The organism is Helicobacter sp. 23-1046, assembly GCF_053654635.1.
In genome coordinates, this window is record NZ_JBSIUS010000001.1 from 1 (window position 1) to 56,799 (window position 56,799).

Annotated in this window: 61 protein-coding genes and 2 pseudogenes (1 of these 63 only partly in view); 24 read left to right on the forward strand and 39 right to left on the reverse strand. The window is 38.8% G+C overall.

Annotated elements, in window-relative coordinates:
- The 11 genes and pseudogenes from ACWIUJ_RS00005 to ACWIUJ_RS00055 form a co-directional block, all read left to right on the forward strand.
- Nucleotides 1–198 (forward strand): annotated as a pseudogene (locus ACWIUJ_RS00005) (hypothetical protein); the annotation flags it as partial.
- Between the two features lie 16 nt (nt 199–214).
- Entirely contained in the window at nt 215–805 is a 591-nt protein-coding gene (locus ACWIUJ_RS00010) for a DNA methyltransferase (protein WP_454168154.1), read from the forward strand.
- A gap of 208 nt (nt 806–1,013) precedes the next feature.
- A complete protein-coding gene (locus ACWIUJ_RS00015; RefSeq protein WP_454168155.1) occupies nt 1,014–1,349 on the forward strand; it encodes a DNA methyltransferase in 336 nt (111 codons plus the stop codon).
- A 227-nt stretch (nt 1,350–1,576) separates the two neighbouring features.
- Nucleotides 1,577–3,007, forward strand: a complete 1,431-nt coding sequence (locus ACWIUJ_RS00020) for a DNA methyltransferase (protein WP_454168156.1) — start codon at nt 1,577–1,579, stop codon at nt 3,005–3,007.
- Complete coding sequence (locus ACWIUJ_RS00025; protein WP_454168157.1) at nt 3,007–3,675, forward strand: BsaWI family type II restriction enzyme; 669 nt, start codon at nt 3,007–3,009, stop codon at nt 3,673–3,675. Before ACWIUJ_RS00020 ends, ACWIUJ_RS00025 begins: the two co-directional genes overlap by 1 nt.
- A 31-nt stretch (nt 3,676–3,706) precedes the next feature.
- Nucleotides 3,707–5,272 carry an ArsB/NhaD family transporter gene (locus tag ACWIUJ_RS00030; RefSeq protein ID WP_454168158.1) on the forward strand — a complete coding sequence of 522 codons (1,566 nt, stop codon included), beginning with the start codon at nt 3,707–3,709 and terminating at the stop codon, nt 5,270–5,272.
- A 107-nt stretch (nt 5,273–5,379) separates the two neighbouring features.
- Nucleotides 5,380–5,727 carry a MarR family transcription factor RrpB gene (gene rrpB, locus ACWIUJ_RS00035; RefSeq protein ID WP_454168159.1) on the forward strand — a complete coding sequence of 116 codons (348 nt, stop codon included), beginning with the start codon at nt 5,380–5,382 and terminating at the stop codon, nt 5,725–5,727.
- 47 nt (nt 5,728–5,774) lie between these two features.
- Nucleotides 5,775–7,019 (forward strand): annotated as a pseudogene (locus ACWIUJ_RS00040) (saccharopine dehydrogenase family protein); the annotation flags it as partial.
- A gap of 756 nt (nt 7,020–7,775) precedes the next feature.
- A complete protein-coding gene (locus ACWIUJ_RS00045) occupies nt 7,776–8,894 on the forward strand; it encodes a DegT/DnrJ/EryC1/StrS family aminotransferase (RefSeq protein WP_454168160.1) in 1,119 nt (372 codons plus the stop codon).
- Nucleotides 8,881–9,921, forward strand: a complete 1,041-nt coding sequence (locus ACWIUJ_RS00050) for a glycosyltransferase family 8 protein (RefSeq protein ID WP_454168161.1) — start codon at nt 8,881–8,883, stop codon at nt 9,919–9,921. Before ACWIUJ_RS00045 ends, ACWIUJ_RS00050 begins: the two co-directional genes overlap by 14 nt.
- 23 nt (nt 9,922–9,944) lie before the next feature.
- Complete coding sequence (locus ACWIUJ_RS00055; protein ID WP_454168162.1) at nt 9,945–10,985, forward strand: glycosyltransferase; 1,041 nt, start codon at nt 9,945–9,947, stop codon at nt 10,983–10,985.
- A gap of 235 nt (nt 10,986–11,220) precedes the next feature.
- On the opposite strand, the gene ACWIUJ_RS00060 is transcribed toward ACWIUJ_RS00055, so the two are convergent.
- From ACWIUJ_RS00060 to ACWIUJ_RS00110, 11 genes are all read right to left on the reverse strand, one after another.
- Nucleotides 11,221–11,958, reverse strand: a complete 738-nt coding sequence (locus tag ACWIUJ_RS00060) for a hypothetical protein (protein WP_454168163.1) — start codon at nt 11,956–11,958, stop codon at nt 11,221–11,223.
- Complete coding sequence (locus ACWIUJ_RS00065) at nt 11,955–13,079, reverse strand: AAA family ATPase (RefSeq protein ID WP_454168164.1); 1,125 nt, start codon at nt 13,077–13,079, stop codon at nt 11,955–11,957. The genes ACWIUJ_RS00060 and ACWIUJ_RS00065 overlap by 4 nt, the downstream gene beginning before the upstream one ends.
- Nucleotides 13,079–14,179 (reverse strand): DUF262 domain-containing protein, encoded by a 1,101-nt coding sequence (locus tag ACWIUJ_RS00070; RefSeq protein WP_454168165.1) that lies wholly within the window; start codon nt 14,177–14,179, stop codon nt 13,079–13,081. Before ACWIUJ_RS00070 ends, ACWIUJ_RS00065 begins: the two co-directional genes overlap by 1 nt.
- A gap of 122 nt (nt 14,180–14,301) precedes the next feature.
- Nucleotides 14,302–14,976, reverse strand: a complete 675-nt coding sequence (locus tag ACWIUJ_RS00075; RefSeq protein WP_454168166.1) for a hypothetical protein — start codon at nt 14,974–14,976, stop codon at nt 14,302–14,304.
- Nucleotides 14,977–15,005: 29 nt separating this feature from the next.
- Entirely contained in the window at nt 15,006–15,773 is a 768-nt protein-coding gene (locus ACWIUJ_RS00080) for an SDR family NAD(P)-dependent oxidoreductase (protein WP_454168167.1), read from the reverse strand.
- Entirely contained in the window at nt 15,773–15,997 is a 225-nt protein-coding gene (locus ACWIUJ_RS00085; RefSeq protein WP_454168168.1) for an acyl carrier protein, read from the reverse strand. The genes ACWIUJ_RS00080 and ACWIUJ_RS00085 overlap by 1 nt, the downstream gene beginning before the upstream one ends.
- Nucleotides 15,990–17,075 (reverse strand): 3-oxoacyl-ACP synthase III family protein, encoded by a 1,086-nt coding sequence (locus ACWIUJ_RS00090; protein ID WP_454168169.1) that lies wholly within the window; start codon nt 17,073–17,075, stop codon nt 15,990–15,992. The genes ACWIUJ_RS00085 and ACWIUJ_RS00090 overlap by 8 nt, the downstream gene beginning before the upstream one ends.
- Nucleotides 17,068–18,453, reverse strand: a complete 1,386-nt coding sequence (locus tag ACWIUJ_RS00095; RefSeq protein ID WP_454168170.1) for an AMP-binding protein — start codon at nt 18,451–18,453, stop codon at nt 17,068–17,070. Before ACWIUJ_RS00095 ends, ACWIUJ_RS00090 begins: the two co-directional genes overlap by 8 nt.
- On the reverse strand, nt 18,446–19,171 hold the full coding sequence (locus ACWIUJ_RS00100; RefSeq protein WP_454168171.1) for an SDR family NAD(P)-dependent oxidoreductase: 726 nt from the start codon (nt 19,169–19,171) through the stop codon (nt 18,446–18,448). Before ACWIUJ_RS00100 ends, ACWIUJ_RS00095 begins: the two co-directional genes overlap by 8 nt.
- Before the next feature lies 1 nt (nt 19,172).
- Nucleotides 19,173–19,478, reverse strand: a complete 306-nt coding sequence (locus ACWIUJ_RS00105) for a hypothetical protein (protein ID WP_454168172.1) — start codon at nt 19,476–19,478, stop codon at nt 19,173–19,175.
- 225 nt (nt 19,479–19,703) lie between these two features.
- Entirely contained in the window at nt 19,704–20,324 is a 621-nt protein-coding gene (locus ACWIUJ_RS00110) for a PglD-related sugar-binding protein (protein WP_454168173.1), read from the reverse strand.
- Between the two features lie 141 nt (nt 20,325–20,465).
- Between ACWIUJ_RS00110 and ACWIUJ_RS00115 the strand changes: the two genes are divergently transcribed.
- Complete coding sequence (locus ACWIUJ_RS00115; protein WP_454168174.1) at nt 20,466–20,624, forward strand: hypothetical protein; 159 nt, start codon at nt 20,466–20,468, stop codon at nt 20,622–20,624.
- A gap of 73 nt (nt 20,625–20,697) precedes the next feature.
- On the opposite strand, the gene ACWIUJ_RS00120 is transcribed toward ACWIUJ_RS00115, so the two are convergent.
- From ACWIUJ_RS00120 to ACWIUJ_RS00145, 6 genes are all read right to left on the reverse strand, one after another.
- On the reverse strand, nt 20,698–21,726 hold the full coding sequence (locus tag ACWIUJ_RS00120; protein ID WP_454168175.1) for a radical SAM protein: 1,029 nt from the start codon (nt 21,724–21,726) through the stop codon (nt 20,698–20,700).
- 87 nt (nt 21,727–21,813) lie between these two features.
- Nucleotides 21,814–22,698 carry a glucose-1-phosphate thymidylyltransferase RfbA gene (gene rfbA, locus ACWIUJ_RS00125; RefSeq protein WP_454168176.1) on the reverse strand — a complete coding sequence of 295 codons (885 nt, stop codon included), beginning with the start codon at nt 22,696–22,698 and terminating at the stop codon, nt 21,814–21,816.
- Between the two features lie 402 nt (nt 22,699–23,100).
- Entirely contained in the window at nt 23,101–23,841 is a 741-nt protein-coding gene (locus ACWIUJ_RS00130) for an SDR family NAD(P)-dependent oxidoreductase (RefSeq protein ID WP_454168177.1), read from the reverse strand.
- 46 nt (nt 23,842–23,887) lie between these two features.
- Nucleotides 23,888–24,784, reverse strand: coding sequence for a hypothetical protein (locus tag ACWIUJ_RS00135; protein ID WP_454168178.1), 897 nt, complete (start codon nt 24,782–24,784; stop codon nt 23,888–23,890).
- 51 nt (nt 24,785–24,835) lie between these two features.
- Nucleotides 24,836–25,723, reverse strand: coding sequence for a hypothetical protein (locus tag ACWIUJ_RS00140; RefSeq protein ID WP_454168179.1), 888 nt, complete (start codon nt 25,721–25,723; stop codon nt 24,836–24,838).
- An 11-nt stretch (nt 25,724–25,734) separates the two neighbouring features.
- On the reverse strand, nt 25,735–26,643 hold the full coding sequence (locus ACWIUJ_RS00145; RefSeq protein WP_454168180.1) for a hypothetical protein: 909 nt from the start codon (nt 26,641–26,643) through the stop codon (nt 25,735–25,737).
- 573 nt (nt 26,644–27,216) lie between these two features.
- Here ACWIUJ_RS00145 and napA point away from each other — a divergent pair.
- From napA to ACWIUJ_RS00180, 7 genes are all read left to right on the forward strand, one after another.
- Nucleotides 27,217–29,991: a nitrate reductase catalytic subunit NapA gene (gene napA / locus ACWIUJ_RS00150; RefSeq protein WP_454168181.1), complete on the forward strand. Its 2,775-nt coding sequence runs from the start codon at nt 27,217–27,219 to the stop codon at nt 29,989–29,991.
- A gap of 16 nt (nt 29,992–30,007) precedes the next feature.
- Entirely contained in the window at nt 30,008–30,778 is a 771-nt protein-coding gene (gene napG, locus ACWIUJ_RS00155; protein WP_454168182.1) for a ferredoxin-type protein NapG, read from the forward strand.
- The gene (gene napH, locus ACWIUJ_RS00160) at nt 30,775–31,698 is read left to right on the forward strand and encodes a quinol dehydrogenase ferredoxin subunit NapH (RefSeq protein ID WP_454149744.1); all 924 of its coding nucleotides are present in this window, start codon (nt 30,775–30,777) and stop codon (nt 31,696–31,698) included. Before napG ends, napH begins: the two co-directional genes overlap by 4 nt.
- Entirely contained in the window at nt 31,695–32,207 is a 513-nt protein-coding gene (locus ACWIUJ_RS00165; protein ID WP_454149742.1) for a nitrate reductase cytochrome c-type subunit, read from the forward strand. Before napH ends, ACWIUJ_RS00165 begins: the two co-directional genes overlap by 4 nt.
- Before the next feature lie 82 nt (nt 32,208–32,289).
- Complete coding sequence (locus ACWIUJ_RS00170) at nt 32,290–33,279, forward strand: hypothetical protein (RefSeq protein WP_454168183.1); 990 nt, start codon at nt 32,290–32,292, stop codon at nt 33,277–33,279.
- 32 nt (nt 33,280–33,311) lie between these two features.
- Nucleotides 33,312–33,668, forward strand: a complete 357-nt coding sequence (locus ACWIUJ_RS00175; protein WP_454149739.1) for a chaperone NapD — start codon at nt 33,312–33,314, stop codon at nt 33,666–33,668.
- 122 nt (nt 33,669–33,790) lie between these two features.
- The gene (locus ACWIUJ_RS00180) at nt 33,791–35,221 is read left to right on the forward strand and encodes an SLC13 family permease (protein ID WP_454149737.1); all 1,431 of its coding nucleotides are present in this window, start codon (nt 33,791–33,793) and stop codon (nt 35,219–35,221) included.
- A gap of 29 nt (nt 35,222–35,250) precedes the next feature.
- Here the strand turns inward: ACWIUJ_RS00180 and ACWIUJ_RS00185 are convergent, their stop codons facing one another.
- The 18 genes from ACWIUJ_RS00185 to ACWIUJ_RS00270 form a co-directional block, all read right to left on the reverse strand.
- Nucleotides 35,251–35,604: a hypothetical protein gene (locus ACWIUJ_RS00185; RefSeq protein ID WP_454168184.1), complete on the reverse strand. Its 354-nt coding sequence runs from the start codon at nt 35,602–35,604 to the stop codon at nt 35,251–35,253.
- A gap of 7 nt (nt 35,605–35,611) precedes the next feature.
- Nucleotides 35,612–35,923 (reverse strand): hypothetical protein, encoded by a 312-nt coding sequence (locus ACWIUJ_RS00190; RefSeq protein WP_454168185.1) that lies wholly within the window; start codon nt 35,921–35,923, stop codon nt 35,612–35,614.
- Nucleotides 35,910–36,974 carry a hypothetical protein gene (locus tag ACWIUJ_RS00195; protein WP_454168186.1) on the reverse strand — a complete coding sequence of 355 codons (1,065 nt, stop codon included), beginning with the start codon at nt 36,972–36,974 and terminating at the stop codon, nt 35,910–35,912. The genes ACWIUJ_RS00190 and ACWIUJ_RS00195 overlap by 14 nt, the downstream gene beginning before the upstream one ends.
- A gap of 177 nt (nt 36,975–37,151) precedes the next feature.
- Nucleotides 37,152–40,790, reverse strand: a complete 3,639-nt coding sequence (locus ACWIUJ_RS00200) for a type IIG restriction enzyme/methyltransferase (protein ID WP_454168187.1) — start codon at nt 40,788–40,790, stop codon at nt 37,152–37,154.
- 107 nt (nt 40,791–40,897) lie between these two features.
- A complete protein-coding gene (locus ACWIUJ_RS00205; RefSeq protein WP_454168188.1) occupies nt 40,898–41,500 on the reverse strand; it encodes a threonine/serine exporter family protein in 603 nt (200 codons plus the stop codon).
- A gap of 159 nt (nt 41,501–41,659) precedes the next feature.
- Nucleotides 41,660–42,670: a DNA adenine methylase gene (locus ACWIUJ_RS00210; protein ID WP_454168189.1), complete on the reverse strand. Its 1,011-nt coding sequence runs from the start codon at nt 42,668–42,670 to the stop codon at nt 41,660–41,662.
- Nucleotides 42,651–43,019, reverse strand: a complete 369-nt coding sequence (locus ACWIUJ_RS00215) for a hypothetical protein (RefSeq protein WP_454168190.1) — start codon at nt 43,017–43,019, stop codon at nt 42,651–42,653. The genes ACWIUJ_RS00210 and ACWIUJ_RS00215 overlap by 20 nt, the downstream gene beginning before the upstream one ends.
- Nucleotides 43,020–43,410: 391 nt before the next feature.
- Nucleotides 43,411–44,346 carry a hypothetical protein gene (locus ACWIUJ_RS00220; protein ID WP_454168191.1) on the reverse strand — a complete coding sequence of 312 codons (936 nt, stop codon included), beginning with the start codon at nt 44,344–44,346 and terminating at the stop codon, nt 43,411–43,413.
- Between the two features lie 32 nt (nt 44,347–44,378).
- Nucleotides 44,379–44,846 (reverse strand): hypothetical protein, encoded by a 468-nt coding sequence (locus tag ACWIUJ_RS00225; protein WP_454168192.1) that lies wholly within the window; start codon nt 44,844–44,846, stop codon nt 44,379–44,381.
- Nucleotides 44,839–45,276, reverse strand: coding sequence for a hypothetical protein (locus tag ACWIUJ_RS00230; RefSeq protein WP_454168193.1), 438 nt, complete (start codon nt 45,274–45,276; stop codon nt 44,839–44,841). The genes ACWIUJ_RS00225 and ACWIUJ_RS00230 overlap by 8 nt, the downstream gene beginning before the upstream one ends.
- 1 nt (nt 45,277) lies before the next feature.
- Nucleotides 45,278–45,991 carry a type VI secretion system amidase effector protein Tae4 gene (locus tag ACWIUJ_RS00235; RefSeq protein ID WP_454168194.1) on the reverse strand — a complete coding sequence of 238 codons (714 nt, stop codon included), beginning with the start codon at nt 45,989–45,991 and terminating at the stop codon, nt 45,278–45,280.
- A complete protein-coding gene (locus ACWIUJ_RS00240; protein ID WP_454168195.1) occupies nt 45,984–46,739 on the reverse strand; it encodes a hypothetical protein in 756 nt (251 codons plus the stop codon). Before ACWIUJ_RS00240 ends, ACWIUJ_RS00235 begins: the two co-directional genes overlap by 8 nt.
- Before the next feature lie 9 nt (nt 46,740–46,748).
- Nucleotides 46,749–47,252 (reverse strand): hypothetical protein, encoded by a 504-nt coding sequence (locus ACWIUJ_RS00245; RefSeq protein ID WP_454168196.1) that lies wholly within the window; start codon nt 47,250–47,252, stop codon nt 46,749–46,751.
- Nucleotides 47,253–47,290: 38 nt separating this feature from the next.
- Complete coding sequence (locus tag ACWIUJ_RS00250; protein WP_454168197.1) at nt 47,291–47,884, reverse strand: hypothetical protein; 594 nt, start codon at nt 47,882–47,884, stop codon at nt 47,291–47,293.
- Nucleotides 47,885–47,903: 19 nt separating this feature from the next.
- Nucleotides 47,904–48,515: a T6SS effector amidase Tae4 family protein gene (locus tag ACWIUJ_RS00255; protein WP_454168198.1), complete on the reverse strand. Its 612-nt coding sequence runs from the start codon at nt 48,513–48,515 to the stop codon at nt 47,904–47,906.
- Nucleotides 48,508–49,284, reverse strand: coding sequence for a hypothetical protein (locus ACWIUJ_RS00260; protein ID WP_454168199.1), 777 nt, complete (start codon nt 49,282–49,284; stop codon nt 48,508–48,510). Before ACWIUJ_RS00260 ends, ACWIUJ_RS00255 begins: the two co-directional genes overlap by 8 nt.
- A gap of 93 nt (nt 49,285–49,377) precedes the next feature.
- Nucleotides 49,378–50,259, reverse strand: coding sequence for a threonine/serine ThrE exporter family protein (locus ACWIUJ_RS00265; RefSeq protein WP_454168201.1), 882 nt, complete (start codon nt 50,257–50,259; stop codon nt 49,378–49,380).
- A 93-nt stretch (nt 50,260–50,352) separates the two neighbouring features.
- Entirely contained in the window at nt 50,353–51,570 is a 1,218-nt protein-coding gene (locus ACWIUJ_RS00270; RefSeq protein ID WP_454168203.1) for an argininosuccinate synthase, read from the reverse strand.
- 75 nt (nt 51,571–51,645) lie between these two features.
- Between ACWIUJ_RS00270 and ACWIUJ_RS00275 the strand changes: the two genes are divergently transcribed.
- Nucleotides 51,646–51,792, forward strand: a complete 147-nt coding sequence (locus ACWIUJ_RS00275) for a hypothetical protein (RefSeq protein ID WP_454149709.1) — start codon at nt 51,646–51,648, stop codon at nt 51,790–51,792.
- A 17-nt stretch (nt 51,793–51,809) separates the two neighbouring features.
- Here ACWIUJ_RS00275 and msrA read toward each other — a convergent pair whose 3' ends face one another.
- From msrA to ACWIUJ_RS00295, 4 genes are read right to left on the reverse strand one after another with little or no spacing between them, the layout of a single operon-like run.
- A complete protein-coding gene (msrA, locus tag ACWIUJ_RS00280) occupies nt 51,810–52,388 on the reverse strand; it encodes a peptide-methionine (S)-S-oxide reductase MsrA (RefSeq protein ID WP_454168205.1) in 579 nt (192 codons plus the stop codon).
- Nucleotides 52,388–52,633: a 2-hydroxymuconate tautomerase family protein gene (locus ACWIUJ_RS00285; protein WP_454149707.1), complete on the reverse strand. Its 246-nt coding sequence runs from the start codon at nt 52,631–52,633 to the stop codon at nt 52,388–52,390. Before ACWIUJ_RS00285 ends, msrA begins: the two co-directional genes overlap by 1 nt.
- A gap of 52 nt (nt 52,634–52,685) precedes the next feature.
- Nucleotides 52,686–53,666, reverse strand: a complete 981-nt coding sequence (locus tag ACWIUJ_RS00290; RefSeq protein ID WP_454149705.1) for an iron-sulfur cluster assembly scaffold protein — start codon at nt 53,664–53,666, stop codon at nt 52,686–52,688.
- A 25-nt stretch (nt 53,667–53,691) separates the two neighbouring features.
- Nucleotides 53,692–54,858, reverse strand: a complete 1,167-nt coding sequence (locus tag ACWIUJ_RS00295; protein WP_454168207.1) for a NifS family cysteine desulfurase — start codon at nt 54,856–54,858, stop codon at nt 53,692–53,694.
- Nucleotides 54,859–55,086: 228 nt separating this feature from the next.
- Between ACWIUJ_RS00295 and smpB the strand changes: the two genes are divergently transcribed.
- From smpB to ACWIUJ_RS00315, 4 genes are all read left to right on the forward strand, one after another.
- The gene (smpB, locus tag ACWIUJ_RS00300) at nt 55,087–55,599 is read left to right on the forward strand and encodes an SsrA-binding protein SmpB (RefSeq protein WP_454168209.1); all 513 of its coding nucleotides are present in this window, start codon (nt 55,087–55,089) and stop codon (nt 55,597–55,599) included.
- Nucleotides 55,600–55,805: 206 nt separating this feature from the next.
- The gene (locus tag ACWIUJ_RS00305; RefSeq protein ID WP_454149700.1) at nt 55,806–56,210 is read left to right on the forward strand and encodes an NAD(P)H-quinone oxidoreductase subunit 3; all 405 of its coding nucleotides are present in this window, start codon (nt 55,806–55,808) and stop codon (nt 56,208–56,210) included.
- Nucleotides 56,192–56,716: a NuoB/complex I 20 kDa subunit family protein gene (locus ACWIUJ_RS00310; RefSeq protein WP_454149698.1), complete on the forward strand. Its 525-nt coding sequence runs from the start codon at nt 56,192–56,194 to the stop codon at nt 56,714–56,716. The genes ACWIUJ_RS00305 and ACWIUJ_RS00310 overlap by 19 nt, the downstream gene beginning before the upstream one ends.
- 2 nt (nt 56,717–56,718) lie before the next feature.
- On the forward strand, nt 56,719–56,799 hold the start of the coding sequence (locus tag ACWIUJ_RS00315; RefSeq protein WP_454168211.1) for an NADH-quinone oxidoreductase subunit C. 720 nt of this gene lie beyond the right edge of the window; 81 of the gene's 801 nt are visible here — the first part of the coding sequence; the start codon lies at nt 56,719–56,721; its stop codon lies beyond the right edge, outside the window.

Sequence of the window (56,799 nt, forward strand, 5' to 3'; positions counted from 1 at the left end):
TGGGAGTTTGGCAGTATGAGATTGAAACTAAAACAAGGTGAGTTAGCCACGCTAGAAACGCTAGAAAATTTAGGCTTTGATAGCGTGGTGGTTGAGAAGCAAGAGAGTTTGCAAGGCGAAAAAGTCTATCGCATTGACATAATGCCACTAGATTCGTATCAAAAATTCATTGAATCAAAAAATGTTGAGAATAAATAATACATTATGTGTGAAAATGCTTGAAATTTTTAATAGTTTTAAAAACGCAAAGGATTTTTTGCAAGAACCTTTTAACCACGCTTTGCAAGGGGATTTTAGCAAAGAAAACTTGCTGATTTTTGATGATAATCTCAATGCTATGCGGTTTTTGCTCCAAAGCGGCAAAATCCAAAAAGACTACAAAAACAGCGTGGATTTAATCTACATTGACCCGCCTTTTGCCACAAATAATACCTTTAGAATGGGTAGCACCATAAGCGCGTCTTTAAGTGCAAATGTCGCGTATAGCGATAAATTTAGCTTAGATTCTTACTTGGAGTTCTTGTATTATCGCCTCGTGCTAATGCGCGAAATGCTAAGTGAAAAAGGAAGCATTTATGTGCATACAGACTGCAAAATCGGGCATTATGTCAAAATTGTGCTTGATGAAGTTTTTGGCAGGGATTGCTTTATAAACGACATTACGTGCGTGAAATGCAACCCTAAAAACTTCGCTAAAAAGGGCTATGGCAATATCAAAGATAGTGTGTTGTTTTATGCTAAAAGCGCGAAGTTTATTTGGAACGATATAAACGAGCGTGTGAGCGATGGTGATTTAGCAAAGTGATTTAACAAACGCGATGAAAGGGGTGCATACACGACTATCCCGCTTCACGAACCGGGCGAGGTGCTAAATGGTGAGAGTGGGCAAGAATGGAGGGGGTTAAAACCGCCAAAAGGTAGGCATTGGCGTTGCACTTTGAGCGAGCTTGATAGGCTACAAAGCGAGGGGCTAATCGAGTGGAGCAAAAACGGCAATCCGCGCAAAAAAATCTATGCAAACAATTATAGAAGCAAGAAAATCCAAGATATTTGGGAATTTAAAGACGCTCAAAAAGTGCGCTACCCTACGCAAAAAAAACACCGCGCTATTGCGTCAAATCATTTTAATGTCTTCAAACGCAGATTCGCTTGTGATGGATTGCTTTTGTGGGAGCGGGGGATTTTTGCGCGAGGCGTTTGGTTTGGGGCGGAGATTTATCGGTATGGATTCTAGCGCGGAAGCGGTGCGAATCAACAAAGAGTGGATAGCTAAAAGCGCGTGTAAATGCGCTATGCTACGCAGGACGATACCGCACACAAAAGCCACGCACGAAACATTCGCGGTGTGAATGTAGATGGCTGGTGTGAATCTAGCGCGATTTTGCTACCTTGTTTTTGCGTAATTTTGGACTAGCCCTATGGTGCGCAGGTGCAAAGAAACTCTTTGGGATAAAATCCTTTTGAAAAAACCTTAGCGAAAATAAATAGGCAAAGTTTTGTATAATTGTGATTTGGTTACGCTTTTTAATCTAAACATAATATAATGGCAACAAATTCACTAAAAGGACATTTTTTAATGACTTCAGTAGCACAACAATATGATGAAAAATATAAGCAAAATCTAGAATCTAGATTAGATTTTTCGCTATCAACGCAAAAAAATTCACAAAATAATACAATCAATTTACAAGATTTTCGCACGATTCCCATTGATTATTCGTGGTCGTTTAGTGATAAAACACAAAAAGACACTGCCTATATCACGCACAGCTACTATACCTATCCTGCAAAATTTATCCCTCAACTTACCTCACGACTAATTAAACTATATAGTAAGCCTTTGGACTTGGTGCTTGACCCTTTTATGGGGAGTGGGACGACTATGGTAGAAACCCTTGTGCATAATCGCCGTTGCGCTGGAGTAGATATAAATCAAATCGCATATCTTGTCGCAAAGGCAAAAACTACGCCCTTAGATATAAATCTTTTGAAGCAAGAGTTTAGTGCGTTGTCAGTGAAGTTTTCAAATGATGATAAAAACTCGCTATTTTTTCAAAAATCATCACAAAACAACTCTAAGAAGAAAGCAAAATGTAACAATATCCAAAATCTAAAAAATATCGATTCAAATGAGCGCATTGATTATTGGTTTAAGTCAAAGCAAAAGTGCGAACTTAAAGAAATTTTGACGCACATTTTAGGGATTGAAAATAAAGATATACAAGATTTTTATCTAGTCGCTTTTGCTCAGATTTTAAAAACCTGCTCGATTTGGCTACAAAAAAGCATAAAACCCACAAGAGATTTACACAAAAAAGATGCAGATTGCTACACACTATTTTTAACTCAAGCAAAAAAAATGATAAAAAAACACGAACAATTTAACCAAATGCTTGATGCAAATATGCTCACAAATATTGACAAACATTTAAATCTTTCGTGTGGGGATTCTAGGTGTTTGCCACTTAAAGACAACGAAGTCCAACTTATCATTACAAGTCCTCCGTATGTAACGAGTTATGAATATGCCGATTTGCACCAGCTACCAAGTCTATGGCTTGGATTTTTGGATAATCTAAGCGAATTTAGAAAAAAATTTATCGGCAGTAGTTTTAGAGAAAACTCTTTACCAAACACGGATTTACAAAGCAAAATTGCACAAAATATCATCACGCAACTTAAGGGCAAAAAAGCTATTGAAGTGCAATGCTATTATGCTGATATGTTGCAATCATTTGCAGAAATGTATCGTGTGCTAAAACCAAAATCAAAAGCCTGCATAGTAATTGGCAATACAGAATTTAGGGGAGTTGAGATTTTAAACGCGGAAGTATTTGCTGAACAAATGCAAAATCTAGGCTTTAAAATGCGCAATATTATCCACCGAGAAATCCCATCAAAAATGCTCCCCTCCACACGCGACTCTAAAACAGGACGATTTGCAAAAACAAAAAATACCGATAAACTCGTATATCCCACCGAATACATTTTGATAATGGAGAAGTAATGACTATTATGGACTTAATAAATCTTTATAAAAACAAAAAAGCAAAATTTGGCAATGAGACATATAAATATCTCTCGCAAATTTTTAAGGAAGCAAAGGAAATCCATAGAGATTTTGCCTTGCAAAAAGGTATAAACGATACCGAGCAATCTTGGAGGGCATTTAAGGGTAAAAATTTAGAAAAACTTATCGAATACATAATCGCTGATAGTGTGCGAAATCTAGGGCTAGAAATCATCAATGGCAACAAACTAGAAACAACCAAAAACTTACCTAAAAATTTGGAAATGATAAAACGCAATCTTTGCGTGGATTATGGTGAGTTTGGTATGCACTTGCCCGATGTGGATATGGTAGTTTTTGAGCCAAAATCTTGCAAAATTATTGCTGTTCTATCAAGCAAGGTTACTTTGCGCGAACGCATAGCCCAAACAGGATATTGGAAACTTAAATTGCTAGAATCTAGCATTACAAGGCATATTAAAGTCTTTTTTATCACGCTTGATGAGGACGAAACCCTGCGCGTAAAAAGTCCTGCTAAAAAAGGCAGGGCAATTTGTGAGGTCGATACCGATGGGTGCTATATTTTAAGTAGCGCAGATTTTGAGCCTAGCAAAAAGATAAAGTTATTTTCAGAATTTATTAGCGATTTAAAAAAGATTTTATAATTTTTTGGTCGCAGTGCAAACGAGAATGTAAATGTTAGCTTTTATCATTTTTGCCATTACACTTTTTGGGATTTTGGTGCGTCCGTTTGGATTTGGCATTTGGGTGTATTCTAGCATTGGCGCGGTGGCGACACTCGCACTTGGACTTGTGGAGCTACGCGATTTGGGCTTTATATTTTTGCTTATTTGGGATTCTGCGCTCACCCTTATCGCGCTTATTGTGATTAGCTATTGCTTACAGGCGTTTGGATTTTTTGAATGGCTAATTTTTTGGGTGCTAAAAATCTGTGCCGTAAAATATTCCGTAAAAAACGCAAAATCTCATTCTTGGCATTGCGAGGATTTGACTTGTCATACTGAGGGCGTAGCCCGAAGTATCTCTAAAAGCTCAAACAATAGAGATTCTTCGCTCACTGCGTTCGCTCAGAATGACAAAGAAAAAGATATTTTGCTTGCTCAAAACGACAATGCTGGAGTGCAAAAGGGCGAATTTGCCATAAACACGCGCAAAGCATTTGTTTTTCTTTGCGTATTTTGCGCATTCACAAGCGCGGTGTTAGCAAATGACGGGGCGATTTTGATTTTTACGCCACTTGTGCTAGGGTTATTTTTGCGCGCTCGCAACGCGACAAACCCCCAAATCATCGCCTTTTTGTTTGCCACCGCCTTTATGTGCGACATTAGCTCAAACGCGCTTATCATCTCAAATCTCACCAACATTATCACCGCAAGATTCTACCACATAGGCTTTGGCGACTTTGCGCGGACAATGTTTGTCCCAAATACCTTTGCTGTGTTAGGCGCAACCCTGCTATTTTTAGCGGTGTTTCGCACTTCGCTTTCCGTGCCACTGCTCTTTCGCACCCCGCTCAAACCCAAACTCTCAAACAAACTTTTTGCCCTGCATTTTGCGTGTATTTGCGTGTTTGTAGCAAGTTTTTTTATTTCCACGCATTTTGCCCTGCCTTTGAGTGTGAATTGTGGAATCTATGCGGGGATTTTGCTTTTTATTCTGTGGCGTAAATCGCATAGCAAGGCAAAATCCACGCTAAAAAACGCGCCATTTGGCATTATCATCTTTGTCTTTGGGCTGTTTGTGGTGGTATCCGCGCTTACAAAAACGGAGCTTCAGCTCGCATTTGATGTGTTTTTAAGCGGGCTATCCCACGATGCAATTAGTAGCACTTTTGGCGTTAGTGTTGCTAGTGCGATTGGCTCAAGTATATTTAATAATTTGCCTATGGTGCTTTTTGGCAATTTAACGATACACGAGATGTTTCCACCTTTTCCTTTTGCGCATTTTTTTGGAGAAAAACCGCATTTGTTCACTTTGAGTTTAGCAAGTATTGACTTTGGTATAAATACAAATCTCAAACAAACCCTTGTATATGCGCATTTGCTAGGGTGCAACATCGGCTCAAAGCTAACGCCTATCGGCTCTCTCTGCACTTTGCTTTGGTTATCTTTACTCGCCAAAAACTCGCTTTTATCCCAAAAGGGCGTAGATTTTGGCTTTTGGGGCTATTGCAAATACGCGCTGATTTTCACGCCTTTTGTGCTATGTTGCGCGTGTGCGGGACTATGGCTAGGCGCATAGATTCACGCGAATCCTACCCATAAATGCGCGAATCCAAAGCCGAATCTAAAAAAGCAAATTTTTGCTAAAATCACGCAATTTTTAATTTTAGATTCAAAGGATTTGTGATGAAAAAATTATACAGCAAAAATTTCTTTTCGCCCTGCCCGATAGAAACCACGCTAAACCTCATCGGCAACAAATGGAAAATGCTAATCGTGCGTGATTTGCTAGGCGGGACAAAGCGATTTGGAGAGCTAAAAAAATCCATAAGCGCGAGTAAAAATCAAATCATAAGCCAAAATGTGCTAACCCAAAATCTGCGCGAGTTAGAAAATGCGCGAATCATCAAGCGCAAAGTCTATGCCGAAGTCCCGCCAAAAGTGGAGTATTCGCTCACCGAGCTAGGCGAATCTTTGAATGCAGTTTTGGCGAGTTTGGAGCATTTTGGGAGAGCGTATCAAGGGCATTTATAAAAGATTTTGTTACAATTTCATAAATTTTATAGCGCAAGGAGTGAATAATGGCGTGTGTGTTGCAAATCGGAGCGGGTGGCGTAGGTGGCGTAGTCGCGCATAAAATGGCGATGAATAGGCGTGTATTTTCAAAAATCATATTAGCTTCGCGCACTTTGAGCAAATGTCAAGCGATTGCAGAATCTATCCGCGCAAAGGGCTTTGGCGAGATACAAATCGATGAGGTAAATGCCGATAGCATGGAATCGGTAGTGGGCTTAATTGAAAAATACCGCCCAAAACTCGTGGTAAATGTCGCGTTGCCTTATCAAGATTTGGCGATTATGGAGGCGTGCTTGCGCACTCGCACGCATTATTTAGACACGGCAAATTATGAGCACCCCGATAGCGCGCACTTTGAGTATAAAGAGCAGTGGGCTTATGATACGCGCTACAAGGAAGCGGGGATTTTCGCGTTGCTTGGCAGTGGCTTTGACCCGGGGGTTACGAATGTTTTCTGTGCATACGCGCAAAAGCATTATTTTGATGAGATTCACAGCATTGATATTTTGGACTGCAATGCAGGCGACCACGGATATGCGTTTGCGACAAATTTTAACCCTGAAATTAACTTGCGTGAGGTGAGTTCTAAAGCTAGATTTTGGGTAAAAAATGGCGTGGATTCGGCAAGTTTGGAGGCGAATCTCGCGCTAAACCCAGACTTGCAAGAGGATAAAATTTATCGCAAATTTGAGCGAAGTGAAAAGCATTTCGCATTAGAATCAAACACGCAAGATTTGCAAAATCAAAGCTACTTTGGTGGGCAGTGGAGAGACATTGCCCCATTATCACTTATGAAAGAGTGGGATTATCTAGGCGTGGGAGTGAAAAACAGCTACTTGCTCTACCACGAGGAGCTAGAATCACTTATCCGCAATATCAAGGGACTACGCAAAATCCGCTTTTTTATGACATTTGGCGAATCCTATCTTACCCATATGAAATGCCTAGAGAATGTGGGCTTACTACGAATCGATGAAGTCGCGCACAAGGGGGGTAAAATAGTGCCTATCGAAGTGCTAAAAACGCTCCTGCCAGACCCAGCGAGTCTCGCCCCACGCACCAAAGGGCAAACGCATATCGGCTGCTACATAAAGGGCATAAAAGAGGGCAAAGAGCGGACAATCTACATTTACAACATTTGCGAGCACGAAAAATGCTACGAGGAAGTGGGCGCACAGGGCGTGAGCTATACCACAGGCGTGCCTGCGATGATAGGGGCGAAGCTAATCTGTGAGGGCAAATGGGGTGTGGGGTGTGAGAAAAATTCGCCTTTCACGCAATCTTTGCGGGAGCTTGAAAAATCCGCACTCGATAGGCAGCCAGCCTTATCTCGCACGGATTTTTCTACGCAACCCACAAATCTTACGCAAAATGCAAATTTTTCAAATGTCCTAGATAGTGTGTCAGCATTAAATGATGATATGCCAAAAGGCGGGGAATGGCAAGGCATTGATAATGCAGTGGAATTGCAATCAAAAAAGAGAAATTCTAAGATTTTAGATGAAAAATCGGGGTTGTGCGAGTCGAGCAACGAAGATAGGACAAATAGTCCATCAAGACAGCGAGGCGAAGCACTCCACGATTTTTCGCTAAAAGCTGAATTTCAAGGCGCGGGGGTATGGAATATGGAGCAAAACGACCCCGACTTGTTTATGGCAGAACTAAATACGCAAGGTTTGCCTTATGTCGTGGTGGAGTTTGACTCAAATGGTAAGCCAAAAATCCTAGAAGACGGGAGAAAATGAAATATAAAGCACACAATAGAAAAAGCAACAAAACAAAATATGGTTAAATGTATTTAATGTTGGATTTAAAAGATATGAATAAGTTTATCTTTAGCAAAATGGATAATTGTCACTACTAAGAGTCAAGTATTTCTACTTTGTTTCTAAAGAAACAGAATGTTTTTGTTGGGTTTTGTAGAAAATACTGGTCGTTGTAGAATTTTTTGATTTGTAATTTAAAGTTATTTTACTATAATACATCGAAAAATTAGGAGCAATAAATTGCAAGATAAAATTTTCGTTACTTCGCCTATGTTGCCTAACATAGATTCGCTTTATATAAGTTTAAAAGAGATTTATGATTCAAAATGGATTACCAATATGGGTGAAAAGCACAAGGCGTTGGAGCAGGCTTTAAAAACAGAACTAAAAGTGCCATATATGCAGGTGTTTAACAACGGCACTATTGCGCTACTCACAGCGATTAAGGCTTTGAATCTACCTTATGGTAGCGAGATTATCACTACACCCTTTACTTTCGCTGCTACGCCACACTGCATAAGCTGGAATGGTTGCAAACCCGTTTTTTGCGATATAGAGCCAAAGACGATGACTATCGATGCTGATAAAATCGAAAGTCTAATCACACCCAAAACTTCTGCAATTTTAGGTGTGCATGTGTATGGTTTCTCTTGTGATGTCGAAAAAATCGCCCAAATCGCTAAAAAACATAATTTAAAAGTCATTTATGACGCCGCGCACGCGTTTAGCACTGAGATTGATGGCGTGGGTATAGGCAATTTTGGCGATATTTCTGCATTTTCTTTCCACGCAACAAAGCTTTTTAATACTATCGAGGGAGGGGGACTTTGCTATAACGATGAGAATTTAAACCAAAAGATTTACAATCTCCGCAATTTTGGCATACGAAATGAAGAATATGTCGAAGAAGTGGGGATAAATGGCAAAATGAATGAGATTCAAGCGGCTTGGGGCTTGTTAAATTTAAAATTATATCGTGCCGAACAAGCTAAACGCCAAAAGGTTAAAGCCTTTTATGATGAAAATTTAAGCAAAGTGCAGGGCATAAAAATCCCACAAATGCCTAAAAACACGACACATTCATATCAATACTATCCTATCATCATAGAAAGCGACTATCCGCTTTCAAGAGACGAGCTGTATGATAAATTTAAAGCCATAAATATAATGACGCGCAAATACTTCTACCCTGCTTGCCACGATTTTGAGTGCTATAAAAATGATGAGAGCGTTAAAAAGGCAAATTTAAGCGTAACTGATGAGATAAAAATGAAAGTGTTATGTTTGCCATTTTATGGGGATTTGAGTGAAGAAGTGTGTGGTATTATATGCGAAAGGATTAAGAATGCCTTCAAATAACACCAAGCAAATTATCCCCATTATGCACTGCTTTAATGATGACTATGTCATTCCAGCGAGTGTTTCCTTTGTCTCTATGCTAGAAAACGCCAATCCTAGCTATTCTTACAAGCTTTTTGTGCTACATACTGATATAAGTGAGACTCATCAAAACACACTTCATAGCATAGTCTCTCGCTTTGAGAATGCAAGTTTAGAATTTATCGATATGAGCGATAGATTCAAAAGAGAGTTTGATAAGATGAAGATGAAAGCACATTACGCCAAAGAAATGCTTTATAAGTTTCTTGCGCCTACGATTTTCAAAAAGTATGAATATATCATTATCACAGATGTGGATGTGGTCTTTTGTGGCGATATAGCTGAAATTTATCATTGTTGTTATGGGGGGGGGGAGCAGTTTGATGAATACATTGCTGGCATTTCCTATCCTAACATTTTGGATAATTTTATGCGCGACACTTATGGAGCGGAATTTTCTAGCGAAGAGCAGGGTAAGCTACTTATAGGCGGAGGACTTTTGTGTATGAATCTTAAAAAGATGAGAGAGGATAATATGGAGACGAAGTGTGTGGCGTATTTTGAGCAAAATCTGCATAGACTTAAACAAGCAGAACAAGATGTGCTAAACCTTGTCTTGCACCCTAAAATCAAGCTATTGCCTACAAGAGCTATGGTATGCACTTATCTTTATGATATGTTAGATAATGATAAATTTTTTGGTAATGAGCAAAAGTTAAGCGAGGTGGATAAATCTTGGATTAAAGAAGCAACCAAAAATCCTATCCAGCTCCACTATGCAGGAGGGCAAAAGCCGTGGAATGCGCCTAATTGCACTAAAGACGATGTGTGGTTTGGATATTTATTTAAAACCCCGTGTTTTTACGAACTGATGAAAAAATTAGCTACGCCAAAATTACCTAATTGCAGACTTTATTTATTTGGCAAAATTGAAATTTTAAAAGTTAAGAATGGTAAAATAAGACTTTTTGGATTTATCCCAATCACAAAAATACAATTTAAATAGTGCAAATTAAGGGAGTTTAGACGATGGGCACAACAAAATCAAATGAAATTTTAGTAAGCATTCATTGCATAACCTACAACCAAAAGGATTACATAAGGCAATGTCTTGACGGGTTTGTAATGCAAAAGACAAATTTTAAATTTGTAGCTTATGTTGGCGATGACTGCTCTACTGATGGGACGACAGAAATTGTCAAAGAATATGAGAAAAAATATCCTAATATAATCAAAGGAATCTATCAAGCCCAAAATACAAAAGCCACAAAAAACTACTTTGATGTAGCTAATGCTTGTAAAAGCAAGTATGTCGCCTTGTGTGAAGGCGATGATTATTGGATAGATGAAAATAAACTACAAAAACAAGTCGATTTTTTGGAATCTCACCCTGATTATACGATATGTTTTCACCCAGCAAAAGTGGTTTATGAGGATTTTGAATTTAAAAAGCCTAGTGGTATTTTCCCGCCACGACACACAATACGAATATTAAAAAAACAAGCTACGCTAAGTCATCTTTTAAGAGATGAATTTATAGCAACGAGTTCTGTTATGTATCGTTGGCAATTTAATGACAAAAGTTTGCAAGAGGGTTATCCTAATGATATTGTATCAGGTGATTGGTTTCTTGATATTTTTCACGCCAAGCAAGGCAAAATAAAGATTTTACCAGATATAATGTCTGTATATAGGCGCAATCCGGGTGGTGTGTGGTCAGATTCTATCGCAAATGAAAATAAACTTTTCTTAAAATATGGGATTCAAATGATAAATTTATACGACCATATCTATAAAAACTTCACAGATTTATCACAAGAATATCTACACACTATGCTTTTGCCAAATGTAAAAGCAGTAGCAGACATATATTATCGCAATGGAAATTTTAAAAAATTAGAAGAAATAAATGAAAAATACCCAGAATATATCAATATGGCACTATCTGATAAAAAACTACAAATAGGTAAGTTTGAGAAAAAATATAAGAAATATAAGAAGCTTTTTAGGGTAACTTTGGGCATTGCAGTTGTTTTATTTGTGATTTTGTGTGGATTTATTTTGGCATAAATCAAGTTTAGGGATATTGTCAAAAAGTGGTTTTTAGCAATATCAAAAATTTTCTTCTATTTTTATATGATGATACAAAAAAACATTATCGCAAAAACTCACTTTTGTAATATCTAGACTTAGTTTATTTAATGTGCGGTTAAAGCTATCGTTGCGACACAAAATCGGGTATAGATTATAGGTTGATAAAAATATGGTTATTTTTTAATGGAAAAGCGATACCCAAGCAAATCTTTTATTTATGTTGCCTAATGATATATGTGAAATCTTTGGAATTATTCATTAGGTGATGTATCCCACTTGTAAATATAACTTCGATTTTATTGTCGATTATCAAATACCTATCGTGCGCGTAGTTACCATTTTGCCCTCTTGTATAATGTTTGGTTGTTAAAATCCAATTTTTGTATATTGCACTTAAATAGCGTTTGATTATTTTATATGACTTGGAGGTATGATTGCCACCTAAATACTCTATGGCTAATTTATTGTTCGGTGGCAACAACTTACAAAATTTGACAAAAGATTTTCTATTATTTTTCTCTTTCATAAGATGTGTATCATATATAGATATTTTTGTTGCATTAGTCAATAATTCTTTTAAATGGTCAATCGCCTTTTGTCTAGACTCTCCACTCAAAAATGTTGCCGTAAAATTATTTTCTATTTTATCATCATAAATAGACACATAAGGAAAATTTACATTTCTTTGACTAGACAATATGACTTTATATATAGTGCCTTTGCTGATTGTTTGCATAGATGTCCAATTTATCGTTGAATTGGATTGTAGTAAATTTGCTTGAATGGAATTTGAGTAGTATTGCAAAAAATAGCTCTTTGTGAAAATTGGATAGCCCTTATAATAATGCAGCGTCCTTTCGACTATATCTACATCACATTGTTGGTTTGCCTTAAATTTACATAGCTCTTCAGCTAAATCATCGCCTATTGCCAAAGAAAAATTCATCACATCATCTCCAACAATTCATCTAAATCACTATCAAAAAATCCTGCTGGAAACTCTATGATTTCATTGCTTTCATTGATATATTTACCTCTATCATTGATTCTTATGGAATCAAAAGGCTTATCAAATTTCTCGCGGTAGTAAATTTGTATGTCGTCTTTTGAAATTTGTTTATCAAACACAAAATATCGCATTTTGTTGATGATATGCTCGGAGTGCGTTTCTAAAATCACTTGGATTCCACCTTTTGCCAAAAACATAAAAAACTCTGCAAAGTTAGAAATGGCTTTGGGGTGCAAATGCACCTCTGGATTTTCTACGATGAGTATATCACCCTCTTTTAGCGATAGTCCTAAAATAAGGATTTTTGTGAGATAGCTCACACCTGCACCGAGATTAAATGGGTACATATTAAAATCATCATTTAGATTTACATTATCGTATTTTTTGCTCAAATCAATATTCTTGTATTTTAACTTAATCTGCGAATCATCTACCTCCTCTGCGTTAGGTATCAAATCTAAATCTAAAATTTTCCTTAACCAAACATTAATCTGGGCACTGAGCGATTCTGCTGGTGGCTCTAGGTCAAATTCGTTAAGTTTTTTTCTATATATAAGTTTTTCATTTTGTATTCTACTATTTTGATTTTTTTGGTAAAAGCCAAAAATATATTCTCCATTTACACCACACTTCTCGTATTTTGATGCCTGAGGTCGGTTTTCTTGCCCTATGCGATTAGCAGAAACGAAATATAAGTCTTGCTCAAAAATTAGCATTTGCTCTTTTTTTGCTTCTATTAAACCAATAACATCGTTAGAGCTAAAAGATAAAAATGAATCCTTGTTTTTGTTGATTGTTGGGCGAATTAAGACTTTTTGTTCATTATTAGCATTTTTAGATACAAGAGATTTTGTATCCCCGAGATTCTCAATGTATTTTTTAAGCGAATCTGCTTTATAGTTTTCTTCACGCCTAGCAGTATAATGTGAATACAACAATATAGCTTGTATCACGCTAGATTTACCAGATGAATTTGTGCCTGTAAGTATGGTAAGTGGTTTAAAATCAAATGTTTGCTTCTCTATGCTTTTAAAATTTTCAATATGAATACTTTGCAACATTACATCACTCCTATAAATTCCTTGACTTTATTAAATCGATATTCTACATTTGGGGTGCTATCGAGCCCTCTTATAAATTTACCCGATTCGTCAAACTCACTTTTTAGTGCTTCTAGTTCGTTTTTACTTATTTTAGTGCCATTTCTAACACATAAAGCAAATGCAAAACTTAAACACTCAAATAATGCCATATTTATAGGTCTTTTGAATGTATATCCTTCATTGTCAAAACGAAATACATCGCCACCAAAATTTGTATATGCAAACTGCATAGCGTTATCAAAAATTTCTTTTAATTCTACGATTAATCTAGAATCTGCATTGTTTAAAAACTGCATAACTTCTGCCAAAAAATCATCTATATTGCCCTTATATTCAATGTCGTCAAGCTGTTTTGAAAAATATAAATAAAAACCAATAAATCGTAAAATAATATATCTATCTTTCATTTGTTTTGACTTAATTGAGTTATTAGTTGCTTTTTTAAAGCTGTCTAATTCGCTTAGTTCTTTTAATAACATTGTTGATTGCCCTTGGTAAAGTGCATTTCGCATTTCTTGGTTATTTAGTTTTGTCCCACCACGATTTACTCTATCAAATATATCAAATTTTACTCTCTCAGGTGTAGGTGGCTGTATAAGATAAGTATCTATTTGATAATCCTCTATTTTTCTTTGTTGTATAGGCTCTAAATTTTTAAATTTTGTGCCTTTTTTTATATTTTTCATTATTTTTAATTCTGTGAGTCCAAATTTATTATTCATAAAGTCAATAACTGCGCCTATCCTTTGTCTGCCATCGACAACTTGAATGCGTGTGTCTCTTGTTTGAAAAAGATATACTATGGGGATAGGGATTCCCATAAGTATAGATTCGATTAACTCAGATTTTTGTTTTTGAGTCCAAACATACTCTCTTTGAAATTCAGGGTCTAAAATAAGCTGTTTTCTTTCCTCGCATTGCCTCTTTATCTCAAAAAGACTCATTCTGCCTTTTTCTATACGAATGGAGCTAAGTGGATAGACTTCATCGCTTTCGCTTGAGGCACTATCAAGCGTCTCTTCGCCCTCTATTTCTTCTGCATTGATATTGGCATTCACAAGTTTATCCTTATAAAGTTTTGGCTAATCAAGTGGCACATTGTAGCAAACAAATCTTAATATCACCTCAAACATTTTTAGTTATATAAATTCCCAGCTGGTGTAAAACAAGCCTACAAGTTTTAAATAAACACACAGGTTGTTCTCTCAATTTCCCCAATTTTTCTTGCAGGATTTCCCATCATATAGCAATTATCCTTGCAGCCTTTATAGATTGCACTTAAAGGTGTGATTTTGTTATTATTGCCTATTTTTGAATGTGGCAGACATATAGAATTAGCACCAAAGCTATTGCCATTACCAATAGTTACATTGCCCAAAATTTGGCTACTTGGTCCAAAAAAATTAAAATCACCGATTTTTACATCGTGTCCTACTACTATCTGCAAATTAAATACATTGCAGTTGCCCACTTCTATATTGACCGTTGAATAAAATGGATAAACAAACACATTTGCTTCACCATATTTAAATGTCGGTGATAAATGGACGCCATTACAAATAAGCGTATAGAATCTCACGCCCATATTTTTCAAATCATCATAGATAAGTTTTCTTACTTCAGGGTATCCTGCTCCGATTATGCAGTATTCGTTATCTTTGAATTTATGCTCCTCAACTTCGCCCACATATAAATGCTGATAAGATTTGTAATCCACGCTTTTGCCAAATCCATTATGCCCTAAAAATCCACCAAAAACGACTTCTTTCCCATACTCTGCTAAATTGATGAGATGATTATAGCATTCTCTTGCAAAACCATTACCACCTACGATAAACACTTTTTGACTTGCCATTTTAATCCTTTTTTTTGATAAGTCTTTTCTCACGCTAACCTAGACCCCCCGCCAGAGTCTATGACATAGTTTTGTCCAGATAGCCATTTGGCGCGGTTTGAGAGTAGATAGCACACCATACTTGCCACATCATTTGGCTCACCCCAGCCAAATGGATAGCTTAATTCGTGTATGATTTGGTTGTATTCTAACTCTTTGATATTTTGATTTTCCGTCATAGGCGTGGCAATCATCGATGGCAAAAGCGCATTTATGCGAATCCCAAGCGGGGCGATTTCTTTGGCGATAGATTTCACCGAAGCACACAGGGCAGCCTTACTTGCCGCATAGATATTTTGCCCCTTTGTGCCAAACCTCGCATCAGCAGATGAGATACACACGATAGCCGTGCCTTGCCCAATATTGTTGCGTTTATCACACACGCCTTTGATTAGCATTAGCGGGGCGAAGTAGTTTATATCAAAAATCTCTTTTGCATATTCGTAAGTAATCCCGCGAAGCGCACATAGCGCACTTACCCCAGCACAATGCGCTAGTCCTGCGAATCTGCCGTATTTTTCTTTTAGATTTCGCACGAAGTTTGGCAAATCTGCGATATTTTCTGCCAAATCCTTTTGCTCTAAAAATACGCTTTGCGGATATTTGCATTTTGCTTTCATTAAATCTAGTCGCGCCTGATTTCGCCCTATGGCGATGATACTAGCACCTAGCTCATTTAGCAAAATCGCACTAGATTCGCCTATGCCAGAACTAGCCCCTGTTACAATAAAAATCTGCTTTTTATCAAAATCAATCATCACATAACCCCCCCGCAGCGTTTGGCTATGTCTTCTATCGTTTTAAATTCTTCTATATCGCTTACAAGTAGTGAGACTCCAAACTCTCTATCCAAAAACGCCAAAGTGGTGATTTTTGATAGCGAATCCCACTCTTCTAGCGAATCCAAATTCGTATCAAAGGATAGCTCTTTATCCGTTTGAAAAATCTCGCTTAATTGCTCTAAAAATTCCGTTCTACTCATCTTTTTCTCCTTTTAATTTGGTATAAATTTGTGGCTTCAAACAAAGCACATTTTCAAAGTCCATCACACACGCTCCCCACGATAATCCTATGCCAAAGCCTTGCATTAGCAATTTTTTGCGCGACACAAAAGATTCGCTTAAAACTTCGCAAATCGCACTAGGTATCGAAGCGGCGTTTTGATTGCCATATTTGGTAAAAATACTTGGTGTTTTTTCTGGCGGGAGTCGTGCCTTTTTGCATAAAGTCTGCAAAATATAATCATTTGCTTGATGAAGCACAAAATAATCAATTTGCCCTTTTGTAAGATTTGCAAAATCTAATATCTCATCAATTAGCGGTGGTTGCTCTAAAAGTGTGAAATTAAACACTTCTGCGCCATTCATATAGAGATTTTCCGCACTTCGCACATTGCCATTTTTATCGCACACTTCGATTTTGGTAGATTCATCACTTGGCATTTTATACGCACCAACCTTTTTGCATAAATGCTCCCACCCTTTGCCATCGGATTTTAAAATAAAATGCGAAGGTGTGGCGTTGTTATCAAAGTCGATGATAACCGCACTACTTGAATCCGAAAAAATAGGCGCAGTGGCTTTGTCCTTGTAATTTATACATTTGCTTATCGTATCGCCAACCACCAGCAACACACGCTTTAAGCCCGAATCTATGAGCGTCCCAGCCATATATAGCCCATAGATAAACCCAGAGCAGCCAAACTGCAAATCAAGCGCCGCGCAATCCTTGCTTAATCCCAAATGCTTATGCAAAATATGTGCATTGAGCGGGGCGGAGTAATCAGGCGTTTGCGTAATGCTTATAATTGCTTCAATGCTTTTAGATTCAATGTCTAGCGCATTTATGATTTTGCGACTAGCACATTCGCATAAATCCGCTGTGGTTGTGCTTTGATTTACCACATAAGTATCGCCAAAGCCTATCACGCTTTGGAGTTTTTTACACTGCGTTTCGCTCCCACCCCACCACAAAGGCTCATCGATAAATCGCCGTTTGTTTTCGCCTAAAATCACAGCGATTCCTTTGATCTTTGCGTGTTTGATGATGGATTTAGCCATTTTTGCCCCCTTTGCGAATCTTTTTAAATCGCTCACTAATTTCTAGCGATTCCACGCGCTCTACTTTGCTAGGAATCTTAAATGGGGCGAGTTTATCTTTGCAAAATTTTCGCAATTCTTTTTTGATTTCTATATTTGTGGGCGAATCTTTGCCAAAAAATTCAGCGATTTGCGAATCTTCTAGCACCATTTTCGCACTCACACTTTGCCCTGTAATCGCATTTGATTCGCCATACACAAGGCAATCTTTGATAAAAGGAATCTCCAAAATCACATTTTCTACTTCTTGTGGCAATACCTTTTCGCCACCGACATTTATCACTTCTTTGCTTCGTCCTAAGATTTTCAAATATTCTTCACCATTTATTTGAATCGATTCGACTAAATCTCCCGTAGCGAAATATCCATCACTATCAAACGCACTATTATCGGCGTTTAGGTAGCCTAATGCTTGGTGGTTTGATTTTAGATAAAGTTCGCCATTTTGGATTTTATAGGCGATATTTTCTAGCTTTATGGCATTTTCAAAGCTCGTAGTTTGCGTGATGCCCACTTCGCTTGTGCCAAAGGTTTGATGAAAGCGCACCTTTGGAAATGCAACTTTTAGCCTTTGCAAGAGATTATCTGGCATTTGCTCCGTGCCATAAGTGATAAGGCGCAATGCGCTTAAATCAAATCGCTTATGTGCTTCGCTTAAAAGTAGTAGATTTAGCAAACTAGGGCTTGCAGGGAGCATAAAGATTTTGTGTGTTTGAATGGCAAGGGCAAGGGCGTTTATATCCTTGCGATTTTTTATCGCCACGCCACACGCCCCGATACTTAATACATTAAAAAGCGTATTTAGCCCACCGATATGGTCAAACATTAGAAACAATAAAACGCTCATTTTCTTTGGCTTTTTGCCCAAATATGCGCGTAAAATGCTATCTAAATTATGCACGATTGCCTTTGGTTTGCCCGTGCTACCGCTTGAAAATAAAATCAGCCCATTTGCGTTTTGGCTTTGCAAGGATTTAATAATTGCGTGTTTTTCTTGTTGTGCGTTTTGAATCTTCTCTAATCCCCCTTGCGTATAGAGAAAATCCACTTGTCCCTCACGCAGTTTAGTTTCAATCTCTGCGTTATCTAGATTTGCAAGTGGGACTATAATATTGCCTTTTTCTAAATTTGCAAGTAAAAATGCAATACTATCCAAATCATAATCGCCCACAACGCCCACACACGAGCCACTAGGGACTGAATCTAATAGCGCGATTTTTTCGCAGATAGATTCAACTAAATCTCCGTAAAAATAGCGAGTATTTTCATAGATAAGCGCGAGTAACACTAAATCGTGGCTTTGAATCTTTTGTAAAAAAGCGTGAGTAAATTTAGCCATTTACGCCACCCAAATAAATCACTTGTCCCGTGATAAAATCGCTCTTTTTATCGATAAAAAATTCAATCACATTTAGCACATCAGCGAAATTACCAAATCGCTTGATAGCTTGTTGATTTAAAAGCGCGTCCATTTTGGCTTTGGGGACATTTTTGATTAAATCTGTCGGCACAGGTGTGGGACCAACGGCATTTATCGTAATCCCAAACGCGCTTAATTCTTTGGCGCAAACCTGCGTTAGATTGACAAGTGCGGCTTTTGAAGCAGCATAAATCGCCTCGCCCTCCAAACGCAGGGGCGTAGCCACTGTGGCAAAATTCACAATCCTAAAAGGCATAGAATCTTTATGCTCTTTTTTGTAAGTCGCGCTCATCACCTTTGCCACTTCACGCATAAACAAAAAGCTACCAAAGACATTTGTATGAAAGATACTTGCCACGCTTTTATATGGCGTGGTTAGCGTGTGATTCATAGACGCAATCCCAGCATTATTGAGCAAAATATCAATGCGTCCAAATTCTTGTCTAACAGCGCGAATCATCGCTACAACCGCACTCTCATCGCTCACATCTAAACAAAAATGCCTATAATTTGAATGCGAAATGTTACTCTCTCCACGAGAGCAACCGCACACAATGTCCCCACGATTTAAGAAATATTCGCTTAAATCCTTGCCTATACCTTTGCGAGTGCCTGTGATGATAAATACTTTTGCCATTTTACGCCTTTGGTGTGCTTGAATCTGTAAGCGTTAAGATATATTGCGTAAGCGTGGCGACATCTTTAAATGGCGAGTTGCGCATACTCATCGTTTTTTCATCAGCCAAAATGACTTCTATCCCTAGCTCATCGCTTAAACTCTGCTCTAAATCCGTGATAAAGCTAACAAGCCCTAGCGAATCTAATCCGCCATTATTCCCATAAATAGCCGTCTCCGCGTTTGGATTTGCCAACGCTTCGCACTCAAATTCATCAGCTAAATTTTTCAAAATAGCGATGATTGTGCTTTGAATCTTATTTTCCATTCTATGTCCTTTGAAGTGAAATTTTTGCGGGACAAACCCACAAATTTATATTTTTCGCACAAAAATAGTGCATTTGCCAAAATACAAATTTGTAGATTTGCAATAAAAATGCGTAGAAGTAAGGTGTGAAATGAAATGCGTGAATCTTTTGAAAGAAATAAAAGCGTGGTAAAAATGCAAGTATAAAAAAGTAGTAAAAAATATAAAAATGCGCTATATGCGCTATTAAGAGGATTTCCCCCCCCCCCCCGTTACAACGGCACTTTTGATTAAAGTGGTATTGTGATATACAAGCGAATCTGACGGGACAATTTGTGCGTGCTTTAACGCTGTGTTACTAGCGACAAAACTTCTTTGTTCCACCTTGCAACCGCCATTTATACAAGCGGCGGTTGATATGTGGCAAAAGTCCTCTATGATAGCATCGTGCTCGATTAAGGCTTTGCTATTTATGATACAGGCTTTGCCCACTTTGGCATTTGCATTGACAAGGGCGTGGTGCATTATGATAGTGGCTTCATTGTCTATTTGAGCGGATTTTGCGATATATGCAAGTGGCGAAATGATAGTCGGCAAGGTAAAACCTATGCTTTTTAATTTGTCATAAAGATTCACGCGCAAATCCGCACTTTTGATTTGCCCTATGCCTAAAAATGCAAATTTACATTGTTTAAAAAGGCGTGGCAAATCATCATCGCAAGCAAAAATGGGATAATTAAAAAGTCTTGTTTGATTTGTGTAGCTATCTACAAAGCCATATATCTCAAATCTACCCTCTTGCTCAATGACATCAGCACAGCTTCTCGCGTGTCCCCCAGCACCGATGATGAGTAGTTTTTCTTTCATTAGATTATCGTCCTTGCAACATTAAGCTATTATTGTAGCTACAAAAAACAAAAGTGTCAATAACATCATCAAACAAATTAGAATATTAATCGCCAAAGAATGCGAAAAGAACTTCAAAAATGCAAGGTGAAATTAAGGTTGGTGAGAGTTATTTTAGTGCTAGGTGATTGCGAGGCAAAAGAGGGTGTGGAGCTGACAAAAAAGATTGTGTTTTTTGCTTGGTTTTTATTCGCAACTGCAAGCAGAAATGAATATGCGAGATATAGACTAGCCAACTTCAAGCAACGCAAACAAACTTAGCTTTGTGTTAAATTTTAAAAAACACGGATTGCAATGAAGTGCGCTTTTTTATTTTTTGATTCAATTAACACCCTCACAAAAATTCACTATTTGTAATATCTAAGCTTAGCTTATCAAGCGTGCGATTAAAGCTATCATTGCGACACAAAATTGGGCATTTCGCACAATCAATCGCATTATACACTTCTCTAATTCGCGCACCACGCCAAATTTCCTCCAAGCTATGTTCCCGCAAATCGCCCAAAAAATGCTTCGCACTCTGCCGAAAATGCAAACACGCCCACACCTTAAAATCCGCACTTATCACCGTGCTAAAAAACATTCCGTGGCATTTGTCATATCCACGCTCTGCACCTTCATTTAAGCCTTCCATTTCTTTGTATTTTTGATAGCTCGCCACGATTTTAAATTCTGAATCCTCATATTTTTCGCGCAATTCTAAAAGTTTATTTGTAATATCAAGTCTATCGCCTGTAAATGGGCGAAATTGCGCAAAATCTGCACCTCTCTCTTTGACTAACCGCACGAAAGATTCCATATCGCCTTGCGTGATATTGCTTGTGAGAAACCCCACGCCAAAGCTAGTCTTGCTCCCAAGTCGCGCCTTAGTATTTGCAAAACTCTCAATATTTGCCAAAGTTTTTTCAAAGTGTTTTGGCTTCATTCCGTGAATCTTCTCATACATTTCCGCACTCCCCGCATCAAGACTAATCCTAAAATACTCCAAATTCTCCGCTATGATTTCATTTAATCGTTCATTGAGATTCATTCCGTGTGAATTTAGCCCGATATTTTGCCCTGCGTTTTTTAGCAATTTTATGGCGTATTCAAAATGTGGCGAACAAGTAGGCTCACCTCCACCGCTTAAAATCACGCCTTTATTGTCCATAGCCCTTAGATTACGCACCACAGATTCTACTTGCTCTTTGCTTAGCTCGGCATTATTTTCATTATGCCCACAGCAGCCCGGACAGCGATGATTGCATTTGTTGGTTAAGTCAAGTTCTGTTACGATTAAGGTTTTGTGAGAGTTGTAAAAGTAGTCGATTTTGCCCGTGTAGCGCAAAATCTTTTCATCTGAGTTGAAGTTATTTATTTTCATTATCCATACTCCGTTTTGTTGCTTTGAGTTTGATTCTATCAAAATTTATCAATTATTTGAAATTTATCTACCCAACTAAACAAAAATTTAGAATCTGTGCCCTGCATTTGCAAGTGAGCTAAGATACACACCATAGTCGTTTTTATCAAGTTTGCTTGCTAACTCACGCAATTTATCCGCGTTTATCCAGCCATTTAGGTAGGCAATTTCCTCTAAACACGCGATTTTTAGATTTTGCCGTTTTTGCAAGGTTTGGATAAAGCTACTCGCCTCTAATAGCGAATCGTGCGTCCCTGTGTCAAGCCACGCAAAGCCCCTCCCCATAGTTGCGCATTTTAGGCGATTTTGCTCTAAATACATTTGATTTAAAGTAGTGATTTCTAGCTCGCCACGCGCACTTGGACGGATTTGCTTTGCTAGCGCACTCACTCCGCGTGGATAAAAATACAGCCCCGTTACCGCATAATCACTTTTTGGCACGGCAGGTTTTTCCTCTAAGCCGATGACTTCGCCTTGCGCGTTAAATTCAGCTATGCCATAGCGTTGCGGGTCGCGCACCTTGTAGCCAAAAATCGTGGCAAAGCCATTTTGCGCGTCCGCTACGCCATTTTCTAGCAGGGGCGTAAGTCCGCTACCATAAAAGATATTATCCCCTAGCACAAGGCAAGAGGGCGAATCGCCCAAAAAGCTTTCGCCCAAAATAAAGGCTTGGGCAAGTCCATCAGGGCTAGGTTGTGTTACATAGCTAAGATTTACGCCAAAATCCGCTCCGTCCCCCAAAAGTGCCTTAAAATTTGCGCTATCTTGGGGCGTGGTGATGATAAGAATCTCGCGGATTCGCGCTAGCATAAGCACAGATAGCGGATAATAAATCATCGGCTTATCAAAAACAGGCAAAAGTTGCTTGCTAATGCCCTTTGTGATAGGGTAAAGCCTCGTGCCAGAGCCCCCTGCTAGGATTATGCCTTTCATTTGTCGCCTTTGTATTTAGGATTCGTGCCTTTTGAAGTCGCAATTATAGGATAAAATTTAGATTTTGCAAAATTTAAATTTGTGTGTCGCTATAAATCCACGCATATCTCCCAAATTTCATAAACAGGGTGGCGAAATGATAGAGTTTTGTTAGGTGTGATTGATTTGTAAAAATATAGTGACGAAATAGAAGTTTGATATAGATGTATAGTGTCTATGATGGGCATTGCCAAAAGGCGCGATAAACGCGAGTGATAATGCCACGATTGATAGCGCGAACTATTCAGATTCTAGACAACAAAATCCGCCCGAGTAAAAATCATAAAATCTATGACCCAAATGATAATGTGCCCAAACACAAATACAAGTAAAAATTTGCAAAATCAAAAAACATCAAAGTGGTTATCTTTCTAAATGAAATCCAGCCCAGCTTTGCGTAACGGGCATTAGCTCAATTTCGTTAATGTTGATATGCTCTGGCAAGGAGAGAATCGCACATATTACTTGTGCTATATCCTTTGCGCTTAGGTATTTTGTGCCCTCATATACCGCGTCTGCTTTTTTCTTATCGCCTTTGAAGCGCACTTCGCTAAACTCTGTCTTGCAAAGTCCCGGCGCGATATTGGTTACCTTAATGTTACTCCCACGCAAGTCATTACGCAATGCAAGCGAAAACTGCCCGACAAAAGCCTTTGTGCCACAATACACATTTCCACCAAAATATGGCGTGCGCCCAGCTACCGAGCCTAGATTAAAGATATGCGCGCTTTTTTGCTTGCGTAAAAGCGGAATCACGGCGCGTGCAACATACAAAAATCCCTTAACATTAGTATCAACCATTGTGTCTATATCCTCGATACTTAGTTTATCAAACTCTAGTGTTTCTAGGGCAAGTCCAGCATTGTTAATCAGCACGGAAATATCGCGAAAGTTTTGTGGGATTGTCTCAAGTGCTTCAAACACTGATTTTTTATCACGCACATCAGCACAAATAGTGTGGATTTGTCCGCTAAATTCGCTTTGTAGTTCTTGGAGGCGAGATTCTCTGCGTGCAAGCGCGATGACTTTGTAACCAAGTTTAGCGAGCTCTCTCGCGCACTCCTTGCCAAAGCCAGAGCTCGCTCCTGTGATAAATGCCGTCATATTGCCCTCCTAATTTATAAAATGCAGAGAATCTAGGTTGTTTGATTTATGCGGGCGGTGGGTTTGAGCGCAAAAATACATACATCATATCGCCGTCATTTACAAATATGATTGAGTTGAGATAATATTCCCCGCCATAGTAGTATTGCTGGCTATAAATCTGTGCGATGACAAAGGTGTCTGCATTGACATAGCCCATTATGCTTCCGCCACTGCATTTTTCGCCAAATTGTGGCATATCAAGGATAGAATCTTTTGTAACGCCATTGCTTAGAAGCATATCAAAGCTTGGCAGTCTTTTAGCTATGCAGGTTGTGTGCTCATCTATCCACGCTCCCCAAAAGAGTGTCTTCATCATATTTTCATCAAGCACATTTTTGTGCTCGCTATCTAAGTATTGCAAGTTTTTGCGTAAAAATTCATAGCCCACGCGCACATCACGCTCAAAGTCTAAGCCTTCTTGTGGAGAAGTCTTTGGGAATCCTAATACTAAAAATCCGCCACGATTAGTGATAAATGTAAGGGGATTTTCTTCGCCTTGTTCGGTAAGTTTTTTACCGAGTGTATCATAGATTTGTTGTTCTTTTTTATTCATCAAAAATGTGCCCTTGCCAATTTTATTGGGGTTTGTTGCGGGTGGGGCATCAAGTGAGACATAGCACACACGCTCAATAAGCTCACAATACTTTGGTTCGCGTGCATTACACAGGGCGCAAATACCCCCTTGATTCTCAAGTAAGATATTATAATGGGTATTTAAGAATCCTAGTGCTTGGTCTTTATAGTCTTCTTCATAATTTAGAGCAAACTCAAGTGCTTGCTCTAAATCACTTTTTAACTCAATCTTATCATTAATGTGGCTAGTTTGCGCTTGGAGGATTGCCACTCCAAAAGTCCAAACAATCCATAAAAATACAAAACATTTGCTTATGCGTGTTGGCATTGTTATCCCTTTAAGACTTTAACTTAAAAAGTCTTAAAGCAAATGGCGTTCTTAAAAGCTCCAAAAATATTGCAAGCTAATAATATGCGTGCTGTTTTTGGGCTCGATATAGCGAGTAGGTTGCGTAGCTCCCCAAGTGTATATTATGCCACTAGGTGGAGAATCTCCAGCCCTAAGGTATTCATACATTAGCCTTATTGCATTGATATTGCCCTCTTTCGTCCTATAACGCAATCCCACAAAACCACTCGCACCAAAGAGCCCATCTCTTTGCGTTACATTGAGATTCCCTGTGGAATTCTCGCGCGTGCCTTTACTTAAGTGATTGCCAAAGAGCACCCAATTTACTCCACCCATAATGTTAAGCGCGAGTGAGTTGGAAAGCATAATTTCTGCTTCTAGTTGCAATGGAATATGGAAATAGCCCTGCAAACGCTCTATCATTTGAGAATCTGTGCGACTAAGGAAGTAGGCTGTCCCTGCTTGCAGGTAAAGCGTTGTCCTCTCACTTACTCCATTTAAGAAGTTATACCCCACAAGTCCTTGGAATCTATAATATGAGTTAAACTCAGGGCTTGTTCCTTTTTTTCCATCATTAGCTGGATTCCTCTCATCACGGGTATGCCCTGTGTAAAACGCCCATAAAGAGATATTGACATCAGCATATCCATCAAGTTTTATCCCGTTTGGAAAGACATAGCCCATATTGCCTGAAGCATTAAGCATAGGAGATTCTATACGCATTACAAAAGCGTCATTGTTGTATGTATCCACTTCGCCATAGCGATAATATGAGATTCCCGCGCCAATGTGGCGATAGAATCCATCTTTAATCAAATCTTGCGCACCTTGTGCCAATGAAGCCAAAAAACTCAAAGACAACGCACCAATAAGGAAAAACTTTGTAAATTTTTGATTGAATGTTATCAATGCTTTCATCTGCCACCTCCTTAAAACTCAAAGCCAAGACTTATCCCAGCAAAAAGTCGATAGGTTTTAGGATAGGCGACATTAAAGGTTTGATTGCTCACTATGCCTGTATCAAGCGGGTCGCCATTTGGATAGCTATTTGTAATGGTGGTGAGCTGAGCAGAACGCGTAGCTGGTAAATGCAAATACTTCGCATTAAGGCGCGTAAAAAAGCTCACCTTTTTGCTAAGTGCATAAGTGAAGCCTACACTTGCCCACGCCTCAAAGCCAGCTTCATTATTCAAAGGTTCGAGATTTACTACATCTTTTTGTTGAATATCATCAGATCCCTGCACTTGTGTGATAGCACCTAAGTATCCTATTCTTCCAAGATAACTTATGGCAAATGTATCGTTGATACTCTTTTTGCCTTCAGCTTCTATAAACAAGGCTACGCTCTGTTGCGCAAAGATAATAGGATAGCCACGAGAGTAATGGAGGAAAACATCACCCGTATTGTAACCTAGATTGATATAGAGTGGGTCTTCTATACTATCTAAGATATTCCACCCAACTTTGAATGCAGCATTGAGATAGAGTGTGCTTGCACCACTAAAACGATTAAATCGTGGCTCGTTTTTTATAGGACTTGTATCCACTGCAAAGGTGGCATACGAACCGTGTATATCCATAGGTGAGCGTCCAAACTGCAAATCAAGCTCTAATTTTACTTGCTTTTTGATATAGGCAGTTTGGATAATCCAGCTCGTGCCCACCCCGTGCATCCACATACCCTCTGTGCTATGGCGGATATAATCTACCTCTCCACCAATGCGAGCGAGCCACTTTGAGTAGTTCTCCGTGCTGGTGGCACTAAGGGAGCTTAGAGCAAGGCTTAATGACATTGCTATCGCATTAAAGAATTGTAAAAGTGGTTGTGTTTTTGGCATTTGCGCTCCTCAAAATTCAAAGATTGTCTTTGCAAAACAAAACATTATCATACTATATATGATTATACAATTATAATGCAAAAAAAAAAAAAACATATTTGAGTGATTATGTAATTTTATGGGAGCTTTTTACAAAATTACACAATTTTTGTTTTTCCGTTTTGTATAGAATCCTGTTTTATTAAATAAAATGAGAATATATGTGTGAAGTATAGATTCTATAAAATATGCGTATATTTGTCAGTAGCGTAAAGTTATAAATTATAGTTTGCTGAAAATTTCCTTAAAATTATCAAAAAATGTGTAATAATGAAACAAATAAGAAAAATAGGGTGTTTTTTTTTTTTTACAAAAACAACAAATGTATTATAAGTCCATATATAACGATATTTTTAAGTATTTTAACTCCACTATAAAAATGTATAAAATTTAGTATATATTGCCTTTATAGAGCATATTGTATATAATCCAAGTGCGTGTAGATTCTTTGGTGGAAATGTATCATTTATCATAGTAAAATGAACATAGCCCAAAACGACTACATTAAGCAAAAACATTTTTGAGGAGGACGCAATGTCAGCAAACTTAAAACGCCGTGAGTTTATCAAAAGCGCGGCAGTGGTTTCAGCGGCTTCAGCTGTTGGTATGAGTGTGCCAAGCACACTTGCAGCGCAGGCAAATAGTGCCCAAAAGTCTTGGAAATGGGATAAAAGTGCTTGTAGATTCTGCGGGACAGGCTGTGGGATTATGGTAGCGACAAAAGATGGAAAAATAGTCGCGGTTAAAGGCGACCCAGAAGCTCCTGTGAATCGTGGTATTAACTGCATTAAGGGGTATTTTTGCGCTAAGATTATGTATGGTGAGGATAGGCTTACTCAGCCACTTTTGCGCGTGAATAGCAAGGGTGAGTTTGACAAAAAAGGTAAATTCGCTCCTGTAAGCTGGAAAAGAGCCTTTGATGAAATGGAAAAGCAATTTAAAGCCGTGTATGACACACTAGGTCCAACAGGAATCGCTGTCTTTGGGAGCGGGCAATACACAATCCAAGAGGGATATGTCGCCTCTAAGCTAATGAAAGCAGGCTTTAGGAGTCATAATATTGACCCAAATGCAAGACATTGTATGGCAAGTGCGGTGGTGGCATTTATGCAAACCTTTGGAATCGATGAGCCAGCAGGATGCTATGATGATATTGAGCTTACCGATACGATTGTAACTTGGGGTGCAAATATGGCGGAAATGCACCCTGTGCTATGGTCTCGGGTTACAGATAGGAAATTTTCAAACCCAAAGAGAGTAAAACTTATCAATCTCTCAACTTTCACAAACAGAACGAGTGATATTGCGGATATTGAAATTATCTTTAAGCCCCAAACAGATTTGGCAATTTGGAATTACATCGCCAGAGAAATCGTGTATAACAAGCCTCAAGCGATTGATAAAGAGTTTGTCAATAACTATTGTGCGTATGCCACAGGTCCTGTGGATATAGGGTATGGAATGCGCCCTAATCCAAACCACAAAAGCTTCTCAAGTAAAGAAAAGCCAACAGTGGCAAAAGAAGTAAGCAAGACACTCAGTGCCGATGAGGGTGTAACGCTTAGTTATCTTGGATATAAAGCAGGCGATGTGTTAGAAAATAAAAATAATGGCAAGCCTGATGCGCATTGGCTTATTACTTTTGAAGAGTTTAAAAAGGGTCTTGCTCCTTATACGCTTGATTTTGTTGCTAATTTGGCAAAAGGCGATAAAGATGAGAGCTTAGATTCTTTTAAGAAAAAGCTTCAACAACTTGCGAATTACTACATTGAGAAAAACCGCAAGGTTGTGAGCTTTTGGACAATGGGCTTTAATCAACATCAAAGAGGGACTTGGGTAAATGAGCAGGCTTATATGGTGCATTTACTTTTAGGCAAGCAAAGTAAGCCCGGTGATGGTGCATTCTCTCTCACAGGGCAACCAAGTGCGTGCGGGACAGCGCGTGAAGTTGGGACATTCTCACACCGCTTGCCAGCGGATATGGTCGTAGCAAATCCAAAACACCGCGCCATTAGTGAGAAAATTTGGAAAGTGCCAGCTGGCACAATTAACCCTAAGCCCGGCTTACCATATATGGGGCTTTTACGCGCCATAGAAGATGGCACGGTTAAGTGGGCGTGGGTGCACGTCAATAATCCTTGGCACAACAGCCCAAATGCAAATCACTGGATTAAGGCTGCAAGAGAGCTTGATAACTTTATCGTGGTAAGTGATTGTTATCCGGGCATTAGTGCTAAGGTGGCGGATTTGATTTTGCCTGTGGCGATGATTTATGAAAAATGGGGTGCGTATGGAAATGCTGAGAGACGCACACAACATTGGAAACAACAAGTTGTCCCACAAGGAAGCGCGATGAGCGATACTTGGCAAATGCTTGAATTTTCTAAGCGATTTAAACTCAAAGAAGTATGGGGCAAGGCGTATGATAAACTCGATATGAAACCTGTGCTAGATGCTGCAAAGAAAATGGGCTACAAAGAAGATGATACACTCTTTGATGTGCTTTTTGCTAATAAAACAGCAAAGCAATTTAGCGCGGTAAAAGGACAGCTTAATAGCGAAGTCTTTGGAGATGAGCGAAAAATCAAAGGGAGCGATGATAAAGAATTTAGCGGATATAAGTTCTTTATCCAAAAATATCTTTGGGAAGAGTATCGCCAATTTGGTAATGGACACGGGCACGACCTTGCCGACTTTGATACTTACCACAAAGTGCGTGGGTTAAGGTGGCCTGTGGTTGGCGGTAGAGAAACACTTTGGCGATTTAATGCTAAGTATGACCCCTATGCGCGTCAATATGGTAATGGCAAACCATTTGCCTTCTATGGCAACAAAGAGGCTGCCTTGCCAACAGGCACGCTTGCAAAAGGTGGTGGAGAGAAAAAATCTATCGCAAATAGAGCAAAAATCTTTTTCCGTCCATATATGGAGCCCGCAGAAGTCCCTGATAAGGAATATCCATTCTGGTTGAGCACAGGGCGTGTGTTAGAGCATTGGCATAGTGGCACGATGACTATGCGTGTGCCTGAGCTATTCCGCGCTGTGCCTGAGGCATTATGCTATATGCACAAAAAAGATGCAGAAGAAATGCGTATCAAAAAAGGCGACCAAGTCTATGTGGAATCTAGACGCGGTAGAGTAAAAATGCGTGTAGATATTGATGGACGCAATCGTCCTCCACGAGGGCTTGTGTATGTGCCTTGGTTTGATGAAAATGTCTTTATCAACAAAGTGTGCTTAGATGCGACTTGTCCGCTTTCTAAAGAATCTGACTTTAAAAAGTGTGCGGTGAAAGTATATAAAGCATAAGAGCGGAGAATCTTAAATGAACGAAGCGCGTAGAAAGGCAATAGGCTCAATCTTTCAAACAATGGGTTTGGTGGCTGTTGGTGGATTGGTATGGAGTGCTTATCTTAAGGAAGCCAAAGCTAATCCATTATGGCTCTATCCACCCGGTGCGAGAGAAAACTTTGAAGCTACTTGTATAAAGTGTGGGCTTTGTGTGGAGGCTTGTCCTTACTACACACTAAGGCTTGCCACAAGTGGAAACAAAGGCTTGCCTGTATTCACTCCACGCGATGTGCCGTGCTTTATGTGTGAGGACATTCCTTGTGCGGTAGCTTGCCCCACAGATGCACTTGATGTGAATCTCCTCAAAACTGATGAGAAACTTGACATTGGGAAGGCAAAAATGGGTGTGGCAGTTATTGATACGCTTAATTGTATTGCGTATGCTGGGATTCAGTGTGATGCGTGCTATCGCGCTTGTCCTATACTTGATAAGGCGATTTACTTAGAGTATAAGTCTAATGAGCGCACGGGCAAGCACGCTTTAATGTTGCCAATGGTGGCAAACGAATTTTGCACAGGTTGTGGAAAATGTGAGAAGGCTTGTGTAACGGAGTTGCCTACTATTCGTGTCTTGCCAAGAGAGATGATACTTGGTAAGATGGGGACAAACTATGTCAAAGGCTGGGTTGAGGGCGATGAGAATCGCTTAGAATCTGTGGATAAAAATAAAACAAATGAAGCGGATTCTCTCAAAAATGGCACAGGTGGTGGATTAAACTATCTTAATGATGGGGATTTGCTATGATGAAAGTAAGCAAATATAAATATTTACTTTTGAGAAGATTCTCTCAAGTGGGGATTTTGTTGCTTTTTGTGCTTGCAAATTGCTCATTTGTAAGCATTTCTCAAACACCACATTTAGTGTTTCAAAGCGATATTTCTGGCTTTGTCGTGGGTGAGCGTAATCTCGCCATCACGAACCCAAAAGAAAAAATGTTGCCACTTAATATTTTAGAGGGTGATTTGAGTTTTTCTAAAATAGCAGAAGTGATTCCGCTTAGCGACCCGCTAGCGTTTATGCAGATTTTTTTGGCTGGTGGAGCGATTAGCTTTGATTTGTTGCTTGGCTTAGGCATAGTGCTTGGAATCTACGCATTATTTATGGGGCGCGGGTTTTGTGCTTTTGTATGCCCTATCAATATGGTTGTGGATTTGGCGAATTATTTGCGTAGAGTGCTCCATATTGAAAACGCGCGTTTTCTTGGATTCTCACGCAAGACGCGTTTTGTGATTTTAGGATTGGCGTTGGTGCTTTCATTTGCCTTTAGCGTGCTTGCTTGGGAAATGATAAGCCCCATTTCTATGCTTCATCGAGGCTTGGTGTTTGGTTTGGGCGTTGGATTTTTTGGAATCTTGGCGGTATTTTTGTTTGACTTATTTATGTTAAAAAATGGCTTTTGCGGGTATTTATGTCCTTTGGGAGCGACTTATAGTCTTATTGGAGCGAAGTCGCTTTTACGCATTGAGCATAAGGTAGAGAACTGCACACATTGTAGTGCGTGTGTGAAAATCTGCCCAGAAGCCCAAGTTTTAGATATGATAGGCAAGAAAAGTGCGCAAGTTACCAATATTGCGTGTATTAAATGCGGTCGTTGTATCGAAGTGTGCAATGACAATGCGCTTGGCTTTAATATTTTGAAATTCAAAAAGGAGAGTGTAAAATGAAAAAGTTGTTGCTTTGTAATGTATGGATAGTCGCTTTTGGTGTGAGTTTGGCATTTGGGCAAACACTTAAGAGCGATAGGGAAATTGGTCTAAGAAGTGCGCCACTTGATGGCGAGAGTGTCAAGCTCCAAGAGTATAAGTTTAGAGATAGCGCACCGGGCGAGAGTGAGCTCATTGAGCGAGCCTTTACGAATGCTCCACCGATGATACCTCACGATATTACGGATTTAAGCGTTACGAAAGAGGATAATGCGTGTGTGATGTGCCACGATAGAAAGGTGGCAAAGGATATGGGTGCTACGCCTGTGCCAGCTTCACATATGTATGATTTGCGTGCAAAAAGACAGCTTAACAAAATCGCAGAATCTCGCTTTAACTGCACGGCTTGCCACGCACCACAAGCAAATGCGAAACCTTTAATCAATAATAGTTTTGTCGCAGATTTTAAAAGCGAAAAAGACAAAAAAAGGTCAAATTTGCTTGAAGTTATCAATCAAGGTGTAAGGTAAGCTTCACAATCTAACCTTTAGGCATAAATAAGCACTTGGCTTATTTATGCAGAGGTTAAGAATTCTACAAAAGGCGTGCAAAGTGAAAAAGCTTATTTGTGTTATGGTAGTGTTTTGTGGAGGGTTGTTTGCTCTTAGCCCGAGTATAGTGCTAGATTCTAAAGAGGAAGTGAGCGCGCTTAGACTTTTAGAGTTTAAAACACAATCCAACCCAAAGCTCTATGTCTCTACAAGTAATGGCGTAGTGGATATTTATGACCTTAATGGAGTCCTTGCCAAAAAATCACTCAAACCACTGCAAAGTATCAAACTCCCAAGCTATACAGATTTGTTTGATAATGTAATTGAGAGGAGAATATTTCACACAGATGTGAATAAAAATGGCGAGGCACTCATTGTCGCTTCAAATGCGACAAAGCGCGATTTGTTTTTACACAAAAATGGTAGGAGTGAAATTGTCATTAAAGACTTAGATGTCGCTAAGGCATTGTGGATTGATGAGAGCACCTTTGCCGTTGGGTTTGTGGGTAATGAAGTGTGGATAGTAGATTCCAAAAGTGGCAAAGTGCTTAATAAACGCAAAATAGCTATTTATCGCTTTAGTGATATGGTGCTTAATCGCGAGGATAATTTGCTTTATACCACAGGAGAATCTGGAGCAATTTACGCGCTTGATTGTAGTAATGTAAATTTGGTGGCGAAATTTGATGGCGTGCATAAGGATAATATTTTCGCGCTTGGCTTTGCTAATAATGTCTTAGTGAGTGGGGGGATGGACAAAAGGCTGGCTACTTATGAAATAAAATCTCAAGGCAAAGTAGCGGAGCTAAAGGAAGTTTCGCGCTCAAATTTTCTTATATACAGCGTGGCTATAAGCGAAGATTCTCAATATATCGCATATATGAGTGATGAGAGTGGCGAAATCTCTGTGCTAAGGGGGAAAGACGAAGTGGCAAAGTTAAATGGCATTGATGCGCTACCTAACACCATTATCTTTTATAAGAACTATATTATTGTGGGTGCTGATAGCAAGAAAATTTATTTTTTTGATATAAAAAATGCGTTACAATAGCAACGCCAAAATCCTAAATGCAAGGAAGGAATATGAATGTTTCAAGTATTATCATTCGGGCAAAACGAGATGATTGGGAGAATCTACTAGATGAAATTAACGCCATTACGCACGCGCAAGTCGCGCTAGATGAGAGAGATAAGGGACTTATCATCGCCACCATAGAAGCCCCAAATACTAAAGAAGATATACAATCTTTAGAACAAATCACTAAACTAAAAGGCGTGGCGAGTGCGGATATGCACCTCACCTACAATGAAGAGGAGCTTAAAGATTGCCAGCTCTCAATGAGAGATTCTGCTGAGACTATGGAGCTTATTGATACAAAAGCTATTGATGAAATCACTTATTCAGGCGATGTAAATACCTTTATTGAAAAGAAATTGTAATCCCCGCCAATCTTTGGAAAGTTTAGTGATTGGAGATTCTCTTTTTTACTAAGCACACAATTTGCTTAAGCAACATTACTTTATTTTTGCATTCAAGCACAACATAATTCCTAAGGAGTAATATGCACTTCAAGTGGCGAGCGAGACGACATAGCACGCATAATGAGCACAGCGCAAAATTTGCCCTCAAAGGTGCGTTTGCTATTTCGCTTGGGCTTGGGCTTGCGCTTTTATGTGCGATTATCACTGCGCTTGTGAGTATTTTTTCTTTTGATGCGAGTGTGCAGGTGGGCGCGTTTGTGGGGATTCTCGCACTGCTTATAATCCTATGGACAAATCAAGCCCTGCCTCTTGGCATAGTCTCGCTCCTGCCTATCGTGCTTTTCCCCGCGTTTGGGATTTTAGATGTCAAATCCGCCGCGAGCAATTACGCAAACCCGATTATTTTTTTATTTTTGGGTGGCTTTATGCTCGCCACTGCGGTGGAAAAAATTGGCTTGCATAGAATCATCGCCAAATCATTCCTAAGCCATTTCCCTCCCACGCCAAAGGGCGTGATTACCGCGCTTGGCGTGGCTAGTGTGGCGTTAGGTAGCGCGCTCTCAAACTCCACCGTTGCGCTATTGCTTATCCCTGTGGCGTTGTCCGTGTCAAATGATGAGGTGCTAAAAACGCGCTTTTTGCTTAGCGTGGCGTTTGGAGCGAGCATTAGCGGGATTACCACGCCTATTGGCACACCTCCAAATCTCATTTTTATCGGCTTTTTAGAGACGGTGGGGTTTGAGGGTATCGGCTTTATGACTTGGATTATGATGATGCTCCCCCTCACAATCACAATGCTTTATGCAATGGTGAAAATCCTCTCTTTTGGCTTGCCAAATGATACGCTTCAAATCGAGGTGTTTAAAGAAATTAGCGTGAGTTTTGCGCATAAGCGATTGCTTGTTATGCTTGGGTGTTTGTTGCTTTTGTTGCTACTAAATTCCCCAATTAAGCCTATTTATAATGGCTTAGGGCTTAATGAAAATGCGGTGTTGCTTCTTTTTGGATTGCTTATGTTTGTGCCAAAGCTAGGCTTTTTGCAATGGGAAGATTCTAAGCAGATTCCCTATGAGATTAACTTTTTGTTTGGGGCGGGGTTTTGCGTGGCTATGGCGATTTCGGAGATGAGCTTGGGGAGCGCGTTTGCGCCGATTTTTAGCTACCTCTCAAGTTTGCCAATCCTCGTGTTTATCTTGCTTTTGTGTCTGCTTGTGCTGACTTTAAGTATGTTTATTAGCTCCACCGCGCTTATTGCGATTTTGCTCTCTATCATTTTTGCCTCTACAAAGGGCTTTTTAGACCCCCAAATGCAAAGCCTTGTGATGCTTATAGCCACCATTTGCGTGGGCTTTAGCTTTATGTTTCCTATTTCTACGCCACCAAATGCGATTGTCTTTAGCAAGGGTGGGATAAAGATTTGGGATATGTTTCGCTTTGGGATTTGCCTAAGTGGCGTGGGAATCGTGCTTCTCATTGCCTTTGCAATGCTGTATTGGCGATGGTTTTTGTAGGGATTTTACAAATTTAAATTTTAATAATGTTATTCAAAATATTTTGGATAATATTTTTTGAATAATTGTCTAATATCCACAATCACACTATCTTTATCATCAGAATTTTTAAATAACAAATCTTCAAGCTCTGCAACCAATTTACTTCCAAGTAAATCTCTCCTGTCTCTAATGTTTATATACACTATGTACTGGAGTTTGTTTTTCCTCGTTATACCGTTTGATTTGTATGCAAATTGTATAGCCTCAAGCAATTTCTCCATTTTGTCTTTTATTCTTTGCTTACGTGTATCTTGTTGTGTGATTTTGTGATAAATATGTGTAATAAGCCAACCACCTATTACCCCACCAAACGCAGAAGCAAAGTTAATAATGCTATCCATATTAAAATCAATCTCTAGCCAAAACTTCTTTTATAGTATTGAGTAAATCTTTTTCGTCCAGACTTTGATTGTTGATATGTATATATTTGTCAAAATCCACTTTATTTTGACGGATAAGTTTGCAAAAGCTGGCATCCACAAAAGAATCTGAAAAAGGCAATTCCAAATGTTCAACCTTAATCAATACCTCTTCTTTATTTTGCAACCATTTCGATAGATAATTTTTTTCAAAATCTTCCCCATTTTTTTCCTTGTCGTGTTCTTTATTCCTTGCATAAGGTGTCCGTGTATATTTTTTATCAAATTCAAACACTTGCATTTTGCACTCCTTTTAAAAATTCTACAACAGGCAATTCAAAGCTAATCAAAGTGCCTATTGCAAGATTTTCATTTACTTTCCTTACGAGAGTTTCACATTTTAGCGTATTATTATTGTATTTTAGTTCATAAAAATCTCTTTTTGACACAATTTGTAATTTTCCACCACACTTTTGTACCGTCTCTTTCAATCGCCTTGTTCCATTGCCTCTTCTAAATCCTTGCCCAGAATACTCTCTGTCTCTATCTTTATTTGTTTCAAATATCATCTGAACATAATTGGTTAATATCTCTTTTCCCTTGTCAAGAATTGTGCTACGAGCTTTTATTGAACCCACAAAACCTATCCCACTATCCAAAATAGCAAACTTTAAAATACTATTTTCAACCTCACCTGCTAGATACACCATTTTTTCTAAGGATTTTGAGTGAGATTGCACATTAAGCAACAATTCTAAAAATATTTTGTTTAATATCATTTTTGCAGTTTCTTTGTCGGTGATGTGTCCTATCTGTTGTAACGAATACTCAATCAATTCATTTGATATTCTTAATAAAACCTTTTTAAATTCTTGTTGAGAATTTATATAAACTTCTAAAACACGAATTTTACCTAAATTAGACTTGTCGTGTATTGGTTTGTCGCATAGTATTTCAAAAATTCCTGTCTGTATAAATAAACTTTTTATTTTCTTGTCCTTTGGCATTAGCTCTTTTCTAAATCCAAAAGAAGTTTTTTTGATTTTTCTTAATTCTTTGAGTAGGCTTGTAAATATTAGGCACATTCCTAAGTCAAATCTGTCTAATTTTTTAAAGTTAATACGAAAGTTGTTTTTCTTTTTTAAAAATTCTACATCCTTAATAAGTTTATTTACATTTAAAAAAGTAAGCTCTAATGAATCGTATTCCTTGTCAGATGCTTTGTTTCTATCTTCGTTGTTTTTATTAAGTTTTGACTTTTTTATGATTTGTCTATGTCTTTTTTCTTGATATTTTGCGCGAATTTTATTGCAATAATGGCGAAATTTACTTGAGTGATAAACTTTTTTCAAATTGTATCCTTAGATATGTTATACGAATGTAATCCAAATCCAAACGGTAGTATTATACAATTCTTAATTTAAGAGTTTATGATTTCTTGCTCCAAGCTAATCATTTCTTTACCTTGTGCTTTAAATTCTAGAATCTCCTCCACGAGATTCACAACTTTATCAGCGATTTTTTAGATTCTATTTATCCTTGATTTTCCTAAAATCCGCTTTTATTCCACCGCGTATATTGCTATCATAATCGCAAATATATTTTAAAATGTCCATATCAAACCCCAAAACTTTCAAACAAATATGATAATCCAAAATATCCACGCAATCTTTGATTTGCGAAGTAGCAAAAAAATTATGTTGCGCGTTAAATACACTTTGCATTTTTTGCCAATGTGCTAGTGCTAGCTTTTCCCACAAATCATTATGTTTTTGTATCAAATCTATTTTTGGCAATCTAAAACTATCCATAATATCTTTGTTATTATGCCTGCCGTCCCCATAGATTCGTAACCACCAATAATACACATTTGAATTGATAAGACAAAACACAAAAAATTTATTTTTCACGCTAAAAGATTTGATTTCCGTGCTTTTATAGGGTATCTCTAAAAACGCGTTATACCAATAATTCCCGCTTGTGCGTATGTATAGCGACTCATCGCCACCAAACAAATCGCCAAGTTTGTGTGGCAATTTTTTCAAATAACACAAAATCTCTAAATTTTTACGCCCGCCAATTTTTGGGATTCTATGCTTTGTGGCAAAATCATTGCCTAGCTCGCTATCAATGAGTAGCAAATCATTCACGCGGCTAAATTCTACCTCCTCGTGCGGAATTTTTTGTCGCACAAAATTGCTTGTTTGAAAAACCGCTTTTTGATTTTCGCCCTTAGAATGTGCAAACAAAATACTTACGCTTTGAGACATTTTGTCAAACTGCGGAGAGCCATCTCTATCATACGATGAGATTTGTATATTTTTGTAGTTTGAGTGCAAAAGATTTCTAAGCCCGCTTTGTGCCAATGAAAAAGTAAGCGCGTAACTTGTTACGAAACTAAAATGTGCTTTTTGCTTAATAAGCGTGTGTGCTAGCTCGGCAAAATTTGAGCTAATCTCGCCAAAATACGAATGCGGAAAATTTGATTCTATAAGTTGCTTTTGATAATCTTTGTTGAGATTCCCATACGGTGGGTTGCCAATGACTAAATCAAAGCCCATAAAATCCCCGTTGCTATCCAAAACTTCGGGGAACTCAAGACGCCATTCAAACGCGCCTTTATACTCCGCACCACTTAGCACAGAATCTAGCCTATGTCGCAATAGCTTGATATTTGCATAGCTTTGTGCGGCTTTTGCCTGCTCCTCTTCGCTTAGATTTGCCTCTGCAAAGAGATTGCCTATTTGCCCGCTTAGTCCATCTAGCAAACTCTCATCATCAAGCAAAAAATTCCCAAAATCACGGATATGATTTTTTAAGGCTTTTTCTAGCTCTTTTTTGGTTTTGGGGTCTTTTAGCGTGAGGCGAAATGTCGCTTTTAGATTTTGGATTTTAGATTCTATGTCTTTTTTCTTTGGCTTTAGCTCGCTTTGGCTAGAGTTTTTATACTCAAAGACGAGCTTTTGGTAGTCTTTGATTTGCTTGTCGATATTTGGGATATGTCGCAGGCTATCTTGCAGGGCAAAGCGACTTATGAGCGAGTTTCCGCATTTTATGTTTATATCGATATTTGGCAGGGTTTGCATTTGGTGGCAATGCACGCTTAAATGTGGCTCATAGCCCTCATCACCCTGCGTGAGATAATAGCTATTTTTTAGGAGTTCTATCCATAATCGCAGTTTGCAGATTTCCACAGAATTTGGATTTATATCCACGCCAAAGAGATTGCTCTCAATTATGCACTTTTTGAGATGAAAGAGCGATTTTTGGATAGCTTGGTTATTGTCATTTGGCTTACTTGGCTTACGATAGTCAAAGACTTTATCACGCGACACATAGATGATTATTTCATCATCTTCTATACGCAAGTCATATTCATTTAGCTCATCACTTAGTCGCAAGTAATGATAAATACGCACCATTTCACATAGCACAGAGACGAGGAAATGCCCGCTCCCTACTGCAGGGTCGCAGATTTTGATTTCACGCAAAATCTTTTTAAAATCTTCCCTCCTCTCGCGCTCATCGCGGATTAGCTCACGCAAGTCATTGAGATTTTTGGCATTCCATTTAGGATTTGCTTCGTTAAATTTCTCTACGATGACTTGCTCCAAACTCACGCGACACATATAGCTAGTGATAAAATTTGGCGTATAGTAGCTCCCCTCTTTGTAGCCATTTAGTTTCTCAAAGACTAGCCCTAGCACATTTGTTTTGATAAGCTCTTTTTGCTCGATGACATTGCTAGAATCCACACTATCAAATCGCGCACTATGTCGCGCATTATTTTTGCCTGCCTCCCCACTGCCATAATCAAAGCTATCCAAAAACTCAAATATATAATCTAGCAGATTCACACTGCCAGCCTTTGTCTTGCCTTCTTTTTTGACTTGAGTGGTGGGGTAGTAGAAAAATGTAGCGTTATTATCAAGCATAGAGATTTCTAGGATTTCCTCGCATTCTTGCTTCTCAAAGAGGCTAGAATTTAAATGTGGCAAGTAAGATAAAGGCGAGCTTGTATCGCGCTTATGATGCTCTTTTGCCAAAATCTCAAAAAATAAATGGGATAGGGCTTGATAATCTTTGAGTTTGGATTTATTAAGAAATGAGAGAGTTTTATCATCATTAAAGCGCACGAGATTTGCCTCTATGAGCTTCAAAAACAAGATTCTATTTAGCCACAAAATAATATATTGCATCACAAAATCTAAATCATTTGCTTTGTGCGTGTCGTGGGCTTGCAAGTGAGAAGTGATTAAGTGATAAAGCGTATTTTTCCCTTCTTTACTTTCTTTGCTCGGTAGGATTAGGATTTTGCCATTTTTGGTGTATTCAGCAAGCCCTAAAATATAGAGCAATTCATTATAAAATCTAGGGCTTAGCGGATTATTTAAGTTAAATTCGCCAAAGAGAAAATCTTTATGGAAAATCTTGCATAGAAATTCTAGGTATTTTTTATGTTTGGGGGTTAGATTTTGTGGATTTAGATTTTTTAGCGTGGAAATATCAAGGGCGATTCCTTGCAATTCATCATTTAGCGTATCTATAATATCGCTTGCCTTTGCATAAAAACTGCTCGTGTCATTTTTGTAGCGAGCAAATGCTTCTTTGATTTTGGTATTTTTAAAAAACAGCCTATCAAACTCCTTGTAGCTAAAAATAAAAAAGCGCGTAAAATCCGTGATGATGATAGATTCTAGCGCGTAGTTTTGCTTCTCACACACTTCGCGCAAATAATACAAAATCGCCTCGTGCAATGCCTTGCAATTTACATTTTGGGGGCTAAACGATTGTTTATTTTTAGTGAGATTTTGGGGGAGTTTTGCTTCTATGATGACTTTTGTATGCGCGTTTGTGGCGTTTGAAGTGTCTTTTGTGTCGCGCTTTATGAGGGCTAAATCAATCGCGCTATTTGCATTTAATGCGCCACTTTCTTGCTCGCTTATAGCTTCAAATCCTAGCGCGCTAAAAAACTGCGCTAACTCGTTGCTAGCGAGATTGCGCTCGCTGTATTTGGTGGATATGAGATTTTGCTCTAGCTTATGTTGCACGGCTAAAAGATATGTAGCGATAATATTTGCAAACGCGCTTAAATGCGTTTTTTCTAATGGCTCTTGGGCATAGATAGGATTTAGATTCTCTAGCGCAACGGGATTAAACTTAGGCATTGATAAAAAACTCCTTTTGGTTTTGTGTGTATTATACCATTTTTGCCCGTCTTTTATGGTTGGCAACTAGCCTAAAGCTATGCAATAGTGCGCTTTCAAGCATAATTTTAATGCTCTCGTATTTTTAGCCTCTTTATTCCGCGTGTCATCATAAAACTTTGCTCATAAAAGATTGAAAGCACGACTAGAGTGCCCGCGACAAGCGATAGCGAGACAGAAAACATAATCATAAAATTATCAAAAAAGCTAAGCAAATACTCTAAGCGCGTGGCATCGTCCCTATGCTCGATAAAATTTAGTAGCGAAATAATGCTTTGATACCCGTATTTGCCCGGAAACATCGGGAGCAGGGCGGGGAAAATCACCACTTCAATGGGAGCTTTTAGTCGTTTCGCTACAAAAGTGCCTAAAAGCCCGATAAGCAGGCTCGCCACAAAGCTCGCCCCCGCAAAGCTAAGAGCCCCACCCTCCATAAGATAAGCGCGTGAAGTATGCCCTATGCCCGCAAAAACCGCGCTCCACACGAGCGTTTTAAGCTGTGGATTTAGCCCATAGCAAAAGCCAAAACCCGCCAAAAACGCGCAAATAAAATGCCCGATAATCTCTTGGGTAAAAGAGCCTTGCAAAATCTCGGTATGCAAAATGCCCAAAATCTCGCTGTGATTTTCCCAAAAACTCGCAATCGCGCCGTGTAAATTGAAATCCATCATTTTAAACCTCTTTTTAAGTGTTATTTTTTGTCGCTATTTTACTCGCGCTTGTTTGTTTTTTTGCAACATTGCGTGTAAATTCTAGAATCTCCGCTTTTATTTTGCCTTATTTTGCGTGATTTTCATTGTTGCATTATGCGTTGTCCTAACTTTTAAAATTTAAACCACAATGTGTTTGCCAAAATCTAAACAAGGCGCAAGATTGTCGTTGCTAATGTTATTTTGTCCCGCCTGAATTTTACTTGGCAAATCATTTGTTTTTGATAACTCAAAATTGCTTATCAAAAGCTCCTTGCCTTTAGGTGCATTTTCACTAGCGACATTATTCATACCATATTGCAAATCCCACTCAAGCAGACAAAAATCCCTATACAGCTCGCGGATAAACGCGCTATTATCATAAGTGAGCAAAAATTTATGCTTGGTGGATTTGAGATTTTCGCAGAGTTTTTGGTGGTCAAAGCTCGTGTGTAAAATGCCCTTTTTGCCGTAGAGTTTGGATTTACTCGCGCTAAAATAGGGCGGGTCTAGGAATAAAAATATGCGTTTATTATCGCTCGATTTGCCCTGCAAAAACTCTGCATAATCAGCATTTGAAAACGCGATATTCCCTAAAATCTTTTGCGTTTGTGCTAATCGCTCCACGCTACTAAGCGTAAATCTGCCCTCATACGCCTTTTGCGAATACCCGCCACTATCCACCACGCCTGAAAATGTAATGCGATTGAGGATAAAAAAGTCGATTGCGCGTGTGAGCGTGTCTAGGGGGGATTCTCGCCTAGAGAGGATAAAGCGATACAAATCCCTGCCGTTTTGAAATCTATTTTTTAGCTCCAAAATCCCGCTTATTAGCTCATTTGGACGCGTTTGCAAACTCTGCCAAAAGCAAAAAAGTTCAGAACTTAAATCGTTAGCATAGATTTTGGTTTTTGCATAGCGCGGATTTTGCGCGAGATAAAGGCTAAAAGAACCTCCGCCAAAAAATGGCTCTCTAAACTCATCTATGTTTTTTGGCAAAAATTGCGCGAGGAATGCAACTGCGCGAGATTTGCCTCCGGGATAGCGCAGAGGGGATTTTATCAATGTTGATTTATTGCGAGATTTTGCGTGTGGTTTATCACAAGATTTCACGCTAGAATCGATACAATCATCAAACAAAGAATGAGTCATTGTTTATCCATATTTCAAAGTTATTGCTTTTGCATTCTAAATTTAAGAGTTTTAGCATAGTAATTTGTGTGTTTGAAAATTTATGTTGAGCGATAAAATCGCCTAGATTCTCACTTGGCAGGGAAAATCTAGAATCTAACACGCCCGAAGTCAATCGCAACACAACCTTAAATCTATCATAGCCCTTAATTTTTGCAAGATTATTATACAGCATTAGTTTTAGTAATCCGTCTTTTATGTCATCACCGCTTGGCAAAAGCGCGTTTTTGCTATGCTTACTCTCACACAAATGCAACACGCCATTTTTGCAAAACACATCATCAATAGTGAAAAAATACTGCCCACCCAAATAATTCTCTATGACAATTTTTGCTTTTTACTCCTTGTTTTTTATTTCTTTAAGAGATTGAATCTTTTGGATTTGTGATTCCAAGATATACCTTTTTTTCATTTTTCTCATTGTTTATAAGATAGATTTTTGCGAATCTGGGTAACAAAATAATGTTTATTTGCTTTATTTGTATGTTTTAAAAAACTCGTCCCCTCTAAAGATTGGTTAGTTTTTACATAAAGTTTATTTTCATTGCTCGTCCCTTTATCCTTGTGGTTTGTCCCAACTTCGTAGAATAAATAATATAAATCGCCTTTTTTATCATATTTTCTACCGACAATAAATTTTCTACCACAGATTCACTCGCATTCTTTGCAGTATTTTTTATGATTTTTACATTTTGTTTGCATTACTCACTGCATTCAAAGCCCACTTGTGAGCTATGAATCACGCCATAGATTGCCTCTCTTGTGTCTTTTGCATTTGGTGGGATATAGGCGATTTTATACCATTTGGGAGAATCGTTGCCTAAAAATATGATTACACCTTTATTTGCTTTGTATTTTGCATATTCACAAACATTGCTAGGCATATCATTTTTTTGTATCGCATAGAGAATCTTCCCATTTGGCGATTCGCGTAGATTGACATAAGAATCTTTGGAGGCATAAGCCAAAATCGCCTCCCCATTCGCACCTAAACTATACAATTCTAATCTATTAGGATATTTGATAAATGTTTTACTTGCGGGTTGTAAATTTTGTATCTCTCCAAAAAACCTCCACTCATCGCCATCACCTGTGGTAATATCTAATGTTTTTAGCCTCGCACTCACACGCACACCGATGATGGACAAAGGATTTTTGACTGCCAAATCATAAAGTTCTTTTGGTAGTTGCCCATCTTGAATCTCTATATACGCACTATCAGGGAAAATATCTGTTTTGCTTGGATATGGCTTGTTTTTGGGAATGAGATTTTGCGTATAATAAGGCTCATCAAAAAACAAAATCCACCCTTGATAAAATCCGCTATAATCCGCACTCATAGCATATTGCAACACGCCTCTAACCTCCAAATCCCCCTCAAAGCGATGATATGTATTTGCGCCTTGTTTTTGGCTATCTGTAAAATCCTTTGTGTTTTTTGTCAATACAAGCGGTTTTAGCCCTTTGGGTAATGTAGGACTTTGTCGCAAATCGTTAAAAAATAATCTTTCGCCGTTTATTTTCGTGGTATTTGGGCGATAAAGCAATGGTTTAGATTCTATTTCCTCTTGCGAGGTTATTATAAAGGCATTGCTTGGAGTAAAGCATAGTAGGCATAAAACTATTAGATTTTTCATTTTTACTCCTTATAAAGATAAATTTTTGCGAATTAAGGACATAAAACATATTTATGGCAAAATGTAGAACTATCATATTGACTACACGATTCAATATGTGTATCATCTAAAAACTCTACACTCCAAGTTGCTGTTTGCAAATCCCCAATTTTTAGCATAAATTTATTGTTTTGTAAGACTACACTTTTTATTTCTATTGCCTCGCCTTGCTCCATAGGAAAATTCTCTTTAATGGTTTTATCTTTTGAATTTGTTTGCAATCCTACTTCATCAAAATATTCTTTTGTATTACAAGTTTTTGTGATTTGAGCTGATGAATATGTGCCTTCTGCTGGGTAACGAATAAATTTTTTATCCCAAAAAGTTCTGCCTTTAGAATCTGCTATATCAACGCTATCTGCACCACACGCTACCATTACACATAAACACATTAGCGTTATTATTGTTTTTATCGCACATTTCTCCTTATCATCAAACTTTGGTATTTTGGACTCACTCACACTCTTTGCAGTATTTTTTCATAATGCGTTCGACTTCGGCGTTGTATTGTGGGGAATCGTAGATTCCTAGACAAACATAAAACCTTGAAAAATTGCCATTGCTATAATGCGCAAATACTGTTTCATAATCTATACGCGATTTATCGTCTATATATGCTTTAAGTTCTGGCAATATTTGATTTTCCAATCCTTTCCATCCTAGCCCTATTTTGTAATTATACCGACCTAGTATTTGAACATTAGGTTGCACTTCGCTAAAATCATTTCCTTTTATACAATACTCTATGCCTATCCTTTTTACAATCAATATTTTCTTTTCATAGGAATAACTTGCCATATCTATCTTTCCTGCGTGTTCCCCGTTAAATTCTAAATCATTCGCATTGAGATATATTATCAATGCCAAAAACAGCCATATTATTTTTTTCATCTTATTTTAACTCCCAAAATTCTAGCGTTGCAGTTCCCATATAAAAATAAAAGTTGTAACGCTCTCCTAAATTTTCAACATCGACAAAATTTTTTCCGCTCCATAAAGTCGTGTGTGAATAATTGCCCTGCATTACTACAATACCCTTTTTATTTGATAGTTGTTGTAACACTTCGTTTTTACCATCATCAGTTGCCTTCATTTTTATTTCTGCTTCTTTCCATTTAGTGTTTAAAAACTTTCCCATATAATATGCACCCAATATGTAAAGAGAATCTCTATTGCGTCCATACATAGCATTATATTCTTTTTCTTTAATGTTTTTATGTAATGGCATTCCGCCAAAATTGAGTGCATAGCTCACTTGCAATGCGCAAGTGTTGCTGTAATCTTTATACTCATAGTTTTTGTCAAACAATTTTCTGTGGTTTATATACTCTTTTAGTGGCTGTCCTCCCACTAAAGCATATCGTTGCCATACAAAATCATCATATTTATTGTTGTTTATAGATTCTATGGTATTTTCTGCAACGATGTTTGCTATTTCTTTAGTCTTGCCCCTCCATATACCATTTTCGATTATGGCTTGTTTAAATATTGTTTGCAAGTTTTTATCACTAGGGCTAGCTGTATTTATTTCGTCATACGCCCTTTTCACGCTTTCCCATTGCGGTCGCTGTATGTTTTTTGCTATTCTTTTAATTTTTTCAGGCATAGATTTCAATCTCCCCTGCTGGTATATTTTTTCCATTAAAGACATTTTTTAGCAATGCTTGATTGTTGTGTATTGCAGCGTTTATGATAAAAATTTCGCTTTGTGTTTTAACCTCTATTTCTATTTGCTCATTATCCTCATACCCACTCGTAACAATATGTAAATTCATATCATTGCTATGTCTTGAATCTTCGTCCTCTAATTTTATCATTTCCTCCCCATAGCTAAAATACATTTCTAATATTTCTTTTTGTGAATCTTGCGTGGATTGTGAATTGCTAGAATCTGTGTTTGATTGTGAGTTAGATTCTGCATTAGATTTGCTTGTAGATTCTGCATTCCCGTTGTGATTTTGTGTATTATCAAAATCTGCTATGTCTTCATCTAGCTCGAAAATATCCTTTGCTTTTGGCTCGTCTTGCAGGATTAGCGGTGAGCCTTTGTCAGTGATGACTTGTGAGATGGCTTGGGCTAGGACTATTTTTTGATTGTTTATTTCTAGCAATGTCGAGGCGATAGAGTTTGGGATATTGACTAATTTTGTGCAAGGGCTAGGCACACCTGCGATATTATTCGTGCAGCCTATAATGGTGGCATTTGCTAAATCGCCCAAACTTATCATTCCTGCGTCATTGTTGCTAGAATCTTGCACACACATTATATCTTTTGTGCTTGATTGAAGTAGGATTTTGCCTTTATGAGCGCATTCTAGGGTGTCAGATTCTAGCAGTGGATTTAGCTTTGACATTTAGATTCTTTACTCACATTCTTTGCAGTATTTTTTTACGATTCGTTCGATTTTGGCTTGGTATTCGGGGGATTCGTAGAGATAAAAACAATATGCCAAAAGCGGATTAGATTCTATATCTTGTAGCCTTGATTTATCCTCTATCACTGATTTTATATTTTCTAATGTCTTTGCTTTTGTGTCTTTTATGTATTGTTCAATATCGTTTTTGATTTGCTTGCCTTTATCAGTAGTGATACAATAAGCATTGCTTCTACCCTCAATTAGCCGTAAGTTCTCGTCAAAATATTCCATTTCATTTGCGCGTATTTTTGGACTTCTATCAAAATATTTAAGACAGATTCCAAAACCATAGATTTTCATATCTTTTGTCATAGTTTTGCGTGCATAAATCGTATCAAAAGAGTGAGCCTTGCTTTTAAGGTAACGCATTGGGCTTTTGTCATATTCCAAACATTCCTCGCCATAAGCGCAAAGACAAAGTGATAATAAGACTATGATAAATACTTTCATTTTTTACTCCATTGTAACATTAAAAATTCGCACCAAATTTAGCAATATGAGTGGTAGCGCATAATTTTAACCTTGCCATTGCCTAAATCAAAAAATGTATAGTAGTCATCTGTGCAATTATCTGGGTGTTGAATGCGAATTTTTTGAATGTGAATTTCTAGCGTTTTTTCATCTTTCCATTTATATGTGGTGGTATATTTTTCCACCCCTTCGCTACTTAATGTATCGGTATGCGTGTGATTTTTCATCGGCAATTTTTTTAAAAGAAATTTTGTTTTTCTCAAAGTCCAATAGTCATCAATCAATAAAAGTTGCTGATAGGCTTGCTTGATATTTTCCGCATCTATGGTGGCAAAATAAGGGGGAATATCCATCACGCTACAATCCTTTTCTGTAATGCCCCATAATTTCATCAAAAAATCACAATCTACCAACTCCCATACTAAACTTTGGGTAGATTCGCTAGATTGCGCGTCTGAATCTTGTGATGAATCGCTAGATTTAACCTGCGAATCTTTAGAATCTATATTTTGCGATTTGCGTAAATCTTTTGAAACCTTTGAATGTCCACAGCCTACAAATACCACCGACAAAACCGACACTGCCAAAAACAACAAACTTAATTTTTTCATTCTTTGCCTCCCAAATTTATTATAACTTCCAAAACATAATTTTCACAGCGTCAATATCATTAAGAAAAGCCCTAAAATGTAATTCCGCCACTTCATCGCCTACGCCAATTTCTTTGTAGTCTCCAAGACATTGTTTATCCCCATACCATAATGTAGTATGCCCTGTTAGACCCTCTGCTTGTATTTTTACGCTAGATGATTTCATTACTATTATGCCATTATTGTCATTTTCTTTTAGCCATTTTATGCACTCATCAAGCGTAGTTTTAGTAAAATCAAAATATTTATCTTTGTCTTTTTTGCCCCAAAGTTTATCTAAAAATTTACCCATATCCCAAGCACCCATAATATACTTCATTTTATCTTTGCCAATTCTTGGATTACCACCAATAACATTTCTTGCTTGTGGATTTTGTAGTGATTTTTCAATCGACATACCACCATAATTTAGCGCATAGCTTAGCCTTATAGCACAAGTATTATAAGGCTCATTTGTGTGAAAAATTTTTTGAAACACTGCTTGATTATTATTTCCTCCATAAACCCCATTTATATCCTCATACGCCCTTTTCACGCTTTCCCATTGCGGTCGCTGTATGTTTTTTGCTATTCTTTTAATTTTTTCAGGCATAGATTTCAATCTCCCCTGCTGGTATATTTTTTCCATTAAAGACATTTTTTAGCAATGCTTGATTGTCGCGTATTGTAGCGTTTATGATAAAAATTTCGCTTTGTGTTTTAACCTCTATTTCTATTTGCTCATTATCCTCATACCCACTCGTAACAATATGTAAATTCATATCATTGCTATGCCTTGAATCATCGTCCTCTAATTTTATCATTTCCTCCCCATAGCTAAAATACATTTCAATGATTTCTTTTTGGGATTGTGAGTTGCTAGAATCTGTGTTTGATTTTGCATTAGATTTTGAATTAGATTCGTTAGATTTTGCGCTAGATTTTTGGTTAGATTCGCTTATAGTTTCTGCGTTTTCATTGCCATTTTGTGTATTATCAAAATTTGCCACCTCCTCATCTAGCTCGAAAATATCCTTTGCTTTTGGCTCATCTTGTAAGATTAGCGGTGAGCCTTTATCGGTTAGGACTTGAGAGATTGCTTGGGCTAGGACTATTTTTTGATTGTTTATTTCTAGTAGCGTTGAAGCGATAGAATTTGGGATATTGACTAATTTCGTGCAAGGGCTAGGCACACCTGCGATATTATTCGTGCAGCCCACAATGGTGGCATTTGCTAAGTCTTGCAAACTTATCATTCCAGCGTCATTGCCACTAGAATCTTGCACGCACATTAAATCTTTTGTGCTTGATTGAAGCAGGATTTTGCCTTTATGAGCGCATTCTATGGCGTCAGATTCTAGCAGTGGATTTAGCTTTGGCATTTAGATTCCTTATGTGGATTTTAGATTTTACTTTATCTACTCGTAGGTATGTTAGGTTTTTGCACCTTATGCGTGGCAATGACACAAACCCCATCACAAAATATTGATTTTGGAAATGCTAAGCGTGATAAACACCCCTGCTGCAAGGCAAATCATCGCCACTGCCATATTTATGGTGCGTGAGATTCCCATTAGCGTGTTTTCGTGGATAATATCCACAAAGGCGTTGATGATAAGTGCGCCCGGGATAAGATAGAGGATACTCCCCGCGATAGCTATATCAGGCGTGGCAGAGAGCCCCAGCCACACGCCGATATACGCCGTAAAAGACACGATAAATGAGCATAGCAAATACTGCGCTCGAGAATCTAGATGGATTTTGTGGCAAAAATGGCGCACCAAAATCCCCACAAAAGTCCCCGCAAAAATGCAAAGCAACGCTCCCAAATCCCCGCCAAAAAGCCGACAAAACGCCGCATTGCCAAGACTAATGATAAACACGCCTAGCACAGCGGAGAGTCGCTTTTGAGAAAGGGTGTAATCAAAGGATTTTTGGGCTTCTTTTAGGCTTAGGTGCTCATCGTGGATTTGCCAGCTTAGCGCACTTAGATTGGATATGAGCGCGAGATTTGCCCGTAGCGGCGCGTTGTTTATGACTTGAGTTCGGCGGTTATCGTAGTTGTGCGCATCGGTGATATTGATAGTAATGTATTTCAAAAACACGCTTAAATGCACTTCATAGCCCCACGCCTTGCCGATTCGCTCCGTGCATTTGATGATGCGCGAAGTGTATGCGCCATTGCTAAGCAATGCGCTAGAATAACGGCACAAAAAATCACACACAGCTTCGATTTTGGGCTTTGGCTTATGCGGGATTTTGGGCGTGGATTGTTGATTGTTTTGGGGTTGTTTCTTGTGGGGAGATTCTGTGAGGTGGGGTTGTTGGGCGGTTGTATTTTTGTTAGCGCGTGGCATTAGCGTATCCTAGTTAATGTTGGTTTCAGTTGGTTTAGCGTGCGATTATAGCACACCAAATCCCAACTGAAATCTACGCACATAGAATTTTACTTATTTTTTACACTTTGCCTTGCCTGCGATGATGAAGCGCAATGCGTTTAGCTTGATAAAGCCCGCGGCGTCCTTTTGGTCATAGACGCAATCTTCCTCAAAGGTGCTATACGCGGCGTTAAAGAGCGAATTGCGCGAATTGCGCCCTAAAATCGTAACATTGCCCTTGTAGAGTTCTAGGCGCACTTGCCCATTTACGCGTTGCTGTGTCTTGTCGATGAGGGCTTGGAGTGCCTCCCGCTCGGGGCTAAACCAATAGCCATTGTAGATAAGCTCGGCGTATTTTGGCATTACAGAATCTTTGAGATGTGCCTCTTCTCTATCGAGGGTGAGAGATTCTATGGCGCGGTGTGCTTTGAGGTAGATGCTCCCGCCGGGCGTCTCATAGCAGCCGCGCGATTTCATTCCCACATAACGATTTTCGACTAAGTCAAGTCGTCCGATTCCATTTTTGCTCCCTAGCTCGTTGAGTTTTTCCCAAAATTTCGCAGGGCTTAGCTTTTTGCCATCGATTGCTACGCCATCGCCTTTTTCAAACTCAATGGTAATGATTTGGGGTTTATCAGGCGCATTTTTAGGACTCACACTCCACCGCCACATACTCTCTTCAGGCGCGACATTTGGGTCTTCGAGAATCTGCCCTTCATAGCTTATGTGGAGCAGGTTTGCGTCCATTGAATAAGGCGATTTATTTGCCTTTTTTTCGATTTCAATACCCGCTTTTTGCGCGTAAGAGAGAAGTTTCTCGCGACTATTTAAGTCCCACTCACGCCACGGAGCGATGACTTTTATGTCTGGGTTTAGCGCGTAAGCCCCGATTTCAAAGCGCACTTGGTCATTTCCCTTGCCTGTCGCGCCGTGCGCTATGGCATCTGCACCGACTTTTTTGGCGATTTCGACAAGTCGCTTGGCGATAAGCGGGCGAGCGATACTCGTGCCTAGCAGGTATTCGCCCTCATAGATTGCATTTGCCCGAAACATTGGAAACACAAAGTCTGCTATAAACTCCTCTCTTAAATCCTCGATAAAAATATTTTGCTTTTTTATACCGAGTTTGAGAGCCTTTGCCCGTGCGGGCTCGACTTCCTCGCCCTGCCCAATGTCTGCGGTGAAAGTGAATACTTCACAGCCATAATTATCACCCAACCATTTGAGAATCACGCTTGTATCAAGCCCGCCAGAGTAGGCAAGGACTACCTTTTTTATGGATTTTGGCATTTTTACTCCTTACATTAACAAATTTTGGGTTATTATAGTTTCCTTTGCATAAATTTAGACTTAAAAGGAGAAATTATGGGAGTAGTTGAGTGGATTGGCATAGCTTTAGTGTTGGTTTGTGTTATTTTAGTGGCAAAGAAGTTTATACAACCTAAAAAAGGCTGTGGTTGTGGCTGTGGCACACAGAGTGAGAAAAAGACACATAAGGCAAGGGTAAAGTAAGAGAAGTAAAGTTTTATTTAAGATTGCAAATTTAGTGGCTCTAATGCCTTTGTTATATCAATGTGGCAGTAGCCATTGGGGTTTTTTGCGAGGTATTTTTGGTGGTAGGATTCTGCGGGGGTGAAGTTGGCTAGAGGCAGGACTTCGGTGGCGATTTGCAAAGGCGTTGTCAAAGATGGCGTTGTCAAAGGGGAAATTCTCAAAGAGGTTTTTATGGCGATTTGTGGAGCGATTTTGCTAGCGATAAATTCTTTTGCGCGCGCTAAAATGCGCTCATCTAGCGCGTAGATTCCGCTACGATATTGCGTGCCTATGTCATTGCCCTGTCTATTTATGCTTGTGGGATTTATGATACTAAAAAACCGCGCAAGCAGAGAATGTAAAGGCAAAATCCCCTCATCAAAGTCAATCTCCACTGCTTCTACCGCGCCACTTAGCCCGCTACACACCACTTCATAGCTTAATGTTTGGCTTGGATTCTTAGTGTATTGCGGGAGGGCGTTTGCATAACCCACTTGAGAATCAAGCACACCTTTGATTAAATCAAAATACGCCTGCACACCCCAAAAGCACCCGCCCGCTAGATAGATTCGCATTATTTGAGCTTTTTTGCTTGGGATTTGCTTTGTGCTTTTGCTTGCTCTTTGCGAACTTGTGTGATTGGCTTGCCTCCTAGCCCGTAGTCATCGGTGTGGATTTCATCGATTATTACCACGGTGCTAGATTTGTTTTTGCCTAGCACTTGGGCTAGCAAATCCGTTACACCCTCGATGAGACGAGCTTTTTGCTCCTTTGTGGGTTCGCCATTTTCTTTTGTGATACGAATATTGACAAATGGCATTCTTATCCTTACAAATTTTTAAGATTCTTGCTTTGATACATCAAATAGGCATTTATATCGGCATTACACGGATACTAGAATCTAGATTCTCTTGCAAGACAGATTCTATCGCATAGAGCGTGCCTGTGGCAGCACTCGCGCACCCATCGCACGCCCCCATATAGCGAATGTATATATCAATATGCCCATCGCTTGTGTCTTTAATATCGAGGATTTCCATATTTCCGCCGTCCATCATTAGCATAGGGCGGATATTTTCATCGATGACTTTATCCACCATTTTTACCTTTTGCACCATTGTCATATCGGAGAATTTCGCGCCATCACTTTGGCTTTTTTCATATTGATTTTTGAGCTTTTCGCTCTCCATTTCAGTGCGCACGGCGTTTAAAATATCCACGAGATAATATTCTCTCTTCTCGTGTCCGCCCTCTTTTATGCAGGATTTGCAAAACGCGCCTGCTTTGGTGTATTGCGTGATTTCTTCTACCGTTTTTAAGTCGTTGAGTTTGATGACTTCTTTTATGGTTGAGAGGCTAACGCGCGCGCATTCACACACGATGATTTCGTCCTCAAAATCCTCCGCATCTTTGCCTAGATACATTCCTGCAGCCTTTTTGATGACATCATACGCCATTACCGAGCAGTGCATTTTTTGCCCGGGCACAGCGGGCGTATCGGGGTCATCACGCAGTGCCTTTTCCACATCGATATTGGTGATTTTCACGGCGTCTTGGACTTTTTTGTTTAGGCATAGCTCTACCATCATATCGCTACTTGCAATCGCCGTCCCACAGCCAAAGCTCTTAAACTTCGCATCAATGATTGTATCATCGTTATCCACGAGCCAATAGAGTCGCACCGCATCGCCACAAGATTCTGCGCCATAGTCGGCAACGATTAGCTTCGCGCCTTTTTCATCTGCCATTTCTTGCGTGATGACGCCCAAATGTGTGGGGTTGTCCATTCGTTGTGCTACTTTTTTGCTATATGCGTCCCATAACGCACCACCGATTAAGTCATTTTTTGCCATTTTTTATCCTTTACTTATTTTGTGTTTATGCACTATAAGTGCTAGAGATTTCTCGTAGTCTTGCTACGGCTTTTTTAAATACATCAATCATATACTCCACTTCTTCTTGTGTGTTAAAGCGACTAAGTGAGATTCTAATCGCTGTGTGAGCGAGCTCTTTATCTGCACCGATGGCGACCATTACAGGATTTGCTTCTAAATCCTCGCTCGCACACGCACTACCCGTGCTACACGCGATTCCAGCTTTGTTTAAATCCCATAGCATTGCCTCACCCTCAATCCCACGCACACTGATAAGTGTCGTATTTGGCACGCGATTTTCTCTACTGCCCACTACAAACACATCATCGATTTTTAATAATTCATCTTCTAAGTAATCACGCATTTGGCGCACTTGTTTGTTTTCATACTCAAGTGCGTCATTTGCTAAACGCATTGCTTCGCCCATACCCACGATATAGGGGACATTGAGCGTGCCACTTCTGCGCCCGCGCATATGCTCGCCTCCGTGAAGTAGAGGCGTGAGATTCACACCCTTGCGAATGTAGAGCGCACCTATACCCTTTGGTCCGTGAAATTTATGTGCAGAGAAACTTAGTAAATCCACATTAGCTTTTTGCACATCCACAGGGATTTTGCCGATAGCTTGCACTGCATCGGTGTGAAATAAAATATCTCGTTCTTTGCACAACTCGCCAATTTGCTCAATAGGGAATATAAGCCCTGTTTCGTTATTTGCCCACATAATGCTTACAAGGGCTGTATCATCGCGCAAAGCATCACGCACTTGCTCCACAGAAATATTCCCATTGGCATTGATTGGTAAGCGCGTAACTTCCACACCTAGAGATTCTAAAAAGCTACAAGTTGAACCCACAGCTGGGTGCTCAACCTCTGTGGTAACAATGTGTCGCTTTTTGCCACTATGAATCAAATCAAAATACACACCCTTTAGAGCCCAATTATTTGATTCTGTTGCGCAAGAAGTAATGATGACATCATCTTCATCATTGGCGTTTATGCCTGCGTAGAGTTTATCAATCGCTTCAGCGATTGGCTTATGCAAAATCGTGCCAAATTTATGCAAGCTGTTTGGATTCCCAAAATGCTCGCTCAAAAATGGGTCCATTAACGCCTTGACTTTGGGGTCAATCATTGTCGTGGCGTTATTATCAAAATACACCTTTTCCATTCTCTTTTCCTGCCTTATTTTTAAGATTTTATGTGTATAAAGTCTAATCTTTTAGTAAGTTTTGGTAAATGCGTGGCGATTTTACAAAATATTTTTTAATTAAATTACAATTTTACGCCCATTTATGCCTAAATGTTGGATTTGTCATAATTCTTGCTTTAAGTGGGGACATTGTGTAGTTTTTGTTAGAATTACAATAAAAGCATTAAGTCATTTTTAGGGAGCGCAATGCAAAAGAACTTGAGTAAAAATAACACAAAAAATGATACACAAACGCGACAAAAGCTCGTGCATAAGAATAAAAAAGCATTTTTTGATTATGAGATTATAGAATCTTTAGAAGCAGGGATTGCGCTTGTGGGAGCAGAGGTAAAAAGTGCGCGTGCTATGCGCGTGAATCTCAAAGATAGCTTTGTTCGTATTATTAAGGGAGAAGCATTTTTGTTTGGTGCGCATTTTAGCGCATTGCAGCATACCAACGCATTTTTTAAGCCAGATGAGCGCAGAGTGCGAAAACTTCTTTTACATAAAAAGCAAATTGACAAACTCTTTGGCAAGGTTAGCACGCAAGGTTTTAGTATTGTGCCATTAAGCATATATTTCAATCATAAAAATACTCTTAAGGTTCAAATTGCACTTGTGCGTGGCAAGAAACTTTATGATAAACGAGAAAGCATTAAACGCAGGGAATTAGACCGTGAAGCAAAGAGTAGCATAAAAAACGCCCTTAAAAATGCTTGAGATAAAACCTAAAATAAGCAGAAAGTTCGTCATAAGGACAGAATCTCCAAGACTCCATACAAAAATTTATCACAATAGTTTTTGACTTTTTTACTAAAATATTACAAAGTTAAAGAAATAAGAAACTTTTTTGCATTTTTAAGGAATAAATTATGTATTTTTGCGTAAAATTATGAGTGAAATACAACAAATAAAGCAGGAAAACGATGAGTCATACAACATTTGCCTATCCATATATTGGTGTGTTGCTCGCACTTATTATGAGCATTGCGATTTTTGGCGGGCTTTTGCATTTACAGCATAAGATTTCAAATGCGATTGCCAAAAAAGATAGAGAGAAGCTAAAACTCGCTCCTTATGAGTGTGGCGTTACACCAAACAAACAATCAAACACGATTTCTTCGCAGTTTTTTTTACTTGCGCTATTGTTTATTTTGTTTGATATTGAGGTGATTTTTATGATTCCTTGGGCGATTGATTTCAAGCTCTTTAGGGATTTTGGGTTGGGTGGCTTTGTGTTTTTTGAAATGCTTAGCTTTCTTGCACTTTTGATTGTTGGGTTTGTGTATGCGTGGAAAAAGGGAGCATTGCAATGGCAGAGCATAAAATAAACTATTTGCAAAATGGCGGGTTACCCATAGTGCTTAGCACGGTGGATAAGATTCTAAATTGGGGACGAAGCAATTCGCTGTGGGGAATGACTTATGGATTGGCGTGTTGTGCTATTGAGATGATGGCGACAGGCGGTTCGCGCTATGATTTGGATAGATTTGGGAGCATTTTTCGCGCTTCTCCACGACAAAGTGATTTGATGATAATCTCTGGCACGGTAACCAAGAAACACGCACAGTTTGTGCGCCGATTATACGACCAAATGCCCGAACCACGATGGGTGATTTCTATGGGGAGTTGTGCGAACACAGGCGGAATGTTTAATACTTATGCTACCGTGCAAGGCGTGGATAGAATCATTCCTGTGGATATTTATTTGCCCGGCTGTGCCCCACGCCCTGAAACCTTGCAATATGCAATTTTGATGTTGCAACAGCATATCCGCTCAAACAAGGCTATCCCTGTGGCACAGAACAAACATTTAGAATCTAAGCGAATGGTGTAGTTATGGTAAAAAATCAAGTCCCAAATAGACAAAAAAAAGTCGCTTATACGCAAAAATTTGAGATTCCAAAAGCTGTGCCAAGA

What these genes read in the sequence shown, in the direction of transcription:
- ACWIUJ_RS00100 (WP_454168171.1), bottom strand. Translation starts at nt 19,171, where the DNA reads ATGGCAAAAGTATTTATCATCACAGGCACTCGCAAAGGTATAGGCAAG.
- ACWIUJ_RS00055 (WP_454168162.1), top strand. Translation starts at nt 9,945, where the DNA reads ATGGGCACAACAAAATCAAATGAAATTTTAGTAAGCATTCATTGCATA.
- ACWIUJ_RS00185 (WP_454168184.1), bottom strand. Translation starts at nt 35,604, where the DNA reads ATGGATAGCATTATTAACTTTGCTTCTGCGTTTGGTGGGGTAATAGGT.
- ACWIUJ_RS00010 (WP_454168154.1), top strand. Translation starts at nt 215, where the DNA reads ATGCTTGAAATTTTTAATAGTTTTAAAAACGCAAAGGATTTTTTGCAA.
- napA (WP_454168181.1), top strand. Translation starts at nt 27,217, where the DNA reads ATGTCAGCAAACTTAAAACGCCGTGAGTTTATCAAAAGCGCGGCAGTG.
- ACWIUJ_RS00140 (WP_454168179.1), bottom strand. Translation starts at nt 25,723, where the DNA reads ATGAAAGCATTGATAACATTCAATCAAAAATTTACAAAGTTTTTCCTT.
- rfbA (WP_454168176.1), bottom strand. Translation starts at nt 22,698, where the DNA reads ATGAAAGGCATAATCCTAGCAGGGGGCTCTGGCACGAGGCTTTACCCT.
- ACWIUJ_RS00030 (WP_454168158.1), top strand. Translation starts at nt 3,707, where the DNA reads ATGTTAGCTTTTATCATTTTTGCCATTACACTTTTTGGGATTTTGGTG.
- ACWIUJ_RS00295 (WP_454168207.1), bottom strand. Translation starts at nt 54,858, where the DNA reads ATGGAAAAGGTGTATTTTGATAATAACGCCACGACAATGATTGACCCC.
- ACWIUJ_RS00175 (WP_454149739.1), top strand. Translation starts at nt 33,312, where the DNA reads ATGAATGTTTCAAGTATTATCATTCGGGCAAAACGAGATGATTGGGAG.
- ACWIUJ_RS00145 (WP_454168180.1), bottom strand. Translation starts at nt 26,643, where the DNA reads ATGCCAAAAACACAACCACTTTTACAATTCTTTAATGCGATAGCAATG.
- ACWIUJ_RS00270 (WP_454168203.1), bottom strand. Translation starts at nt 51,570, where the DNA reads ATGCCAAAATCCATAAAAAAGGTAGTCCTTGCCTACTCTGGCGGGCTT.
- ACWIUJ_RS00290 (WP_454149705.1), bottom strand. Translation starts at nt 53,666, where the DNA reads ATGGCAAAAAATGACTTAATCGGTGGTGCGTTATGGGACGCATATAGC.
- napH (WP_454149744.1), top strand. Translation starts at nt 30,775, where the DNA reads ATGATGAAAGTAAGCAAATATAAATATTTACTTTTGAGAAGATTCTCT.
- smpB (WP_454168209.1), top strand. Translation starts at nt 55,087, where the DNA reads ATGCAAAAGAACTTGAGTAAAAATAACACAAAAAATGATACACAAACG.
- ACWIUJ_RS00110 (WP_454168173.1), bottom strand. Translation starts at nt 20,324, where the DNA reads ATGAAAGAAAAACTACTCATCATCGGTGCTGGGGGACACGCGAGAAGC.
- ACWIUJ_RS00020 (WP_454168156.1), top strand. Translation starts at nt 1,577, where the DNA reads ATGACTTCAGTAGCACAACAATATGATGAAAAATATAAGCAAAATCTA.
- ACWIUJ_RS00240 (WP_454168195.1), bottom strand. Translation starts at nt 46,739, where the DNA reads ATGTCAAAGCTAAATCCACTGCTAGAATCTGACACCCTAGAATGCGCT.
- ACWIUJ_RS00135 (WP_454168178.1), bottom strand. Translation starts at nt 24,784, where the DNA reads ATGCCAACACGCATAAGCAAATGTTTTGTATTTTTATGGATTGTTTGG.
- ACWIUJ_RS00310 (WP_454149698.1), top strand. Translation starts at nt 56,192, where the DNA reads ATGGCAGAGCATAAAATAAACTATTTGCAAAATGGCGGGTTACCCATA.
- ACWIUJ_RS00090 (WP_454168169.1), bottom strand. Translation starts at nt 17,075, where the DNA reads ATGGCTAAATCCATCATCAAACACGCAAAGATCAAAGGAATCGCTGTG.
- ACWIUJ_RS00235 (WP_454168194.1), bottom strand. Translation starts at nt 45,991, where the DNA reads ATGCCTGAAAAAATTAAAAGAATAGCAAAAAACATACAGCGACCGCAA.
- ACWIUJ_RS00085 (WP_454168168.1), bottom strand. Translation starts at nt 15,997, where the DNA reads ATGAGTAGAACGGAATTTTTAGAGCAATTAAGCGAGATTTTTCAAACG.
- ACWIUJ_RS00250 (WP_454168197.1), bottom strand. Translation starts at nt 47,884, where the DNA reads ATGAAAAAATTAAGTTTGTTGTTTTTGGCAGTGTCGGTTTTGTCGGTG.
- ACWIUJ_RS00305 (WP_454149700.1), top strand. Translation starts at nt 55,806, where the DNA reads ATGAGTCATACAACATTTGCCTATCCATATATTGGTGTGTTGCTCGCA.
- ACWIUJ_RS00165 (WP_454149742.1), top strand. Translation starts at nt 31,695, where the DNA reads ATGAAAAAGTTGTTGCTTTGTAATGTATGGATAGTCGCTTTTGGTGTG.
- ACWIUJ_RS00065 (WP_454168164.1), bottom strand. Translation starts at nt 13,079, where the DNA reads ATGTTGCAAAGTATTCATATTGAAAATTTTAAAAGCATAGAGAAGCAA.
- ACWIUJ_RS00120 (WP_454168175.1), bottom strand. Translation starts at nt 21,726, where the DNA reads ATGAAAATAAATAACTTCAACTCAGATGAAAAGATTTTGCGCTACACG.
- ACWIUJ_RS00260 (WP_454168199.1), bottom strand. Translation starts at nt 49,284, where the DNA reads ATGCCAAAGCTAAATCCACTGCTAGAATCTGACGCCATAGAATGCGCT.
- ACWIUJ_RS00015 (WP_454168155.1), top strand. Translation starts at nt 1,014, where the DNA reads ATGCAAACAATTATAGAAGCAAGAAAATCCAAGATATTTGGGAATTTA.
- rrpB (WP_454168159.1), top strand. Translation starts at nt 5,380, where the DNA reads ATGAAAAAATTATACAGCAAAAATTTCTTTTCGCCCTGCCCGATAGAA.
- ACWIUJ_RS00205 (WP_454168188.1), bottom strand. Translation starts at nt 41,500, where the DNA reads ATGATGGATTTCAATTTACACGGCGCGATTGCGAGTTTTTGGGAAAAT.
- ACWIUJ_RS00210 (WP_454168189.1), bottom strand. Translation starts at nt 42,670, where the DNA reads ATGACTCATTCTTTGTTTGATGATTGTATCGATTCTAGCGTGAAATCT.
- ACWIUJ_RS00275 (WP_454149709.1), top strand. Translation starts at nt 51,646, where the DNA reads ATGGGAGTAGTTGAGTGGATTGGCATAGCTTTAGTGTTGGTTTGTGTT.
- ACWIUJ_RS00200 (WP_454168187.1), bottom strand. Translation starts at nt 40,790, where the DNA reads ATGCCTAAGTTTAATCCCGTTGCGCTAGAGAATCTAAATCCTATCTAT.
- ACWIUJ_RS00080 (WP_454168167.1), bottom strand. Translation starts at nt 15,773, where the DNA reads ATGATTGATTTTGATAAAAAGCAGATTTTTATTGTAACAGGGGCTAGT.
- ACWIUJ_RS00265 (WP_454168201.1), bottom strand. Translation starts at nt 50,259, where the DNA reads ATGCCACGCGCTAACAAAAATACAACCGCCCAACAACCCCACCTCACA.
- ACWIUJ_RS00190 (WP_454168185.1), bottom strand. Translation starts at nt 35,923, where the DNA reads ATGCAAGTGTTTGAATTTGATAAAAAATATACACGGACACCTTATGCA.
- ACWIUJ_RS00245 (WP_454168196.1), bottom strand. Translation starts at nt 47,252, where the DNA reads ATGAAAGTATTTATCATAGTCTTATTATCACTTTGTCTTTGCGCTTAT.
- ACWIUJ_RS00285 (WP_454149707.1), bottom strand. Translation starts at nt 52,633, where the DNA reads ATGCCATTTGTCAATATTCGTATCACAAAAGAAAATGGCGAACCCACA.
- ACWIUJ_RS00075 (WP_454168166.1), bottom strand. Translation starts at nt 14,976, where the DNA reads ATGGCAAGTCAAAAAGTGTTTATCGTAGGTGGTAATGGTTTTGCAAGA.
- ACWIUJ_RS00105 (WP_454168172.1), bottom strand. Translation starts at nt 19,478, where the DNA reads ATGGAAAATAAGATTCAAAGCACAATCATCGCTATTTTGAAAAATTTA.
- ACWIUJ_RS00025 (WP_454168157.1), top strand. Translation starts at nt 3,007, where the DNA reads ATGACTATTATGGACTTAATAAATCTTTATAAAAACAAAAAAGCAAAA.
- ACWIUJ_RS00130 (WP_454168177.1), bottom strand. Translation starts at nt 23,841, where the DNA reads ATGACGGCATTTATCACAGGAGCGAGCTCTGGCTTTGGCAAGGAGTGC.
- ACWIUJ_RS00095 (WP_454168170.1), bottom strand. Translation starts at nt 18,453, where the DNA reads ATGGCTAAATTTACTCACGCTTTTTTACAAAAGATTCAAAGCCACGAT.
- msrA (WP_454168205.1), bottom strand. Translation starts at nt 52,388, where the DNA reads ATGCGAATCTATCTAGCGGGCGGGTGCTTTTGGGGTGTGCAGGCGTAT.
- ACWIUJ_RS00180 (WP_454149737.1), top strand. Translation starts at nt 33,791, where the DNA reads ATGCACTTCAAGTGGCGAGCGAGACGACATAGCACGCATAATGAGCAC.
- ACWIUJ_RS00255 (WP_454168198.1), bottom strand. Translation starts at nt 48,515, where the DNA reads ATGCCTGAAAAAATTAAAAGAATAGCAAAAAACATACAGCGACCGCAA.
- napG (WP_454168182.1), top strand. Translation starts at nt 30,008, where the DNA reads ATGAACGAAGCGCGTAGAAAGGCAATAGGCTCAATCTTTCAAACAATG.
- ACWIUJ_RS00230 (WP_454168193.1), bottom strand. Translation starts at nt 45,276, where the DNA reads ATGAAAAAAATAATATGGCTGTTTTTGGCATTGATAATATATCTCAAT.
- ACWIUJ_RS00220 (WP_454168191.1), bottom strand. Translation starts at nt 44,346, where the DNA reads ATGAAAAATCTAATAGTTTTATGCCTACTATGCTTTACTCCAAGCAAT.
- ACWIUJ_RS00050 (WP_454168161.1), top strand. Translation starts at nt 8,881, where the DNA reads ATGCCTTCAAATAACACCAAGCAAATTATCCCCATTATGCACTGCTTT.